At 70.2% G+C, this 57,671-nt stretch carries 49 protein-coding genes (2 of these 49 cut by a window edge); 32 read left to right on the top strand and 17 right to left on the bottom strand.

Annotation, left to right across the window (positions count from 1 at the left end):
- From ACZ4WS_RS31235 to ACZ4WS_RS31220, 4 genes are all read left to right on the top strand, one after another.
- Positions 1-357: the 3' portion of an Rv2175c family DNA-binding protein gene (locus tag ACZ4WS_RS31235; RefSeq protein ID WP_467985756.1), read on the top strand. It extends 15 nt beyond the left edge of the window; only the last 357 of its 372 coding nucleotides appear in the window; its start codon lies off the left edge, out of view; the stop codon is at positions 355-357.
- Positions 358-450: 93 nt separating this feature from the next.
- Positions 451-1,110 (top strand): thiamine phosphate synthase, encoded by a 660-nt coding sequence (gene thiE, locus ACZ4WS_RS31230; RefSeq protein WP_467985755.1) that lies wholly within the window; start codon positions 451-453, stop codon positions 1,108-1,110.
- A gap of 121 nt (positions 1,111-1,231) precedes the next feature.
- A complete protein-coding gene (gene metF / locus ACZ4WS_RS31225; protein WP_467985753.1) occupies positions 1,232-2,155 on the top strand; it encodes a methylenetetrahydrofolate reductase [NAD(P)H] in 924 nt (307 codons plus the stop codon).
- A 57-nt stretch (positions 2,156-2,212) separates the two neighbouring features.
- Positions 2,213-3,169: an SCO2102 family sporulation regulator gene (locus ACZ4WS_RS31220; RefSeq protein WP_467985751.1), complete on the top strand. Its 957-nt coding sequence runs from the start codon at positions 2,213-2,215 to the stop codon at positions 3,167-3,169.
- A 54-nt stretch (positions 3,170-3,223) separates the two neighbouring features.
- Here the strand turns inward: ACZ4WS_RS31220 and ACZ4WS_RS31215 are convergent, their stop codons facing one another.
- The 5 genes from ACZ4WS_RS31215 to ACZ4WS_RS31195 all read right to left on the bottom strand — a co-directional run bounded on the left by ACZ4WS_RS31215 (position 3,224) and on the right by ACZ4WS_RS31195 (position 9,323).
- Positions 3,224-4,732 carry a phytoene desaturase family protein gene (locus ACZ4WS_RS31215; protein WP_467985749.1) on the bottom strand — a complete coding sequence of 503 codons (1,509 nt, stop codon included), beginning with the start codon at positions 4,730-4,732 and terminating at the stop codon, positions 3,224-3,226.
- A 45-nt stretch (positions 4,733-4,777) separates the two neighbouring features.
- Positions 4,778-5,392 (bottom strand): DUF4126 domain-containing protein, encoded by a 615-nt coding sequence (locus tag ACZ4WS_RS31210; protein WP_467985748.1) that lies wholly within the window; start codon positions 5,390-5,392, stop codon positions 4,778-4,780.
- A gap of 412 nt (positions 5,393-5,804) precedes the next feature.
- The gene (locus ACZ4WS_RS31205) at positions 5,805-6,434 is read right to left on the bottom strand and encodes a TetR/AcrR family transcriptional regulator (protein WP_467985746.1); all 630 of its coding nucleotides are present in this window, start codon (positions 6,432-6,434) and stop codon (positions 5,805-5,807) included.
- A 35-nt stretch (positions 6,435-6,469) separates the two neighbouring features.
- Positions 6,470-8,554 carry a YhgE/Pip family protein gene (locus ACZ4WS_RS31200; protein ID WP_467985744.1) on the bottom strand — a complete coding sequence of 695 codons (2,085 nt, stop codon included), beginning with the start codon at positions 8,552-8,554 and terminating at the stop codon, positions 6,470-6,472.
- Complete coding sequence (locus tag ACZ4WS_RS31195) at positions 8,526-9,323, bottom strand: ATP-binding cassette domain-containing protein (protein ID WP_467985742.1); 798 nt, start codon at positions 9,321-9,323, stop codon at positions 8,526-8,528. Before ACZ4WS_RS31195 ends, ACZ4WS_RS31200 begins: the two co-directional genes overlap by 29 nt.
- Positions 9,324-9,501: 178 nt before the next feature.
- On the opposite strand from ACZ4WS_RS31195, the gene ACZ4WS_RS31190 reads away from it, so the two are divergent.
- The 3 genes from ACZ4WS_RS31190 to ACZ4WS_RS31180 all read left to right on the top strand — a co-directional run bounded on the left by ACZ4WS_RS31190 (position 9,502) and on the right by ACZ4WS_RS31180 (position 11,676).
- Complete coding sequence (locus ACZ4WS_RS31190; protein ID WP_467985740.1) at positions 9,502-10,041, top strand: SAV_6107 family HEPN domain-containing protein; 540 nt, start codon at positions 9,502-9,504, stop codon at positions 10,039-10,041.
- Positions 10,042-10,231: 190 nt separating this feature from the next.
- The gene (locus ACZ4WS_RS31185; protein WP_467985738.1) at positions 10,232-11,002 is read left to right on the top strand and encodes a methyltransferase; all 771 of its coding nucleotides are present in this window, start codon (positions 10,232-10,234) and stop codon (positions 11,000-11,002) included.
- A gap of 275 nt (positions 11,003-11,277) precedes the next feature.
- A complete protein-coding gene (locus tag ACZ4WS_RS31180) occupies positions 11,278-11,676 on the top strand; it encodes a DUF3040 domain-containing protein (RefSeq protein WP_467985737.1) in 399 nt (132 codons plus the stop codon).
- Positions 11,677-11,761: 85 nt separating this feature from the next.
- On the opposite strand, the gene ACZ4WS_RS31175 is transcribed toward ACZ4WS_RS31180, so the two are convergent.
- From ACZ4WS_RS31175 to ACZ4WS_RS31155, 5 genes are all read right to left on the bottom strand, one after another.
- The gene (locus tag ACZ4WS_RS31175; RefSeq protein ID WP_467985736.1) at positions 11,762-12,211 is read right to left on the bottom strand and encodes a MarR family winged helix-turn-helix transcriptional regulator; all 450 of its coding nucleotides are present in this window, start codon (positions 12,209-12,211) and stop codon (positions 11,762-11,764) included.
- 86 nt (positions 12,212-12,297) lie between these two features.
- Positions 12,298-14,688, bottom strand: coding sequence for a transglutaminase TgpA family protein (locus ACZ4WS_RS31170; protein WP_467985735.1), 2,391 nt, complete (start codon positions 14,686-14,688; stop codon positions 12,298-12,300).
- Entirely contained in the window at positions 14,685-16,049 is a 1,365-nt protein-coding gene (locus ACZ4WS_RS31165) for a DUF58 domain-containing protein (protein ID WP_467985734.1), read from the bottom strand. The genes ACZ4WS_RS31170 and ACZ4WS_RS31165 overlap by 4 nt, the downstream gene beginning before the upstream one ends.
- Positions 16,049-17,086, bottom strand: coding sequence for an AAA family ATPase (locus tag ACZ4WS_RS31160; protein ID WP_467985733.1), 1,038 nt, complete (start codon positions 17,084-17,086; stop codon positions 16,049-16,051). Before ACZ4WS_RS31160 ends, ACZ4WS_RS31165 begins: the two co-directional genes overlap by 1 nt.
- A gap of 263 nt (positions 17,087-17,349) precedes the next feature.
- A complete protein-coding gene (locus ACZ4WS_RS31155; protein WP_467985732.1) occupies positions 17,350-17,898 on the bottom strand; it encodes a beta-class carbonic anhydrase in 549 nt (182 codons plus the stop codon).
- Between the two features lie 425 nt (positions 17,899-18,323).
- Between ACZ4WS_RS31155 and rsmH the strand changes: the two genes are divergently transcribed.
- The 16 genes from rsmH to ACZ4WS_RS31075 all read left to right on the top strand — a co-directional run bounded on the left by rsmH (position 18,324) and on the right by ACZ4WS_RS31075 (position 36,364).
- Positions 18,324-19,280, top strand: coding sequence for a 16S rRNA (cytosine(1402)-N(4))-methyltransferase RsmH (gene rsmH, locus ACZ4WS_RS31150; RefSeq protein ID WP_467985731.1), 957 nt, complete (start codon positions 18,324-18,326; stop codon positions 19,278-19,280).
- Positions 19,281-19,439: 159 nt separating this feature from the next.
- Positions 19,440-20,000, top strand: coding sequence for a cell division protein FtsL (gene ftsL / locus ACZ4WS_RS31145; RefSeq protein WP_467985730.1), 561 nt, complete (start codon positions 19,440-19,442; stop codon positions 19,998-20,000).
- A 5-nt stretch (positions 20,001-20,005) separates the two neighbouring features.
- Positions 20,006-21,958 carry a peptidoglycan D,D-transpeptidase FtsI family protein gene (locus tag ACZ4WS_RS31140; protein ID WP_467985729.1) on the top strand — a complete coding sequence of 651 codons (1,953 nt, stop codon included), beginning with the start codon at positions 20,006-20,008 and terminating at the stop codon, positions 21,956-21,958.
- A gap of 247 nt (positions 21,959-22,205) precedes the next feature.
- A complete protein-coding gene (locus ACZ4WS_RS31135; RefSeq protein WP_467985727.1) occupies positions 22,206-23,726 on the top strand; it encodes a UDP-N-acetylmuramoyl-L-alanyl-D-glutamate--2,6-diaminopimelate ligase in 1,521 nt (506 codons plus the stop codon).
- Positions 23,727-23,730: 4 nt separating this feature from the next.
- Positions 23,731-25,137 (top strand): UDP-N-acetylmuramoyl-tripeptide--D-alanyl-D-alanine ligase, encoded by a 1,407-nt coding sequence (locus ACZ4WS_RS31130; RefSeq protein ID WP_467985726.1) that lies wholly within the window; start codon positions 23,731-23,733, stop codon positions 25,135-25,137.
- On the top strand, positions 25,134-26,207 hold the full coding sequence (gene mraY / locus ACZ4WS_RS31125; RefSeq protein ID WP_467985724.1) for a phospho-N-acetylmuramoyl-pentapeptide-transferase: 1,074 nt from the start codon (positions 25,134-25,136) through the stop codon (positions 26,205-26,207). The genes ACZ4WS_RS31130 and mraY overlap by 4 nt, the downstream gene beginning before the upstream one ends.
- Complete coding sequence (gene murD, locus ACZ4WS_RS31120) at positions 26,189-27,616, top strand: UDP-N-acetylmuramoyl-L-alanine--D-glutamate ligase (protein ID WP_467985722.1); 1,428 nt, start codon at positions 26,189-26,191, stop codon at positions 27,614-27,616. Before mraY ends, murD begins: the two co-directional genes overlap by 19 nt.
- A 189-nt stretch (positions 27,617-27,805) precedes the next feature.
- Positions 27,806-29,167 (top strand): putative lipid II flippase FtsW, encoded by a 1,362-nt coding sequence (gene ftsW, locus ACZ4WS_RS31115; protein ID WP_467985720.1) that lies wholly within the window; start codon positions 27,806-27,808, stop codon positions 29,165-29,167.
- Between the two features lie 6 nt (positions 29,168-29,173).
- Positions 29,174-30,265: an undecaprenyldiphospho-muramoylpentapeptide beta-N-acetylglucosaminyltransferase gene (gene murG / locus ACZ4WS_RS31110; RefSeq protein ID WP_467985719.1), complete on the top strand. Its 1,092-nt coding sequence runs from the start codon at positions 29,174-29,176 to the stop codon at positions 30,263-30,265.
- A gap of 25 nt (positions 30,266-30,290) precedes the next feature.
- Positions 30,291-31,085 carry a cell division protein FtsQ/DivIB gene (locus ACZ4WS_RS31105; RefSeq protein ID WP_467985717.1) on the top strand — a complete coding sequence of 265 codons (795 nt, stop codon included), beginning with the start codon at positions 30,291-30,293 and terminating at the stop codon, positions 31,083-31,085.
- Between the two features lie 275 nt (positions 31,086-31,360).
- Positions 31,361-32,551: a cell division protein FtsZ gene (gene ftsZ / locus ACZ4WS_RS31100; protein WP_467985715.1), complete on the top strand. Its 1,191-nt coding sequence runs from the start codon at positions 31,361-31,363 to the stop codon at positions 32,549-32,551.
- Entirely contained in the window at positions 32,548-33,285 is a 738-nt protein-coding gene (pgeF, locus tag ACZ4WS_RS31095; protein ID WP_467985713.1) for a peptidoglycan editing factor PgeF, read from the top strand. The genes ftsZ and pgeF overlap by 4 nt, the downstream gene beginning before the upstream one ends.
- Positions 33,286-33,291: 6 nt before the next feature.
- Complete coding sequence (locus ACZ4WS_RS31090; RefSeq protein ID WP_467985711.1) at positions 33,292-34,011, top strand: YggS family pyridoxal phosphate-dependent enzyme; 720 nt, start codon at positions 33,292-33,294, stop codon at positions 34,009-34,011.
- A 129-nt stretch (positions 34,012-34,140) separates the two neighbouring features.
- On the top strand, positions 34,141-34,782 hold the full coding sequence (locus ACZ4WS_RS31085) for a cell division protein SepF (protein WP_467985709.1): 642 nt from the start codon (positions 34,141-34,143) through the stop codon (positions 34,780-34,782).
- 51 nt (positions 34,783-34,833) lie between these two features.
- A complete protein-coding gene (locus tag ACZ4WS_RS31080) occupies positions 34,834-35,124 on the top strand; it encodes a YggT family protein (RefSeq protein WP_362031296.1) in 291 nt (96 codons plus the stop codon).
- Between the two features lie 46 nt (positions 35,125-35,170).
- Complete coding sequence (locus tag ACZ4WS_RS31075; RefSeq protein WP_467985706.1) at positions 35,171-36,364, top strand: DivIVA domain-containing protein; 1,194 nt, start codon at positions 35,171-35,173, stop codon at positions 36,362-36,364.
- Positions 36,365-36,609: 245 nt separating this feature from the next.
- Here the strand turns inward: ACZ4WS_RS31075 and ileS are convergent, their stop codons facing one another.
- Entirely contained in the window at positions 36,610-39,747 is a 3,138-nt protein-coding gene (gene ileS, locus ACZ4WS_RS31070) for an isoleucine--tRNA ligase (RefSeq protein WP_467985704.1), read from the bottom strand.
- A 636-nt stretch (positions 39,748-40,383) separates the two neighbouring features.
- Here ileS and ACZ4WS_RS31065 point away from each other — a divergent pair.
- From ACZ4WS_RS31065 to ACZ4WS_RS31040, 6 genes are all read left to right on the top strand, one after another.
- Positions 40,384-41,478: a TraR/DksA family transcriptional regulator gene (locus tag ACZ4WS_RS31065; protein WP_467985702.1), complete on the top strand. Its 1,095-nt coding sequence runs from the start codon at positions 40,384-40,386 to the stop codon at positions 41,476-41,478.
- 116 nt (positions 41,479-41,594) lie between these two features.
- Positions 41,595-42,203 carry a signal peptidase II gene (gene lspA, locus ACZ4WS_RS31060; protein ID WP_467985700.1) on the top strand — a complete coding sequence of 203 codons (609 nt, stop codon included), beginning with the start codon at positions 41,595-41,597 and terminating at the stop codon, positions 42,201-42,203.
- A gap of 87 nt (positions 42,204-42,290) precedes the next feature.
- Complete coding sequence (locus ACZ4WS_RS31055) at positions 42,291-43,235, top strand: RluA family pseudouridine synthase (protein ID WP_467985698.1); 945 nt, start codon at positions 42,291-42,293, stop codon at positions 43,233-43,235.
- Positions 43,232-43,720, top strand: a complete 489-nt coding sequence (locus tag ACZ4WS_RS31050) for a GNAT family N-acetyltransferase (RefSeq protein WP_467985696.1) — start codon at positions 43,232-43,234, stop codon at positions 43,718-43,720. Before ACZ4WS_RS31055 ends, ACZ4WS_RS31050 begins: the two co-directional genes overlap by 4 nt.
- 79 nt (positions 43,721-43,799) lie before the next feature.
- Positions 43,800-45,386 (top strand): Na+/H+ antiporter, encoded by a 1,587-nt coding sequence (locus tag ACZ4WS_RS31045; RefSeq protein ID WP_467985695.1) that lies wholly within the window; start codon positions 43,800-43,802, stop codon positions 45,384-45,386.
- Positions 45,387-45,492: 106 nt separating this feature from the next.
- Positions 45,493-46,233 (top strand): SDR family NAD(P)-dependent oxidoreductase, encoded by a 741-nt coding sequence (locus ACZ4WS_RS31040; protein WP_467985693.1) that lies wholly within the window; start codon positions 45,493-45,495, stop codon positions 46,231-46,233.
- Between the two features lie 29 nt (positions 46,234-46,262).
- Here the strand turns inward: ACZ4WS_RS31040 and ACZ4WS_RS31035 are convergent, their stop codons facing one another.
- Positions 46,263-47,435: a mechanosensitive ion channel family protein gene (locus ACZ4WS_RS31035; protein ID WP_467985691.1), complete on the bottom strand. Its 1,173-nt coding sequence runs from the start codon at positions 47,433-47,435 to the stop codon at positions 46,263-46,265.
- A 108-nt stretch (positions 47,436-47,543) separates the two neighbouring features.
- Here ACZ4WS_RS31035 and ACZ4WS_RS31030 point away from each other — a divergent pair, with 108 nt between their 5' ends.
- Entirely contained in the window at positions 47,544-48,113 is a 570-nt protein-coding gene (locus ACZ4WS_RS31030; protein ID WP_467985689.1) for a dienelactone hydrolase family protein, read from the top strand.
- 83 nt (positions 48,114-48,196) lie between these two features.
- Here the strand turns inward: ACZ4WS_RS31030 and ACZ4WS_RS31025 are convergent, their stop codons facing one another.
- The 4 genes from ACZ4WS_RS31025 to ACZ4WS_RS31010 form a co-directional block, all read right to left on the bottom strand.
- Entirely contained in the window at positions 48,197-49,867 is a 1,671-nt protein-coding gene (locus ACZ4WS_RS31025; RefSeq protein WP_467985687.1) for an alkaline phosphatase D family protein, read from the bottom strand.
- 146 nt (positions 49,868-50,013) lie between these two features.
- Positions 50,014-50,826, bottom strand: a complete 813-nt coding sequence (locus ACZ4WS_RS31020; protein WP_467985685.1) for a DsbA family protein — start codon at positions 50,824-50,826, stop codon at positions 50,014-50,016.
- 94 nt (positions 50,827-50,920) lie between these two features.
- Positions 50,921-51,610, bottom strand: a complete 690-nt coding sequence (locus tag ACZ4WS_RS31015) for a hypothetical protein (RefSeq protein WP_467985683.1) — start codon at positions 51,608-51,610, stop codon at positions 50,921-50,923.
- Between the two features lie 68 nt (positions 51,611-51,678).
- Positions 51,679-53,007 carry a DUF2252 domain-containing protein gene (locus ACZ4WS_RS31010; RefSeq protein WP_467985681.1) on the bottom strand — a complete coding sequence of 443 codons (1,329 nt, stop codon included), beginning with the start codon at positions 53,005-53,007 and terminating at the stop codon, positions 51,679-51,681.
- A 270-nt stretch (positions 53,008-53,277) separates the two neighbouring features.
- Here ACZ4WS_RS31010 and dnaE point away from each other — a divergent pair, with 270 nt between their 5' ends.
- A complete protein-coding gene (gene dnaE, locus ACZ4WS_RS31005) occupies positions 53,278-56,817 on the top strand; it encodes a DNA polymerase III subunit alpha (protein ID WP_467985679.1) in 3,540 nt (1,179 codons plus the stop codon).
- A gap of 110 nt (positions 56,818-56,927) precedes the next feature.
- Here dnaE and ACZ4WS_RS31000 read toward each other — a convergent pair whose 3' ends face one another.
- On the bottom strand, positions 56,928-57,107 hold the full coding sequence (locus tag ACZ4WS_RS31000; protein ID WP_467985677.1) for a hypothetical protein: 180 nt from the start codon (positions 57,105-57,107) through the stop codon (positions 56,928-56,930).
- Positions 57,108-57,331: 224 nt separating this feature from the next.
- On the opposite strand from ACZ4WS_RS31000, the gene ACZ4WS_RS30995 reads away from it, so the two are divergent.
- On the top strand, positions 57,332-57,671 hold the 5' portion of the coding sequence (locus ACZ4WS_RS30995; RefSeq protein ID WP_467985675.1) for an NYN domain-containing protein. Its footprint extends 878 nt past the window's final position; 340 of the gene's 1,218 nt are visible here — the first part of the coding sequence; its start codon is at positions 57,332-57,334; its stop codon lies off the right edge, out of view.

Raw genomic sequence — 57,671 nt, 5'->3', positions numbered from 1 at the left:
GCAAAGATCGATGCTCTCGTCCCCGCCTGGCTCACCCTCCCCGACATCGCCGAACAGCTCGGCGTCGAGGTGACCCGCGTCCGGCAGCTGGTCAAGGAAGGCCAGCTGATCGCCGTACGCCGTGGTGAGAACCGCGCGCTGCACGTCCCCGCCGCCTTCATCGACGGGAACGAGCAGAAGGTCGTCAAGGGCCTGTCCGGCACCCTGACGCTCCTGCGGGACGACGGCTTCTCCGACGAAGAGATGCTTGAGTGGCTCTTCACCCCCGACCCGACCCTGCCCGGCACCCCCGCGCAGGCTCTGAGCGAGAATCGCGGCACGGAGGTGAAGCGCCGCGCCCAGGCGCTCGCCGTCTGACCTGAACAGAAGACCGTCCGGCGTACGGACCACGGCGGTCGGGCCCACCCCGGCCGCCGCGGTCCGTACGCACCGACAACGGGGGACACACGCATGCCCGAGACCGCCGCCGCCACCGCGCGCGCCCAGCTCGCCGACGCCCGCGTCTACCTCTGCACGGACGCCCGCAAGCGCCAGGGCGACCTCGCAGACTTCCTGGACGCGGTCCTGGCGGGCGGCGTCGACATCGTGCAGCTGCGCGACAAGGGCATGGAGGCGGCCGAGGAGCTGGCGCACCTCCAGGTCTTCGCGGACGCCTGCGCACGCCACGGCAAGCTCCTCGCGGTCAACGACCGGGCGGACGTCGCCCACGCCATCCGCGCCGACGTACTCCACCTGGGCCAGGGCGACCTCCCGGTCCCCGCGGCCCGCGCCATCCTCGGCGAGGACGTCCTCATGGGCCGCTCCACGCACGCCGAGTCCGAGGCCGCGGCCGCCGCCGTCCAAGAGGGCGTGGACTACTTCTGCACCGGCCCCTGCTGGCCGACCCCCACCAAGCCGGGCCGCCACGCACCCGGCCTGGACCTGGTCCGTCACACGGCCTCGCTGGGCACCGACCGTCCCTGGTTCGCCATCGGCGGCATCGACCTCGGCAACCTCGACGAGGTGCTGGAGGCGGGCGCCCGCCGCGTCGTCGTCGTACGGGCGATCACCGAGGCGGACGACCCGGGAGCGGCGGCGGGAGAGTTCGCGAAGCGGCTGCGCGGCGCATAGCAGCGGCTGCGCGTCGCATAGATGTGCGGCAGCTGTCCGAGGGGTGGACAAGAAGTCGGCAAATCGGACAATTCCCATCGGTTCGGTTGGGGGACCGGCGCCCCCTGGCTAACCTGCGGGTATGGCCCTCGGATCTGCTTCCACCAGGACTGATCGCGCACGCACCGTGCGCGACATGCTCGCGACCGGCAAAACGACGTACTCGTTCGAGTTCTCCGCGCCGAAGACCCCCAAGGGCGAGCGGAACCTGTGGAACGCGCTGCGCAGGGTCGAGGCCGTCGCCCCCGACTTCGTCTCCGTGACCTACGGAGCCGGCGGCTCCACGCGTGCGGGCACGGTCAAGGAGACCGAGCAGATCGTCGTCGACACGACGCTCACCCCGGTCGCCCACCTGACCGCGGTCAACCACTCCATCGCGGAACTGCGCAACATCATCGGCCAGTACGCGGACGCCGGGATCCGCAACATGCTCGCGGTCCGCGGCGACCCGCCCGGCGACCCGATGGGCGACTGGATCCCGCACCCGCGGGGCCTGACCTACGCGGCCGAACTCGTCCGGCTCATCAAGGAGTCCGGCGACTTCTGTGTCGGTGTCGCGGCCTTCCCGGAGATGCACCCGCGCTCCGCGGACTGGGACCGGGACGTCGCGCACTTCGTCGACAAGTGCCGCGCCGGCGCCGACTACGCGATCACGCAGATGTTCTTCCAGCCGGAGTCCTACCTGCGCCTGCGCGACCGGGTCGAGGCCGCCGGCTGTGAGACTCCGGTGATTCCGGAGGTCATGCCGGTGACGAGCGTGAAGATGCTGGAGCGGCTCCCGAAGCTCAGCAACGCCTCGTTCCCGGAGGCCCTGAAAGAGCGGATCCTCACAGCCAAAGACGATCCGGCCGCTGTACGCTCCATTGGAATTGAGTTCGCGACGGAGTTCTGCGCGAGGCTGCTGGCCGAGGGAGTCCCCGGACTGCACTTCATTACGCTCAACAACTCCACGGCGACGCTGGAAATCTACGAGAATCTGGGCCTGCACCACCCACAGCAGGCCTAGACCGGTCGCACCCGCGTACGACACACTGCGTAGCGGCCACCTGGGAGAGGGGCGTACATGGGCTGGACGGTCCTCTATGTCGCGTTCGGCATCGTCGCACTGTGGCTGCTGGGCGAGGTGCTGCTGCAGTACAAGGCGCGGCTGCGCTACCGGCTGCTCGCCTTCGTCGGCTTCCTGGGCGTGGTCCTTGGTGTGCTGATGCCCTCCGTGGTGGTCATCGGCCTCGGCGCCGCCGCCTTCGCGGTCGGCCAGACGTACGTCACCCTGTCGTTCCGCCGTGGCTTCGCCGAGGGCTGGGCCATCAACGGCCGCTCCGCCCCCGACAAGCCCACCAAGCGCCGCCGGGGTGAGCCGGACCACCAGGACCCGACGCTGGAGGTCTCCGACCTCGAGGCGACCGACGACGCGACCTATCCGCAGGCGGACGAGTACGCCGGCGAGGACGACGTCTTCTCGCCCGCGCAGTCCGACCGGTTCATGCCTCCCGGGGCGGCTGAGCCCGCGGCCGCCGAGACCACCGCCGTCTACGAGCCGCAGCCCCTGCCCGAGGACACCGGCTCGTACGGCATCTACAACAACACCGCGTACGCCGGCGACCAGTCCTACGCGGGCGCCGCCCAGACCCAGGACCAGCAGGCCTACGCGGCCGCCGCTCAGGACCAGCAGGCCTACGCGTACGACGGCTACTCCGGCTACGACCAGCAGCAGTACACCTACGACACCGGCCAGCAGCAGTACGCCGGCTACTCCGACCCGTACATCGGCACACAGACGTACAGCGGTGCCTCGTACGACACGACCTACGGCGGCGAGCAGCAGCAGTACATGCCGCAGCAGGGCTACGGTCAGGACCAGTACGCCACCGGCAGCTACGGCGGCGAGACCCCGGCCGGCGGCGTCTGGGTGCCGCAGCAGCGCACCGACGAGTACGGCGGCGAACTCCCGCCCGAGCAGCCGTATCCGTACCAGGGCAACGGCACCGGGTACGACGACCAGCAGCAGTACCGCTACTGAGGGCCCCCGGCGCCGATCCCGTGCGCCGGCCGCTGCCTCAGGGCGCCGGAACGCTCACTGCGAGCCCCGGAACTCCGGTCCCTCCACGATCAGTCCGGCCACCAGGGCGCCCGACATGCCCGCATGCGGGAGTCCGCCGCCGGGGTGGGCCCAGCCGCCCACGAGATACAGCCCGGGGAACCGGGTGGTATTGCCCGGGTGCAGAAAACGCCCGTCGCCGGCGGCGAGCGCGGGGGCGGGCACGGCTCCGTACGCGGCTCCCGTCTCTTCCTCGGTGTGGTCGGGCGTGCGCACCTCGCGCCATATGAGGCGCTCGCGCAGCCCGGGGACGGCGGCTTCGGCCGTGGAGACAAGACGGTCGGCGAACCGCTCCGCCGAGCCGTTGAGACCCCACTCCTCCTCGGCCGGTGCCGCGGCGGTCAGGACCACGGACTCGTGGTCCTCGTCGGGCCGCAGCGTCGGGTCGTCCGGTCGCAGCACGGTCACCGTGGGCCGTACCCGGTCGTCGGCGACCGAGAGCAGGGAGTCCAGCTCGGCGCTCCGGTCGGGCGTGTGGACGACCGTGCGGTGCGCCGCACCCGCTTCACGCGTCCCGCGCAGGGCCAGCAGCACGGTGAACCGCCCGGGCCGCGCCGCCACCATGTCCGGCCGTACGTCACCGTCGTCCTGGAGGAGACGGTCCGTCAGGCCCCTGAGGTGTACGGGATCCACGCCCGCCACGACGTGGTCCGCCTCCCTGACCGTGCCGTCGGCGAGCTCCACCCCCGCGGCGCGCCCGTCCTTCTCCACGATCCCCGCGACCTCGGCACCGAAGACGAACTCGACCCTCCGGGCCAGACACCGCTCGTACACCGCGCGCGCCAACTCCCGTATGCCGCCGCGCACATACCAGGTGCCGAAGGCATGCTCCATGTAGGGCAGCACGGCGGCGCTCGCCGGGGTGGCACGCGGGTCGAGCCCGTACGCGAGGGCGTGGCTCTCCAGGAGGGCCGTCAGGCGCGGATCGTGCAGCTCCCAGGCGCCGACCTCGGCGAGAGTGGTGGCCCGCCGGGTGCGCAGCAGCCGCTTGTGCGGCACCGCGGGGTAGGGCTCGCGCTCGGCGAGCACCGACCAGTCGGGCCACAGCGGCTCCTCCAGGAGCGGCCGGCGCGTGCGGTCCCATGCCTCGCGCGCCCGCACCAGGAAGTCGCCCCACCGCTGGCCGGCGCCCGCCCCGAGCGCCTCGTCCAGCGAAGCCACGACGCCCGCGCGCGAGGCGTTCGGCAGCGACGCCTGTGTGCCGTCGGCGAAGACATGCCGGGACGACGGGTCCACCTGGACCAGCTCGACGCGGTCCTCCAGCGGTTCCTTGCCCGTCTTGACGAACAGGTCGCGGTAGACCGCGGGCAGCGGCAGCAGGCCGGGGCCCGTGTCGAAGGCGAACCCGTCGCGCTCGAAGCGGCGCACCGCACCGCCGTACGTCGCCGCGCGCTCGTACACCACCACCCGGTGGCCCGCGACGGCCAGCCGGGCGGCGGCCGCCATCGCGCCCATCCCGGCGCCGATCACCGCAATCCGTCCCATGCCAGCGACTTTATCGGCCACCACTGACAGCCCCGCCCGCGGCGGTCAGTCGGGCGGGGGCCCCACCCGCGCCGCCAGCCGTTTCTCCTCCCGGCGCTGCGCCCGGCGGCGCAGGAACCGCCGGATCCGCGAGATGAGGAAGAAGATCACCACGAGCCCGGCGAGCAGCAGGACGCACGCGATGATCGCCGCGGCCTCGGGGTGGAACATCGCGAAGGTGAGGATCCCGGCGACGCCCAGATCCTCGGCGGTGCTCATGACGATGTTGCTGAACGGCTCCGGCGAGGTGTTGATCGCCATCCGCGTCCCGGCCTTGACCGTATGGCTCGCCAGCGCCGTCGAACCGCCGATCGCGCCCGCCGCCAGATCGGAGAGCGAACCGCTCTGCCCGGCGAGCAGCGCCCCGACCCACGCTCCCGCCACCGGCCGGATCACGGTGTGCACCGAGTCCCACGCCGAGTCCACGTACGGGATCTTGTCGGCGACCGCCTCACAGAGGAAGAGAACGCCCGCTGTGATCAGGATCTCAGGGCGCTGCAGGGACTCCGGGACGTCGTCGCTCAGGCCGGTCGCGCCGAAGATGCCGAGGAGCAACACCACCGCGTACGCGTTGATGCCGCTGGCCCAGCCGCTGGTGAAGACCAGGGGGAGTACGGACACGGACGCGATCGTAACCAGTCGACAACGGTGCGTCCTGGGCATGAGTGCGTACGCCTGAGTATTCGTACCTAGGGAGTGAGATGAGTACGCGCGCGGATGGGCCCGACCTGTGCGAACGAGAGAGTGGAGGCACGGAAAGGGGCGCGGCTCCGGTACCGCCGACACGGGGCGGCGGAACGGTTCCCGCGCCCTTGGCCGCTCCTTCCGCCGACGAGTCGGCGGAAGTGAGGCACGGGGGACCCGGGGGACGACCGAACGGGGCCCAACGGGGGACGTACGGGGACGTACGGGGAAGCACGGGGGAGCACGGCGAAGCGCCGGTTCGAGTGGCCCGCGGGGGACGCGGCCAGATCGGACCGGCGCTTTCGTGTGTGCCGGGGAGGGGCCCGCCGGCGGCCGGCCGGGCGGGACGCTACCGGCTGCCGCCCACGCGTCCCTGGAGCAGCCGGGAGAGCGCCGCGTGGACGTCGTCCAGGGAGCGCTCCGGCTGGAAGGCCTGCCAGTCCAGGGCGGCCACCAGGACCATGCCGACCAGCGCGGACGCCGTCAGCGGGATGTCGATCTCGTCGCTGAGCTCGCCGTTCGCCACCCCGTCGCGCAGGACGCCCTCGACGACCGCGACCGCCTCCTGCCGGACCACCATCAGCGTGGACTGCCAGGTCCGGTTGGTACGCCACAGCTCGGCCACGTACAGCTGGGTGAAGGCCGGGTAGCGGTCGATGAAGACGAGCCCGGCCCGGATCATCGCGTCCAGGGCGTCGACCTTGCTGCCGCCGTCCCGCTCGGTCTTCTCGGCCGCCTCCCGTAGGGAGGCGGTGAGGAGTCCCACGCCGTGCCGCAGCAGCTCTTCGAAGAGGACCGATTTGCTCGCGAAGTTGTAGTAGACCGTGCCCTTCGCGACCCCGGCGCGCTCGGCGATCTCGTCCACCGTGGTGGCGGAGAAGCCCTGTTCGGCGATCAGGGTGACGGCCGCCTCGTAGAGTTTCTGCCGGGTCGCCTCGCGACGGCCGCCGCCGCCCGCCGTGGTGCTGCTGCTTTCCATGGCCCCGATTGTCACAGGAGCACTCGCGCGAGCCGTCACAGGCTCAGCTCCGGGTGCAGCCGGTCGAGGGTCCACACCTGTTTGCGGCGTGCCGACACGGCGGTGAGCGCGAGGGCGCCGACGGTGAAGGCCGCGAGGACGGCGCACGCCTGCCAGACCGGCCCCAGGCCGCCGCCCGTGATGAGCCTCCTCAGGGCCTCGACGACGTAACTCATCGGCAAGAAGGGGTGGATCGCGTTGAAGAAACCCGGACTGGTCTGGACGGGGTACGTGCCGCCCGCCGACGTCAGCTGAAGCATCAGGAAGGCGAGGACGAGGATCCGGCCCGCCGCCCCGAAGCGTGCGTTCAGCCACTGCACGATGGCCGCGAAGCAAGCCGTCACCAGGAACAGGAAGCCCACGGTCCCGGCCGCCCGCGCCATCTCCAGGCCGATCGCCCAGTGGAGCACCGCCATGAGGGCGGCCGTCTGCAGCACTCCCACGGCGGCCACCGGAAGCCAGCCCGCCAGTGCGATGCGCCAGGCCGAGGCGCCCGCCGCGAGCGCGCGCCGGTTGAGCGGCTGGATCAGCATGTACGCCACCATCGCGCCCACCCACAGGGACAGCGGGATGAAGTACGGGGCGAAGCCGGTGCCGTAGTTCGGCGCCTTGTGGAGGTCCTTGGAGGCGAGTTGCACCGGGTCGGCCATGACCTGGGTGCGCTGGTCGCGGTCCTTCGTGTCGTAGTCGGGGATCTGGTCGGCGCCGTCGTGCAGTCCGCCGGCGAGCTTCCCGGAGCCGCCGACGAGCTGATAGATGCCTCCGTCGAGATCGCTCGCGCCCGTCCTCAGTCTGCCGACGCCCGTGTCGAGGTCCGCCGCGCCGGTCTTGGCCGTGCCGAGCCCGGTGTGCAGCTTCTCGGCCCCCTTGGCGACCTTCGCGGCGCCCTCGTTCAGCTTGTCGATCTTGGAGACGGCGTCGTCGAGGTCCTCGGAGAGGTGTGGCGAGCGGTCGGCGAGCGCCTGGGCCTGCTTCTGGAGCGCGGCCAGGTTCTTGTCGAGCCTGTCGAGATCGCCGTCCTGGTCGTCGATCAGCGTGTTCACGTCGTCGGCGACCTCGGCCACGTCCGCGGCCGCCTGCTTGGCCTTCTTCAGGTCGGGGCACGCGGCGTCGGGGATCGGCAGGGTCTCGCAGCGCGCCTTGTAGACGGCGTCCAGCGCGGTGGAGGCCGTGTGGGCACCCTTGGCGGCGGCCGGGGCCGTCTCCACCAGCGTGTCGAGGTTGTGGCGGATCCCCGAGGCGGAGTCGGCGACGAGCTGGGCCGTGTCCCCGATCGACTTCTCGTTGTCCTTCAGGAAGGGGCCCACCTTGTCCGCGACCCCGTTGACCTTGTCGGCCAGCGTCTGCGTGCCGTCCGCGACCTGCTGCGAGCCGTCCTCCAGGTCGCCCGCGCCCCTGTTGAGCTTCTTCAGGCCCCCGGAGAGCTTCCCGCTGCCCTTCTTGGCCTCCTTGAGGCCGTCCGCGAGGTCCTTGGAACCCTTCTTCGCCTTGCCGATCCCACCCTTGAGCTTGTCGGCTCCCTCGGCTGCCTTCTCGGTCGCCCCGTGGATGTCCGAGAACGAGATGAAGATCTTGTCGAGGAACGACCGCGAGGTCTTCGTGGACGCGGCCGTGCGCACCTCGCTGAACACCGTCCGCGAGATCTGCCCGACGATGTAGTTGTTGGCATCGTTCGTACGCACCTGGAGCGCACCCGTCTCCGGCGCGTCCCCGGAGCTGGAGGCGATCCGCTTGCTGAAGTCGCTCGGCATGGTCAGCGACAGGTAGTACGTGCCGTCCTCGACGCCCTCGCGGGCCTCGGCGGCGCTGACCTCGTGCCACTCGAAGGTGTCGCTGTCGCGCAGCCCCTGGGTGATGTCGTCGCCCGCCGTGACCTTCTTGCCCGCGGCCGTCGCCCCCTTGTCGTCGTTCACCAGCGCCACGGGGATGCGGTCGAGACGGCCGTACGGATCCCAGAACGACCACAAGTAGAGGGCGCCGTAGAGCAGGGGCAGCAGCAGGAGCGCGGCCAGCGCGGCACGCGGGAGTTTTCCCCTCCCGAAGCGCCTGAGCTCAAGCGCGGCCAGTTTCGGCGAGCGCATCCGCCGTCTCCTTCTCGTCGGTGGGCACGATGGCCTCGCTGGTGGACACGGCGACCTTTTCGGGGGACACGGCGCGCTTGGCGGTGGACACGACGACGGCGCCTTCGGGAGCCTCGCTGCACACCGCCACGACCGTGGTGCCGGACTCGGCGAGCGACTTCAACAGGGCCCAGGCCTCGGCCCGTTCGGCCTCCGGGAGCTTGAGGTCGGTGTCGTCGACGCCGAGCAGACGCGGTCGGCCGATGAGAGCCAGCGCGACGGACAGCCGCAGGGCCTCCAGGCGCTCCAGGTCGCGCACGGCGGTCCGTGAACCCTTGGGCAGCGTCTCCCGGTCGAGCTCGGCGGCGGCAAGGGCGGCGTCGATCCGCAGCTTCGCTTCGGTCGCCCGCTCCGCACGAGGCCGCAGCAGCCCCCGCAGCGAGCCTCCGAACCGCCGTTGCAGCAGGGCCCGTTCGAGCAGGTGCTCCCCGACGGTCAGGGCCGGATCCAGGTCGGTGACGCCGGGCACGTGCGCGAGCGCGCTCGCCCGACGCACCGCGGCCAGCTGCTTCGGCAGCCTCGACCGCCCCACCACGGCCGTCCCCTCGCTCGGCTTCATCCGCCCCGTGAGCGCGAGCAGCAGACACGTCCGGCCGGAACCGGACGGCCCCTCGATCGCGATCAGCGAGCCGGGTTCCGCGGCGAGGTCGACACCCCGGAACACCCAGCCGCGCGGGCCCTTCAGCCCGAACCCCTCGGCGCTGACGGCGATTCCATGCGGTTCGCCCACAGCTCCCCCTCTGTGCGCGGCCAGAACGGCCGACTTTTGAACTGACTGGTCAGTGCAAAAACTATCCCGAACTTTCGATCGAAGCAAAAGGCCAGGTCAGAACGGATTGTCAGTGGCATACCTCACGATGGGCACATACGGCCACAGTGCCGTCACACCTGACGACAGGAGGTTCGTCATGGCCAGTTCTTCCGCAGCCGCCGCCCGCCGGCGCCGCGCCACCGGCCCTGCCCCCTCACTGACCGGCCCGGCGAGCGATGTGCACCCCGTGCTGCGCCGGGCCACGGCCCCGCCCGCCGCCCTCGATCTGCTCGCCCAGGCCCGTGCCGGACTCGACGAGGCGACGGCCCTCGAAACCCCCAACGAGCGGTATGCGACGGCCCACTTGGCCGCCCTGCGCACCGCCGCCGCCGTCCTCGCCGCTCGGGGACGCCCGGAGCCCACACCCCGACGCAGGGCACGCATCCGCAGCGCCTGGGAAGTGCTCCCCGAAATCGCGCCCGAACTCACCGAGTGGAGCGCGCTGTTCGCCTCCGGGGCCCGCCGCCGCGCCCGCGCCGAGGCGGGCATACAGGGCGCGGCCGGCAGCCGCGACGCCGACGACCTGATACGCGACGTGGCGATGTTCCTGCGCCTGGTCGAGCGGATGCTGGTGCTGCAGCCCGTGCTGCCCCAGCCCCGGCAGGAAGGAGACCGGGAGGTCCCGGACGCGGGCTGACCGGCGCCGGAGCCATGGTTCGCCGCGATGTCCGGCGTGCGATCCGCCGCGTGAGACGCGGGATCGGGGACGGCGGCGGAGGCAATAGGGTGGAGGCGCCTGAAGCCTTCCGCCCCTGGCACAGGGTCCGGGAGGCCCCCCGATCGCTCCGCCGTTCAAGAGGCGGTGCCGCGCCGAGGAGTCAACTGCCGTGTCGGACCCGATGCGCCCCCGCGCTTCTCTCCGTACCGCCGTGGTCTGGGAGGTCCTCAAGGACGCCCTCGACCGCCGGGTCAAGGCCACGGGCCGGGAGTCCCTGGACGTCCTCGACACCGGCGGCGGCAGCGGCAACTTCGCGGTGCCCGTGGCCCGTCTGGGCCACCGCGTCACCGTCGTCGACCCCAGCCCGAACGCGCTGTTCGCGCTGGAGCGCCGGGCCGCCGAGGCCGGCGTCGCCGACCGCGTGCAGGGCGTCCAGGGCGATGCGCACGGCCTGTTCGACGTGGTCGAGCGCGGCGGCTACGACGCGGTGCTGTGCCACGGCGTCCTGGAGTACGTGGACGACCCGGCCGAGGGTGTGCGCAATGTGGTGGACGCGCTGCGCCCCGAGGGCGTCCTCAGCCTCCTCGCCGCGGGCCTGGGCGGAGCCGTGCTGGCCCGCGCCCTCGCCGGGCACTTCAAGGAGGCCGAGCAGGCGCTCGATGACCCGGACGGACGCTGGGGCGAGGGTGATCCCGTACCGCACCGTTTCACCGCCGAGCAGCTCACCGCGCTGGTGGAGGGCGCGGGCCTGCGAGTCGGTGCCGTGCACGGCGTGCGGGTCTTCGCGGACCTGGTCCCCGGAGTCCTCGTGGACACCGAGCCGGGGGCCCTGGAGGCGCTCTTGAAGCTGGAGGCCGCCGCGGCCGAGGTCGCCGCGTTCCACTCCGTGGCGACGCAGCTTCATGTGCTCGGCGAGGCGCAGGGGGCCGGTGAGCGCTGAGCCGCCTCCCGTGGTGCAGCGCTGATCAGGGGCTGGGCGGCAGATGGAGTACGCCACAGACCACCCGATCGGGAGCTCGGCGCCGTATGATCGAGGGAGACCGTCCGGCATGACGGACCGTTCGCTGGGGAATCTACGCCTCAGTGAATCGGGGTGCCATGGCGGGTTCCGGTTGGCGAAATGGCGTAGAGGGGCGGGTTTCACGGGGGCGATTCCCTGCCTATCCTGAAGGGGACCCCCGGTCGCCCCGGCGACTGCACGATGAGGAGGACGCCGTGCCGCTCTCGGAGCACGAGCAGCGAATGCTCGAGCAGATGGAGCGAGCGCTGTACGCCGAAGATCCCAAGTTCGCGACAGCGCTTGAGGGAAGCGGGCTGCGTACGTACACCCGGCGACGGGTCTACCAGGCGGTCGCGGGCTTTCTGGTGGGTATCGCGCTCCTCATGGCCGGAATGGTCACAGTACAGATCTGGCTGAGCGTGGTGGGCTTCCTCGTGATGCTGGGGTGCGCGGTACTTGCCGTCACCGGTTGGCGCAAAGCTCCCAAGCCCGGTGAGCAGCCGGCCGCGCCCGGCGCGCCTGCCGCCCGCCGCCAGGGCCGACAGCGCCGCTCCATGATGGACCGCATCGAACAACGCTGGCAGCGCCGCCGCGACGAACAGGGCGGCCACTAGCCCTCCGAGCGCCGCAGCCGAAGACATCGCACGAGGGGGTGTCCACCCAGGTGGACACCCCCTCACGCATACCCGGAGACCTTGGTTACGGCAGGCCTCGCCCGAGTTCCGCCAGACGGGTCAGGGCGGGCAGCGCATCCGTGATCGCCTGTCGCTGTTCGGGGGTCAGCCGGGCGATGAGGGGGGCCAGATGGCGTGTCCGGTCGTCGTGCCGGGAGCGGCCGATCTGCCGGCCGGCCTCGGTGATGTGCACGAGGACGGCGCGCCCGTCGCTCGGGTCGGGACGGCGCTCCACCAGTCCCTCGCGCTCGAGCCGGGTGACCAGCTGAGTGATGCCGGGCTGGCTGACCTGCTCGGTCCGGGTCAGCTCGGTCAGCCGCATCGGGCTGCCGTTGAACGCGAGGGTGTCCAGCACCGACAGTGTCGTGAACGGCAGCTTCTCCAGCACGGGCAGCCGGATGTAGAAGCGGTTGAAGCTCTCGATCGCCGTGGTGAAGGCGTCCACGTCCAGGTCGTCGTTCGGGGTGTCGCTCACGCCCGAAAACCTATCGCAGACTTATTTAAGCTGCTTATGCATGGCCTCACCCCGGCCGAGGTGAGGCCATGCATAAGCCACCGACGTCAGCTGTTCTGCCCCGAAGGGCGCCGCAGCAGAGTCTCTCGGCGGGCCGAGAGGCGGGACCTGAGGCTCGCCCAGTGGGCCGAGGCCGCCCAGGCCACCCGGACGGCTGAGCGGGGCGCGAGGAGTGCGCGCAGGCGGGCGGGGCCGCCTGCCGAGGCGCGCAGGGCGTCCGCGACGCGGCGGGCGTCTTCCGCGAGGCCAGCCACCAGGCGGGGACGCGGGGCATAGAGCACCTGCTCCACGGCCGCCGCCAGCCGGTGCACCGCGTCCGACGCCGTCGGGTCGAGACCCCCGAGGCGGACGACCCGCGCGGCGGCCTTACGGGGCGTCTGCGACTCGTCCGGCGCCATCCCGAAGTCCCACGCCGTATCCGTCACCTCCTGCCAGGCACCCAGTGTGTACGCGGCGGCGTCCGCCTCGGTGCGCCCGTGCCCGCCGAGCCGCACGGCTCTGATCCGCATCCGCCACAGCATCGGCAGCAACGGCACTCCCAGCACCAGGAGCCCCGCCAAGGTCAGTCCCAGGATCTTGAACCACGGCCAGTTGTCGTCGTGGGAGCCGACCGTGGCCAGCGCGGACTCGCTCGCGCACGCCTCCAGCTTCCGCTGCTGCGCCGAGCAGCTCTCGCTGGCCGACGGGGCGGTGGAAGGCGCGGCGGACGACGACTGCGTCGGCTTCGGCGCGTTCGGCACGTCACTGCCGGGCGTGTCCGTCTGGGTGTAGTCCGGCACCGTGCCCCGGTTCGGGGTGGGCTCGAAGCGGGTCCAGCCCACTCCCTCGAAGTACAGCTCGGGCCAGGCGTGCGCGTCCCGCAGCCCCACCGCCATCGAACCGTCCGCCTGCGGGGAACCGGGCGTGAAGCCCACCGCGACGCGGGCCGGTATCCCCAGCGTCCGGGCCATCGCGGCCATCGCGAAGGAGAAGTGGACGCAGAAGCCCTGCTTCTCCTTCAGGAAACGCGCGATCGCGGCGGAGCCGCTGCCGACCTGCACCTCGGTGTCATAGGTGAAGTTGCCGCTGACGGCGAAGTAGTCCTGGAGCTTCACCGCCTGCTCGTAGTGGTTGGTCGAGCCCTCGGTGACCTTGCGCGCGGTGTCCGCCACCACCGCGGGCAACGACTCCGGCACCTTGGTGAACTCGCGCTTCAGCGCCGCCGACGGCTCAGGTGCCGTCGCGAGCTGCTCCGCGGTCGGTCGCACGATCAGGCTCGTGACGTCGTACTGCACGCCGCGCGTGTTCTGGCCGTGGTCCCCGACGAGCGTGCGCCCCACGGGCTCGTAGCGCCAACTGCCCTTGATGTTCACCTTGCTGGCCGGGTACGGCATCGGGAGCCAGTCCTGCGCGTACCAGTCGGCCGCCGAGATACGGGTCTGGATCGAGGTCCGCTGGACGTCGCTCCCGAGGCCGATCGGCGTCGGGAAGGTGTCCGGCACCCCCTCGATGTGCCGCTGGGCCGGCTTCCAGGCCGTGCCGTCGAAGTCGTCCAGGGAGACGATCCGCAGATAGAGGTCCTGGGTGTTGTCGGTGTTGGTGCGGTACGTCATGACCGTGCGGTCCTGGTCCACGTTCAGGCTGTCGCGGAGCGAGACCAGCGGGTTCACCGCGGAGATCGTGCCGCCGCCTCCGGAGCCCGTGCCCACGCCCGTCCCCGCGGCGTCCAGCAGGCCGCCGTCGAGAGAGGGCAGGGCGAGCGGCACCACCAGGGCGATACCCAGCGCGACCGCGCCGATGCGCCGCCCGGTGCGGACGGGCGCGACGGCGCCCCCCGAGGAGTCGGGACCCGGAGCGCGGGACGCCCCGCCGAAGACGCGGCCCCACTGCGAGAGCCGGTCGCGGCCCTCGGCCAGCAGCAGCATCAGATAGCCGGCGGCCGCGAGCAGGAACCACAGCCACGCGGCGCCGCCGCCGGCGAGCCCCGCGGCGACCGAGTACAGCGCGAGCAGCGGGAGTCCCGCGGGCGCCGCGCTGCGGAACGTCACGGCGAGCGCGTCCACCGCGAGTCCGATCACCAGGACGCCGCCGATCAGCATCAGCCGGATGCCCTCGGACAGCGGTGCCGGGATCGAGTACCGCCCGACGTCGTCCGTGCCCGCCTGGAGCAGCACCCCGAAGTGGCGGAACACGTCGGGCCCCGGGACGAGTCCGGCGATGGCCTGCTGCCGGGCGAAGGACAGCGTCAGCAGCATCAGGGTCACCAGCGCCTGCACCGCCACGGTCAGCGGCCGGGCCAGTGGAACCCGCCGGGTGAGCGCGCCGACCCCGGTCTGCAGCGCCAGCAGGAACGCCGCCTGGAAGATCCAGGTCGGCCGGCCGACCAGCGGCAGCAGGGAGCAGGCAGCCATCAGCGTGGCCGCCGCCGCGCACAGCGCCAGTCGCGCACGTCCGCTCATGAGCCACCACCCCCTGCCGTACTCCCCGTCGACGCGACGCCGGTGCGCTGCCGGTCCGCCTCCCGCCACAGGTCGGCGAGCCCCGCCCCCCGCGGCACCATCACGGCCGTCCAGCCCGCCTCGCGCAGCATGCGCCGTCGATCCTCGCTCCTGTCCAACGGGCCGGGGACATCGCTCGGTTCCCGCACCCACGCATCGCTGTCCAGCAGGAAGGCGACCGCCCCGCCGCTGCGCTGGCGCATCTTGGCGAGCACCGTCGCCTGCTCCTCGTCCAGATCGCCGAGGAAGGCGATCAGCAGCCCTTCGTTCCCGCTGCGCAGCACGTCGTAGGCCCGGGACAGGCCCGTGCCGTCCGAGTGGTCGATGACGGCGAGGGTGTCCATCATCATCCCGGCCGCGTCCGCCGACTCCTGGCTGGCGCCCGCGAAGCCGTCGGCGCCCTCGCCGGGCACCGAGTTGCCGGTATCGGTCAACAGCCGTACCGAAAAGCCCCGTTCAAGCATGTGCACCAGCGTCGACGCCGTGCCCGAGACGGCCCACTCGAAGGCGGAGTCCGGGCCCGCGCCCTGGAAGGCGATGCCCCGGGTGTCGAGCAGCACCGTGCAGCGGGAGCGCTGGGGCTGCTCCTCGCGGCGGACCATCAACTCGCCGTAGCGCGCGGTCAGTCGCCAGTGCACCCGGCGCAGGTCGTCGCCGTAGCGGTACCCGCGCGGGATTATGTCGTCCTCGCCGGCCAGCGCCAGCGAGCGCTGCCGCCCGTCGCCGTACCCCTTCGCCTCGCCGGTCAGCCGCACCGGCGGCAGCGCCTCCACGCGCGGGATGACCGTCAGGGTGTCGTACGTCGAGAAGGAGCGGGTCAGCTCGCACATGCCGAAGGGGTCCGTGAGCCGCAGTTGCAGTGGCCCCAGCGGATAGCGGCCGCGCAGGTCCGAGCGCACCCGGTAGGACACCTCGCGGCGGCCGCCCGCCTCCACCCGGTCCAGGACGAAGCGGGGCCGCGGACCGAGCACGTACGGCACCCGGTCCTGGAGCATCAGCAGTCCGGTGGGCAGTCGCGAGACGTTGTCCATCCGCAGATGGACGCGGGCCTCGGAACCGGCGGGCACGCGCGCGGGGGAGAGCCTGCGGCTGCCCGCGACCCGGTAGCGGGTGCGGTACAGCACGGTCGTGCAGACCAGGGGCAGGACGGCGAGGAGCAGGCCGACCCGGAGCAGATCGCTCTGCCCCAGGACGTACGCGCAGATCGCGGCGGCGACTCCGGCGGCCAGGAAGGAGCGCCCGCGTGTGGTGAGCCCGGCGAGTGCCGTGCGCAGTCCGCCCTTGTCCTCCTCGGGGGTGTGCCCCGTCCCCCCGTGTGTCATCACAGCCTCCGGGGCGGCTGCTGGTCGTACGCGGGCGTGCCGCGGCCCATCGGGAAGCCGGCCTGCTGCTGGGGAGCCGCGGGAACAGGGGTGCGCTGCAGGATCTCCTGGACGACCTGCTCGGCCGTTCGCCGGTTCAACTGAGCCTGGGCCGTGGGCAGCAGGCGGTGGGCCAGGACCGCTACGGCGAGCGCCTGGATGTCGTCCGGCAGGGCGAACTCCCGGCCGCTGAGCGCGGCGGACGCCTTGGCCGCGCGCAGCAGATGCAGCGTGGCCCGCGGAGAGGCGCCGAGTCTGAGGTCGGGGTGCGTACGCGTGGCGGCGACCAGGTCCACGGCGTACCGCCGTACCGGGTCGGCGACATGGACCGTGCGGACCGCGTCGATCAGCTTCACGATCTCGTGCGCGTGCGCCACCGGCTGGAGGTCGTCGAGCGGGGACACCCCGCCGTGGATGTCCAGCATCTGGAGCTCGGCGTCCGCGCTGGGGTAGCCGATGGAGACGCGGGCCATGAAGCGGTCGCGCTGGGCCTCGGGCAGCGGGTAGGTGCCCTCCATCTCGACCGGGTTCTGCGTGGCCACCACCATGAAGGGGCTGGGCAGTTCGTAGGTCTGTCCGTCGATGGTGACCTGGCGCTCCTCCATCGACTCCAGGAGCGCGGACTGGGTCTTGGGCGAGGCGCGGTTGATCTCGTCGCCGATCACGATCTGCGCGAAGATCGCCCCCGGCTTGAACTCGAAGTCCCGGCGCTGCTGGTCCCAGATGGACACACCCGTGATGTCCGAGGGCAGCAGGTCGGGCGTGAACTGGATGCGCCGCACCGAGCAGTCGATGGACCGCGCCAGTGCCTTGGCCAGCATGGTCTTGCCGACGCCCGGAACATCCTCGATCAGAAGATGACCCTCGGCGAGCAGCACGGTCAGCGAAAGCCGTACGACCTCAGGCTTGCCTTCGATCACTCCTTCCACCGAACTGCGGACACGCTCCACAGTGGCGGTCAGATCTGTAAGGCTCGCTCGATCGTCATAGGTCGTCACCCGGCCCTCCTCGGCCCTTTCCAGGGCCGACGCCCTGTGCGGACCGGCCCACCCCGAAACACGGACACCACGCGCGAAAAGTTCCGCGTGACGCCACACCCGCATTCTTGTTGCCGTTACCGGTTCGTGTCACTCGCCTGTGGATAACTGGCCGCGATATGTCAGGTCTTACGGCTTTTTGGGCGCCGGAGGGCAGGGGTGCTTTCGTGAAAAGAGAGTCCCACGAGGCCCCGAGGGTCGGCCGGCGGGGCCCTGTGGAGCGCTCACCTGGGGTCGATCTCGCGCAGCAGACCCGTCGTGACGTCGAAGACGAAGCCGCGTACGTCGTCGGTGTGCAGGAGGAACGGGGAGGTGCGCACGCGCTGCATCGACTGCCGTACGTCCTGTTCGACGTCCCGGAAGGCTTCGACCGCCCAGGCGGGGCGCTGGCCGACCTCCATCTCCAGGTCGTGCCGGAAGTCCTCGGTGAGGGACTCCAGGCCGCAGCCGGTGTGGTGGATGAGAACGACGCTGCGGGTGCCGAGCGCCCGCTGGCTGATCGTGAGGGAGCGGATCACGTCGTCGGTGACGACTCCGCCCGCGTTGCGGATGGTGTGGCAGTCGCCCAGCTCCAGGCCGAGCGCGGCGTGCAGGTCGAGCCGAGCGTCCATGCACGCGACCACCGCGACGTGCAGAACGGGGCGGGCGTCCATCCCCGGGTCGGAGAAAGCGGCGGCGTACTGCTGGTTCGCCTCGACGAGACGGTCGGTCACGGTGCCGTCGGGGGGTATGGCGCCTGCGGGTTCGGTGGGAACGGATGCAGAAGTCGTCATACCTATGACGGTACTGGTCACGTATCGAAGAGTCCTGCTGTGAGACGGGACAAAGAACGCCATCGTGGCTTGTTGTGAGGTAACCCACACGGGCGGTGCCGACGCGCCCTTACGGGTGATTCTTTCTGATTTGCGGCTTCGGCCGGAGTGGGGTTCGCGACGCGCATGCCGGTTGATTGACCGCGAGACACCGTGGACTAAAGTGACGCGAAGCGGGAGGCGAGGCTCTCCCTGCTGGACTGTTATCCCCCGGAGACCCGGCGATTTTCCGGCGTCTCCCCGCGTGCGCGGCGCGTACGTACGGCTCGGCCTCCTCCCGCTCCCCGGTCGGCTGACGCCACTCACCCGGCGCCAGCAGGCCTCCCCTTCTCGAGCGGGCGGGGACCCGGCGGTGCGTACGGCCGCGCCGGACCTGAGAGGGCCCCTTGAGTCAGAGTCGACACGTCCCGGTGATGCTCCAGCGGTGCCTGGACATGTTGGCCCCGGCCCTCACCGAGCCGGGGGCCGTGGTCGTCGACTGCACTCTCGGTCTCGGCGGCCACAGCGAGGCGCTCCTCACGCAGTTCCCCGAGGCTCGTCTCGTGGCCCTCGACCGCGACAAGGAGGCGCTGCGCCTTTCCGGAGAGCGGCTCGCCCCCTTCGGCGACCGGGCCACCCTGGTGCACGCGGTCTACGACGAACTCCCTGACGTACTCGACCGCCTGGGCATCCCGCGCGTCCAGGGCGTCCTGTTCGACCTCGGCGTCTCCTCCATGCAACTCGACGAGGCGGACCGCGGGTTCGCCTACGCGCAGGACGCCCCGCTCGACATGCGTATGGACCAGACGACCGGGATCAGCGCGGCCGAGGTGCTCAACACCTACCCGGCGGGCGAACTGGTGCGGATCCTGCGGGCGTACGGCGAGGAGAAGCAGGCCAAGCGGATCGTCTCCGCGATCGTGCGTGAACGCGAGAAGGAGCCCTTCAGCAACAGTGCGCGGCTCGTCGAGCTGATCCGCGACTCGCTTCCGCAGGCCGCCAAGCGCACTGGCGGCAACCCCGCCAAGCGCACCTTCCAGGCGCTGCGCATCGAGGTCAACGGCGAACTCAGCGTCCTGGAGAGGGCGATTCCCGCGGCCGTGAAGGCCCTCGCCGTCGGCGGCCGCATCGCCGTCCTGTCGTACCACTCGCTGGAGGACCGGCTGGTCAAGCAGGTGTTCGCGGCCGGCGCCGCCACCACCGCGCCGCCCGGCCTGCCGGTCGTGCCCGAGCGCTACCAGCCCCGGCTCAAGCTGCTCACCCGCGGTGCCGAACTTCCCACCGAGGAAGAGGTCGCCGAGAACCGGCGGGCGGCTCCCGCCCGGCTGCGCGGGGCGCAGCGCATCCGCGAGGAAGCCGAGTGAGGCGCGGGGAGGGGGAGGGCGCGTGAGTCCGAAACGGGTGGGGGATCCAAACGCTCCGGGCGACGGTGAGTCGGGAAAGCGAACTCGCGACGGCTGTGAGTCGGGAAAGCAAACCCACCACGGCCGTGAGTCGGGAAAACAAACCCGCAGGGAGGGCGCGTGAGCAGGAAACCCGAACTGAAGGGGCGGGCCGCCAGGCTCGCCCGGCTGCTGCCGACCGGTGCCGGGCAGGCCGCGCGGACCCCCTTCGTCCTGCTGGTCGTGCTCCTGCTCGGCGGCGGCCTCATCGGCCTCCTGGTGCTGAACTCCGCGCTCAGCGAAGGGTCGTTCCGCCTCGACGACCTGCAGAAGGACACCAAGAGCCTGACCGACGAGGAACAGGCGCTCCAGCGGGACGTGGACGCCTACTCCGCCCCCGACGCCCTCCAGCGCCGCGCCCGCGAACTCGGCATGGTCCCCGGCGGCGACCCGGCCTTCCTCAACCCCGACGGCACCGTCAAGGGCGTCCCCGGAGCCGCCGCCCAGCAGTCCTCCGCACTGAACCAGATGGTCCCCCCGCCCGAGGCCCTCGCCTCCTCGCCGCCCCCGAGTCCGACGTGGAGCGCGACCCCGACGCCCTCCACGCGTCCGTTCACGACCGCCTCCTCCGTACAGCCCCCCACCCCCTCCGCACAGCCCCCCACCCCGTCCACGCAGTCCTCCACAACCCCCGGCAGGTGACGGAAGTGTCCGACAGGGAACCGCCGCGCCGCCGCGTGCCCGGACCCGCCAGGCCCGTCCGCCCCGGCGGCCAGCGGCGCCCGGGTCCCGGCGCGCGCCCCGCACGCCGCCCGAGCGCGCCCCGCCCCCAGGGCCCGCGCGTCATCCGGCTCGGCAGCCCTCGCCCCCGCCTGCGCATGGTCAGCCTCGCGCTCACCCTGGTGATGATCGCCTTCGTCGTGCGGCTGCTCCAGGTGCAGGCCGTGGACGCGAGCGCATACGCCGCCAAGGCCGAGCAGAACCGGTACGTCGGACGCACGCTGGCCGCAGAGCGCGGCGGGATCACGGACCGCAACGGCGTCGAGCTGGCGACCAGCGAGGACGCGTACGACATCACGGCCGACCCGACGATGTTCACGCAGAAGGCGACGAAGGCGGCGGACGCGCCCGAGCAGGCCGCGGCGCTGCTCGCCCCGATCCTCGGCCAGGACATGGACGCGGTCGCCAAGAAGCTGAGTACGAAGAACACCCGCTACACGCTGCTCGCGCACCGCCAGACCCCCCAGGTCTGGAAGCAGATCAAGGACCTGAAGAACACGCTCGCGACCAAGGCCGAGACCGACAAGACCACGGTCAACGTCCTCGCGGGCGTCCTCGCGGTCCCCGCCAGCAAGCGCGTGTATCCCAACGGCGATCTCGCCGCCGGGATACTGGGCTGGGTCAACGCCGACGGCAAGGGCGGCGGCGGCGTCGAACAGAAGCTGAACAAGGAACTCGCCGGCAAGGACGGCAAGATCCGCTACGCGCAGTCCGGCGGTCGTCAGGTGCCGACCGTGGGCTCCACCGAGACGCCAGCCGTGGCCGGATCCGACGTCGAGCTGACCATCGACCGCGACATCCAGTGGGCCGCGCAGAACGCCATCACCGAGCAGGTGAAGAAGTCCGAGGCGGACCGCGGGTACGTGATAGTGCAGGACACCCGGACCGGCCAGATCCTCGCCATGGCCAACTCGCCCGGCTTCGACCCCAACGACCTCACCCAGGCCGACCCGAACGCCCTGCACAACTGGGCCATCGAAGACGCATACGAACCCGGCTCCACCGCCAAGGTCATGTCGATGGCCGCCGTCCTCGAGGAGAACGTCGCCACACCCGAGACGCATGTGGTCGTGCCCAACCGGCTGCACCGCGGCGACCGGCTCTTCCAGGACGACATCGACCACCCGACCTGGAACCTGACGCTCAACGGCGTGCTCGCCAAGTCCAGCAACATCGGCACCATCCTGGCGACCGGCCAGCTCGGCAAGACGCAGAAGAAGGCCAACCAGGTCCTCTACTCGTATCTGCGCAAGTTCGGCATCGGCAGCTACACGGGGCTCGGCTTCCCTGGCGAGACGAACGGCATCCTCGCGCCCGCCGACAAGTGGTCGACCTCGCAGCAGTACACGATTCCTTTCGGCCAGGGCGTGTCGATCAGCGCGTTGCAGGCGGCCTCCGTCTACTCGACGATCGCCAACGGCGGCGTCCGCGTGGAGCCGACCCTGGTGCGCGGTACCAAGGGGCCCGACGGCCGCTTCACACCCGCCGCCCAGCCCAAGAAGACAAGGGTCGTGAGCGAGAAGACGGCGAAGACCCTCGCCCAGATGCTCGAGTCCGTCGTGGACGACGAGCAGGGCACGGGCGCCAAGGCGCGTATCCCGGGCTACCGGGTCGCGGGCAAGACAGGTACGGCCAACCGCGTGGATCCGGCCACCGGCAAGTACCACGGATACACCTCGTCATTCGCCGGATTCGCCCCCGCGGACAACCCGCGGATCACCGTCTACTGCGCGATCCAGAACGCCACCAAGGGCAGCTACTTCGGCGGCCAGACCTGCGGACCCATCTACAAGCAGGTCATGGAGTTCGCCCTGAAGACCCTCCAGGTCCCGCCCACCGGGGCCGGAGCCGCCAATCTGCCCGTCACCTTCACACCGTGATCCACTCCGACCGCACGCCCTGATCAGCCCGCACGCACAACGGACCAGGAACCACCTCGTGACAACGATCACCCCGGATCCCGGGAACCACGCCACGGCGCGCCCCTCTCCCACCCGTCACCCACCACCGCCCTTGCCGGACCGCGCTGCGCGCGGGCTCCCTTTTGGCCCCGGCGGGGGTGCGCCCGGTACGCTCACCGCCGTGCCACACGCTGATCAGTCCCAAACCACCCAGAAGGGCGTTCCTGTGACATATCCGGGGCCGCCACGACCGGTTCACGTCTCCGCCACACCCCTCGCGGAGCTGGCCGATCAGCTGGACGCCGCGAAGCCGGAGAGCGAAGCCGAGGTCACGGGTATCACCCATGACTCCCGCGCCGTGCGCCCCGGCGACCTGTACGCCGCGCTGCCCGGCGCCCGCCTGCACGGCGCCGACTTCGTGACGCAGGCCGCGGGTCTTGGTGCCGTCGCCGTCCTCACCGACCCGACGGGCGCCGAGCGCGCCGCCGCCACCGGCCTGCCGGTCCTCGTCGTCGACGACCCGCGCGGGCGGATGGGTGAGCTCGCGGCCACGATCTACGGCCACCCCGGACGCGACCTGCTCCAGATCGGCATCACCGGCACCTCCGGCAAGACCACGACGGCGTACCTCGTCGAGGGCGGCCTGAAGACGGTCCGCTCCACCGGCCTGATCGGCACGGTGGAGATGCGCATCGGCGACGAGCGCATCAAGTCGGAGCGCACGACCCCCGAAGCCACCGACCTCCAGGCGCTGTTCGCGGTCATGCGCGAGCGCGGCGTCGAGGCGGTCGCCATGGAGGTGTCCAGCCATGCGCTGGTCCTCGGCCGGGTCGACGGCTGCGTCTTCGACATCGCCGTCTTCAACAACCTCAGCCCGGAACACATGGAGTTCCACTCCGACATGGAGGACTATTTCCGGGCCAAGGCGCACCTGTTCACGCCGAAACGGAGCAAACTCGGCGTGGTCAACCTCGACGACGAGTACGGGCGCCGGCTGGCCAAGGAGTCCACGGTCCCGGTCGTCACCTTCTCCGCCGAGGGCCACCCCGACGCCGACTGGCGTGCCGAGGACGTCGAAGTCGGCCCCATGGACTCGACGTTCACCGCGGTCGGCCCCAAGGACGAGCGGATCACCGCCAGGTCGCCGCTCGCGGGCCCCTTCAACGTGGCGAACACGCTCGCCGCGATCGTCGCCCTCGCCGTCGCCGGGCTCGACCCGCAGACCGCCGCCGACGGCATCGCCGCCGTGCCGGGCGTACCGGGCCGCCTGGAGCGCGTGGACGCCGGTCAGCCCTACCTGGCGGTCGTGGACTACGCGCACAAGACGGACGCCGTCGAATCGGTCCTGCGCGCCCTGCGTAAGGTCACCGAGGGCAAGCTGCACATCGTGCTGGGCTGCGGCGGCGACCGGGACAAGACCAAGCGGATGCCGATGGGCGCCGCCGCGGCGCGGCTCGCCGACACCGCCGTACTGACCTCCGACAACCCCCGCTCCGAGGACCCCCTGGCGATCCTCGCCACGATGCTCGCGGGCGCCGCCGAGGTGCCGGCGCACGAGCGCGGCGAGGTCCAGGTCTTCGAGGACCGGGCCGCGGCCATCGCCGCCGCCGTCGCCCGCGCGCAGCCCGGCGACACCGTGCTGGTCGCGGGCAAGGGCCACGAGCAGGGCCAGGACATCGCCGGGGTGGTGCGTCCCTTCGACGACCGCCAGGTGCTTCGCGAAGCTATCCAGAAGACCCAGGGATGAACTTGTGATCGCCCTCTCTCTCGCCGAGATCGCAGCAGTCGTCGGCGGGCAGACGTACGACATACCGGATCCGGCGGTACAGGTCACCGGACCGGTCGTCAGAGACTCCCGTGAGGTGGAGTCCGGCAGCCTCTTCGTCGCCTTCGCGGGCGAGCGGGTGGACGGCCACGACTTCGCCGAGGCGGTGATCGAGGCGGGCGCGGTCGCCGTACTGGCGTCCCGCCCCGTCGGCGTGCCCGCGATCGTCGTCGAGGACGTGCAGACGGCCCTGGGCGCCCTCGCGCGCCATGTCGTCGAGCGGCTCGGCGCGACCCTCGTGGCCCTCACCGGCTCCGCGGGCAAGACCAGCACCAAGGACCTGATCGCCCAGGTGCTGCGGAGCAAGGCGCCGACCGTCTTCACGCCGGGCTCGCTCAACAACGAGATCGGGCTGCCGCTCACCGCGCTCAGCGCCACCGAGGAGACCAGGTTCCTCGTGCTGGAGATGGGCGCCCGCGGCCTCGGCCACATCCGGTACCTCGCGGACCTCACCCCGCCGAAGATCGGCCTCGTCCTCAACGTCGGCACCGCCCACATCGGTGAGTTCGGCGGCCGCGAACAGATCGCGCAGGCAAAGGGCGAGCTCGTGGAGGGCCTCCCGGAGGACGGCGCCGCGATCCTCAACGCCGACGATCCCCTCGTACGGGCCATGGCATCCCGCACGAAGGCGCGCGTGATCCTCTTCGGAGAGACAGACGAAGCGGACGTACGCGCCGAGAACGTCCGTCTCACGGAGAGTGGACAGCCCACCTTCAGCCTTCGCACACCCTCCGGGTGCAGTGACGTGACCATGCGCCTGTACGGTGAGCACCACGTGTCGAACGCGCTCGCCGCGGCCGCCGTCGCCCATGAGCTGGGCATGTCCGCAGACGAGATCGCCCGTGCGCTCTCCGAGGCGGGCTCCCTCTCCCGCTGGCGGATGGAGGTCACCGAGCGCCCGGACGGCGTGACAGTCGTCAACGACGCCTACAACGCGAACCCCGAGTCCATGCGAGCCGCCCTGCGCGCGCTCGTGGCGATGGGCAGAGGGCGTCGTACGTGGGCGGTGCTCGGTCAGATGGCCGAGCTCGGGGACGAGGCGCTCGCCGAGCACGACGCGGTCGGACGGCTCGCCGTCCGGCTCAACGTCAGCAAGCTCGTCGCGGTCGGGGGCAGGGAAGCGTCCTGGCTGCAACTGGGCGCATATAACGAGGGTTCGTGGGGTGAGGAGTCGGTGCACGTGTCCGACGCACAGGCGGCTGTCGACCTGCTGCGCAGTGAACTGCGCTCGGGGGACGTCGTACTCGTGAAGGCGTCCAGGTCGGTCGGGCTCGAACGGGTGGCGCAGGCGCTGCTCGACAGCGGCGTTGAGGGTGAGGTTGCCGCCCGATGATGAAGCAGATCCTGTTCGCAGGAGTCATTGGCCTCTTCCTGACCCTGATCGGCACTCCGCTGCTGATCAAGCTGCTCGCCCGCAAGGGCTACGGGCAGTACATCCGTGACGACGGCCCGCGCGAGCATCACGCCAAGCGCGGTACGCCGACCATGGGTGGTATCGCCTTCATCCTGGCGACGCTCATCGCGTACTTCCTGTCCAAGGTGATCACGGGTTACGCGCCGACCTTCTCGGGTCTGCTGGTGCTCGGCCTGATGGCCGGCATGGGCCTGGTCGGCTTCCTGGACGACTACATCAAGATCGTCAAGCGGCGCTCGCTCGGTCTGCGGGCCAAGGCGAAGATGGCCGGCCAGCTGACCGTCGGCATCGCCTTCGCGGTCCTCGCGCTGCAGTTCTCGGACAGCCGGGGCCAGACGCCGGCCTCCACCAAGCTCTCCTTCGTCCAGGACTTCGGCTGGACCATCGGCCCGGTGCTCTTCGTGATCTGGGCACTGTTCATGATCCTCGCCATGTCCAACGGCGTGAACCTGACGGACGGACTGGACGGTCTGGCCACCGGCGCCGCGGTGATGGTGTTCGGCGCGTACACGTTCATCGGCGTCTGGCAGTTCCAGGAGTCCTGCGCCAACTCGCAGACCCTCACCAACCCGGCCGCCTGCTACGAGGTACGAGATCCACTGGACCTCGCGGTCGTCGCCTCCGCCCTCATGGGCGCCTGCTTCGGCTTCCTGTGGTGGAACACCTCGCCCGCCAAGATCTTCATGGGTGACACCGGTTCGCTGGCCCTCGGCGGCGCGCTCGCCGGTCTCGCGATCTGCTCCCGCACGGAGCTGCTGGTCGCGCTCCTCGGTGGCCTCTTCGTCCTGATCACCATGTCGGTCGTCATCCAGGTCGGCTCCTTCCGCCTCACCGGCAAGCGCGTCTTCCGCATGGCACCACTCCAGCACCACTTCGAACTCAAGGGGTGGTCCGAAGTCCTTGTGGTGGTCCGCTTCTGGATCATCCAGGGCATGTGCGTCATTGTGGGTCTGGGCCTCTTCTACGCAGGATGGGCAGCCAAGAAGTGACCGACTGGCAGGGCAAGAACGTCACCGTCGCCGGGCTCGGCGTCTCCGGGATCCCGGCGGCCAAGGTCCTGCACGGCCTCGGCGCGGTCGTCACGGTCGTCAACGACGGCGATGACGCACGGTCGCGTGAGCAGGCCGCGGACCTTGAGGCGCTCGGCATCACCGTGCGCCTCGGTGACGGCGCCACCCTGCCCGAGGGCACCGAGCTCATCGTCACCGCGCCCGGCTGGAAGCCGGACAAGCCGCTGTTCGCCGCGGCCGCCGAGGCGGGCGTCCCGGTCTGGGGCGACGTCGAACTGGCCTGGCGGCTCAGGGGTCCCGAAGCGGCCCCCTGGCTCGCGGTCACCGGCACCAACGGCAAGACCACGACCGTCCAGATGCTCGTCTCGATCCTGAAGGCGGCCGGACTGCGCACGGCCGCCGTCGGCAACATCGGGGTCTCACTGCTGGACGCCGTACTGGGGGAGGAGCAGTACGACGTCCTGGCCGTGGAACTGTCGAGTTATCAGCTCCACTGGGCGCCTTCGCTGCGCGCCCACTCCGCCGCCGTTCTGAACCTCGCGCCCGACCACCTCGACTGGCACGGCTCCATGGAGGCCTACGCCGCCGACAAGGGCCGTATCTACGAAGGCAATCGGGTCGCCTGTGTCTACAACGTGGCCGACAAGGCCACCGAGGACCTGGTGCGCGAGGCGGACGTCGAGGAGGGCTGCCGGGCGATCGGCTTCACGCTCGGCACACCTGGGCCGTCCCAACTCGGCGTCGTGGAAGGCATCCTGGTCGACCGCGCCTTCGTCGAGAACCGGCAGAAGAACGCCCAGGAGCTGGCGGAGGTCTCCGACGTCCATCCGCCCGCCCCGCACAACATCGCCAACGCCCTTGCGGCGGCGGCCCTGGCGCGCGCCTTCGGGGTGCCCGCCCAGGCCGTACGTGACGGGCTGCGCGCCTTCCGCCCGGACGCCCACCGCATCGCGCACGTCGCCGACGTGGACGAGGTCGCGTACGTCGACGACTCCAAGGCCACCAACACACATGCCGCGGAAGCCTCTTTGGCGGCGTACGAGTCGATCGTGTGGATCGCCGGCGGGCTCGCCAAGGGCGCGACGTTCGACGAACTGGTCGCCAAGTCGGCAAAGCGACTTCGGGGTGCCGTGCTGATCGGTGCCGACCGTGCTCTCATCCGCGAAGCACTCGCGCGACACGCGCCCGAGGTGCCGGTCGTCGACCTCGACCGGACCGACACTGGGGCGATGCTCGCGGCGGTTCAAGAGGCGCGGCGGCTCGCCCACGCCGGTGACACGGTGCTGTTGGCCCCGGCTTGCGCCTCCATGGACATGTTCGCCAACTACAACAAGCGCGGTGACGCTTTCGCGGAAGCGGTTCGCGAACTCGGCGCCGCGAGCGCCTGACGGCGGGTCTGAGCCGGTCCGGGGCGCCTGGGACCCTTGGGAGCGACGCGTGACGCCATCGTGGTCGGTGCTTCGTCGGCGACTTTCCGCCGGTGGCACGACGCTGTGCCAGCCCGTTCCTCTCCGCGTGCCTGAGCGGCCTGGGGGAACCCCCAGCGGGACGCCCTCCCGCACCGGTGGGGGCTGCTGATGGCCGGGAGCCGTACCGGCCGTCCCCCGGTCCAGCGCGCCACGAGGCGGCCCGTGACGGCCCGCCCCCCTCGCGACAACCCCGTACGCCGCCTCTACCTCCGCGCCCGCAAGGCCTGGGACCGGCCGCTGACCGCGTACTACCTGATCCTCGGTGGCAGTCTGCTGATCACCGTGCTCGGGCTGGTGATGGTCTACTCGGCCTCCCAGATCACGGCGCTACAGCTGTCGCTGCCGGGGTCGTACTTCTTCCGCAAGCAGTTCCTGGCGGCCTCGATCGGCGGCGTGCTGATGCTGGTCGCCTCGCGGATGCCGGTGAAGCTGCACCGGGCGCTGGCGTATCCGATGCTGGCGGGCTCGGTCTTCCTGATGATCCTGGTGCAGGTGCCGGGGATAGGGGTGGCGGTCAACGGCAACCAGAACTGGATCTCCGTCGGCGGTCCCTTCCAGCTCCAGCCCAGCGAGTTCGGCAAGCTTGCGCTCGTGCTGTGGGGCGCCGACCTGCTCGCCCGCAAGCAGGACAAGCGGCTGCTGGCGCAGTGGAAGCACATGCTGGTGCCGCTCGTGCCGGTGGCCTTCTTGCTGCTCGGGCTGATCATGCTCGGCGGCGACATGGGCACAGCGATCATTCTCACAGCCATCCTCTTCGGACTGCTGTGGCTGGCCGGAGCGCCCACGCGGCTGTTCGCCGGTGTGCTGTCGATCGCCGTGACGATCGGCTTCATCCTCATCAAGACCAGCCCGAACCGCATGGCCCGGCTGGCCTGCATCGGCGCCACCGACCCCGGCCCCGGCGACCACTGCTGGCAGGCCGTGCACGGCATCTACGCCCTCGCCTCCGGCGGACTCTTCGGTTCCGGCCTCGGCGCCAGTGTGGAAAAATGGGGCCAACTCCCCGAAGCGCACACCGACTTCATCTTCGCCATCACCGGTGAGGAACTGGGCCTCGCGGGGACGCTGTCGGTGCTCGCCCTCTTCGCGGCTCTAGGCTATGCGGGTATCCGCGTGGCCGGACGCACGGAGGACCCCTTCGTGAGGTATGCCGCGGGAGGCGTGACCACCTGGATCACGGCCCAGGCCGTGATCAACATCGGTGCGGTGCTCGGTCTGCTGCCGATCGCCGGTGTCCCGCTCCCGCTGTTCTCCTACGGGGGTTCCGCCCTGCTGCCGACCATGTTCGCCATCGGGTTGCTGATCGCCTTCGCGCGCGACGATCCCGCTGCGCGGGCGGCGCTTGCGATGCGGCAACCTCGCTTTGGCAGAAAGCGGGCTGCGGTGAGAGGCTCCGCGGGGGCCGCGGGGCCTCGGAGATGGAACACGATGCGACGGCGCGCCGCGGCGCGTTCGTCCGGAGAGCGGTGAATTTCGGTGCATGTCGTACTCGCCGGCGGGGGGACCGCCGGCCACATCGAGCCCGCGCTCGCCCTCGCGGACGCCCTGCGCAGGCAGGACCCGACCGTGGGAATCACGGCCCTGGGCACGGAACGCGGACTTGAGACCCGACTCGTACCCGAGCGCGGCTACGACCTCGCGCTGATCCCCGCCGTCCCGCTGCCGCGCAAGCCCACGCCCGAGCTGATCACCGTCCCCGGGCGGCTGCGCGGCACGATCAAGGCGGCCGAGCAGATCCTGGAGCGCACCAAGGCGGACGCGGTCGTCGGCTTCGGCGGCTATGTCGCTCTGCCCGCCTATCTCGCGGCCAAGCGCCTCGGCGTGCCGATCGTCATCCACGAGGCCAACGCCCGTCCTGGGCTCGCCAACAAGATCGGTTCGCGGTACGCCGCCCAGGTCGCCGTCTCGACCCCGGACAGCAAGCTCCGCGGCGCCCGCTACATCGGCATCCCGCTGCGCCGCTCCATCGCCACCCTCGACCGTGCCGCCGTACGCCCCGAGGCACGCGCCGCGTTCGGCCTCGACCCGAGCCTGCCGACCCTGCTGGTCTCCGGCGGCTCGCAGGGGGCCCGCCACCTGAACGAGGTCATCGAGCGGGTCGCCCCGTTCCTCCAGCAGGCGGGCATCCAGATCCTGCACGCGGTCGGTCCGAAGAACGAACTGCCGCAAGTCCACCAGATGCCGGGGATGCCCCCGTACATCCCGGTACCGTACGTGGACCGGATGGACCTCGCGTACGCCGCGGCCGACATGATGCTCTGCCGCGCGGGCGCGATGACCGTCGCCGAACTCTCCGCCGTCGGGCTCCCCGCCGCGTACGTCCCGCTGCCCATCGGCAACGGCGAACAGCGGCTGAACGCCCAGCCGGTGGTCAAGGCGGGCGGCGGACTGCTGGTCGACGACGCGGAACTGACGCCCGAGTGGGTCCAGGGCAACGTCCTGCCCGTGCTCGCCGACCCGCACCGGCTGTACGAGATGTCCCGCGCCGCCAGTGAGTTCGGCCGCCGGGACGCCGACGACCTGCTCGTCGGCATGGTGTACGAGGCGATCGCCTCTCGCCACCGCTAGGACCGCATGAGGGAAGGCAGGGAGCGTGGCCGGACCGACCACCGCCGATCGCGGCGAACGGCAGAAGCTGGAGTCCGGCCCGCCCCGGCCGCCCCGTCTGGGGCGGCTGTTCCGCCTTCGTACGCTCATCATCCTTTTGATCGCCGTGGTGTTGCTCGGCGCCGGATCCGTCTGGGTTCTGTACGGCTCGCAGTGGCTGCGCGTCGAGAAGGTGTCGGCCTCCGGGATGCGGGTCCTGACGGATCGGCAGGTGCGAGAAGCGGCCGAAGTTCCGGTCGGATCGCCGATGATTTCTGTCGATACCGACGCCATTGAGGCGCGATTGCGCCGGAAATTGCCCCGAATTGACTCGGTTGATGTCGTCCGTTCCTGGCCGCACGGAATCGGGCTGAAAGTGACCGAACGCACTCCGGTGCTGATTGTCGAAAACTCCGGAAAGAGGGGCAAGTACGTCGAAGTGGACGCCAAGGGTGTGCGGTTCGCTACGGTTTCGCACGCTCCGAAGGGCGTTCCCGCACTGGAATTGACGGTGTCTCAGTCGGCAGGACTGCGCCGCTTCCCCGCCGACCGGCTGCTCCGCGAGGCGGTGCGGGTCGCCGGGGACATTCCGGCCGCCGTCGCGCGGGACACCCGTACCGTCAAGGTCCGTTCGTACGACTCCATCTCGCTGGAGTTGAAGGGTGGCCGCACCGTCGAGTGGGGCAGTGGCGAGAAGGGCCTTGCGAAGGCCAGGACACTCACCGCTCTCATGAAAGCCGCTCCCGAGGCGCGGCACTTCGACGTAAGTGTCCCCACCGCCCCTGCGTCATCCGCGAGTTGACGCACATACGCGCAGGCCAGCACCCTGGTTGGGCACCGCTACGGCTGATCACATAGGGTGAAAAGAAAAATGGGAGGTTCGGCGTGTTCGTTGAACGTGCGCCACTTGTCGACTTAGTGTCCTGTTCGGAAGAGTCCAAGGAACAGACACACTGGTAACCCTAAACTTCAGCGTTAGGGTTCGGGTCGGCGTTCGGACCGTCCCATTCGGCATCAGTCGTCGGATCGCGAGCGTGCGAGGCGACGACACGTAACTCGAGGCGAGAGGCCTTCGACGTGGCAGCACCGCAGAACTACCTCGCAGTCATCAAAGTCATCGGTGTCGGCGGCGGTGGTGTCAATGCCATCAACCGGATGATCGAGGTCGGTCTCAAGGGCGTCGAGTTCATCGCCATCAACACGGACGCGCAAGCTCTGTTGATGAGCGACGCCGACGTCAAGCTCGACGTCGGCCGCGAACTCACCCGCGGACTCGGCGCCGGAGCCAACCCGGCCGTCGGCCGCAAGGCCGCCGAGGACCACCGCGAGGAGATCGAGGAGGTCCTCAAGGGGGCCGACATGGTCTTCGTGACGGCCGGTGAAGGCGGCGGCACCGGCACCGGCGGCGCGCCCGTCGTGGCCAACATCGCCCGCTCGCTCGGCGCCCTCACCATCGGCGTGGTCACCCGCCCGTTCACCTTCGAGGGACGGCGCCGGGCCAACCAGGCCGAGGACGGTATCGCGGAACTCCGCGAAGAGGTCGACACCCTCATCGTCATCCCCAACGACCGGCTCCTTTCCATCTCGGACCGCCAGGTCTCGGTCCTCGACGCCTTCAAGTCGGCGGACCAGGTCCTGCTCTCCGGTGTCCAGGGCATCACCGACCTCATCACCACGCCCGGCCTGATCAACCTCGACTTCGCCGACGTCAAGTCCGTGATGTCCGAGGCGGGTTCGGCGCTCATGGGCATCGGCTCGGCGCGCGGCGACGACCGCGCGGTGGCGGCGGCCGAGATGGCGATCTCCTCGCCGCTCCTCGAAGCCTCCATCGACGGCGCCCGCGGCGTCCTGCTCTCCATCTCCGGCGGCTCCGACCTCGGTCTGTTCGAGATCAACGAGGCCGCCCAGCTGGTCAGCGAGGCCGCCCACCCCGAGGCCAACATCATCTTCGGCGCGGTCATCGACGACGCCCTCGGTGACGAGGTGCGGGTCACCGTCATCGCCGCCGGCTTCGACGGCGGCCAGCCCCCGGCCAAGCGGGACAACGTCCTCGGGACGTCCTCGGCCAGGCGTGAGGAGCCCGCCCCGGCGCGCCCCTCCGAGAGCCGCCCGTCCTTCGGCTCGCTCGGCAGCGTCACGCCGAAGGAGGCGCCGGAGTCCGCCCCGGAGCCGGTGAACGAACTGCCGGTCTCCCCACCGGTCCCGCCGTCCCGCTCCTACTCGGACAGCGCGGCCGAAGAGCTGGACGTGCCGGACTTCCTGAAGTGATAGGACAGCGCTCCGAAACGAGCACCGTGAGCGGCGCGCACTTCGCCTTCACCAACCGGTGGGGCGGGGTGAGCGCCGTTCCGTACGAGGAGCTCAACCTCGGCGGAGCGGTCGGCGACGACCCCGACGCCGTACGGACGAATCGTGAACTGGCCGCCAAGTCACTCGGACTGGACCCGGTCCAGGTCGTCTGGATGAACCAGGTGCACGGGCCGGACGTGGCCGTGGTCGACGGGCCGTGGGGGGATCGCCGCGTGGCTCGGGTGGACGCGATCGTCACGGTGCAGCGGGGGCTCGCCCTCGCTGTTCTCACCGCCGACTGCACGCCGGTCCTGCTGGCCGACCCGGTCGCCGGAGTCGTGGCCGCCGCCCACGCGGGACGGCCCGGCATGGTCGCCGGGGTCGTCCCCGCCGCCGTACGGGCCATGGTGGAACTCGGCGCCGAGCCCGCCCGGATCGTCGCCCGCACCGGGCCCGCCGTGTGCGGCCGGTGCTATGAAGTGCCGGAGCAGATGCGCGCCGAAGTAGCCGCCGTCGAGCCCGCGGCGTACGCCGAGACCAGTTGGGGCACTCCCGCGGTCGACGTGACCGCCGGAGTGCACGCGCAGCTGGAAAGGCTCGGGGTGTGCGACCGGGAGCAGTCGCCGGTGTGCACGCTCGAGTCGCAGGACCACTTCTCATACCGTCGCGACCGCACCACCGGGCGGCTCGCGGGTTATGTCTGGCTGGACTGATGGGGCATGACGGACCGTAAGGCTCAACTCGCCGGAAACCTGGCGAAAGTGGAAGAGCGCATCGCGGCGGCCTGTGCCGCCGCCGAGCGCAAGCGCGAAGAGGTGACCCTGATCGTGGTCACCAAGACCTATCCCGCGAGCGATGTGCGGATCTTGTCGGGACTCGGTGTGCGTCATGTCGCCGAGAACCGGGACCAGGACGCGGCGCCCAAGGCCGCGGCTTGTTCGGATCTGCCCCTCTCGTGGCATTTTGTCGGTCAGTTGCAGACCAACAAGGTCCGCTCCGTGGTCGGTTATGCCGATGTCGTGCAGTCCGTCGATCGTTCCAAGCTCGTCACAGCTCTGTCGAAGGAGGCGGTGCGCGCCGAGCGTGAGGTGGGCTGTCTCATCCAGGTCGCGCTGGACGCCGAGGAGAGTGGCCGGGGTGAGCGGGGAGGCGTGGGAGTCGGCGGAATCGAAGAGTTGGGCGACCTGGTCGCGCGGTCCGAGGGGCTCCGGCTCCACGGGCTGATGACCGTCGCGCCGCTCACCGGGCCGTACGCGGGGCGCCAACAGGCGGCGTTCGAGCGGCTGATGGATTTGTCGACTGTCCTGCGCCGTACGCATCCGGCTGCGAACATGGTCTCGGCAGGGATGAGCTCGGACCTCGAACAGGCCGTGGCGGCCGGGGCGACACATGTACGCGTCGGTACTGCGGTACTCGGAGTCCGACCCGGGCTCGGGTAACGTCGCCAAGAAGTCGGACCACAGCAGAAAATATGGTCATTACCGCCAAAGGCGGGCATAACGACCTCGTGGATCGCGGGCACTTGGCAAGTCGTCAGCCGATCCACCACAGAGCGGAGGACTCAGAGCATGGCCGGCGCGATGCGCAAGATGGCGGTCTACCTCGGCCTCGTGGAGGACGATGGGTACGACGGCAGGGGATTCGACCCCGACGACGACTTCGAGCCCGAGCTTGATCCGGAGCCCGAGCGGGACCGCCGGCGGCACGAGCCGCCGCACCAGTCACTTCAGGCGCACCAGTCCCAACGGGACGAATCGGTACGAGTGGTGCAGCCTCCGGCGCCGCGTGATCCGGTGCCGCATTCCGCTTCGCTCGCCGCGGAATCCGGGCGTCCGGCGCGAATCGCCCCCGTGGCGTCCATCACACAAGAACGTCAAAGCCTGGAGAAGAACGCCCCGGTGATCATGCCCAAGGTCGTGTCCGAGCGAGAGCCCTACCGGATCACCACGCTGCACCCCCGGACCTACAACGAGGCCCGTACCATCGGGGAACACTTCCGTGAGGGCACCCCGGTGATCATGAATCTGACTGAGATGGATGACACAGATGCGAAGCGACTTGTCGACTTTGCGGCCGGATTGGTGTTTGGTCTCCACGGCAGCATCGAGCGGGTGACGCAGAAGGTGTTCCTGTTGTCGCCTGCTAACGTCGATGTCACGGCGGAGGACAAGGCCCGCATCGCAGAGGGCGGGTTCTTCAACCAGAGCTGAGACGCAGGACCGGAACCAGGCACGGAAACAGGGGAGAGGGAAGCACGGATCATGAGCGTGGTCGGGCAGGTTCTCTACATCGCGCTGATGTGTTTCCTCATCGTGCTGATCTTCCGGTTGGTCATGGACTACGTCTTCCAGTTCGCCCGCTCATGGCAACCCGGCAAGGCGATGGTGGTCGTTCTTGAGGCCACCTACACTGTCACCGATCCACCGCTCAAGCTTCTGCGGCGGTTCATTCCGCCGCTGCGTCTCGGGGGCGTGGCGCTTGACCTGTCCTTCTTCGTATTGATGATCATCGTCTACATCCTGATCACCATTGTGAGGTCGGTGTTGGTGTGAACGATACGGTCTTGCCGAATGCCGACGACTACGTTGAGGTGAAGAGATGCCGTTGACCCCCGAGGACGTGCGGAACAAGCAGTTCACGACCGTCCGCCTCCGAGAAGGCTATGACGAGGACGAGGTCGATGCCTTCCTCGACGAGGTCGAAGCCGAACTGACTCGCCTGCTCCGCGAGAACGAGGACCTGCGCGCCAAGCTGGCCGCGGCCACGCGCGCGGCTGCGCAGAACCAGCAGCAGGGCATGCGCAAGCCGCCCGAGCAGCAGGATCAGCAGCAGCAGGGGCAGGGCCCGCCGCAGGGCATGCGCGGTCCGGGCGCTCCCGTGCCCGCCGGCATATCGGGCCCGCCGCAGCAGCAGATGGGCGGCCCCATGGGTGGCCCGCCCCAGCTGCCGAGCGGTGCGCCGCAGCTGCCCGCAGGCCCCAGCGGCCAGGGCGGTCAGCAGGGTCCCGGCCCGATGGGTCAGGGTCCGATGGGCCAGGGTCCGATGGGTCAGGGTCCCGGCCAGCAGATGCAGCAGCAGATGCAGGGCCAGATGCAGCCGCAGATGCAGCAGCAGATGGGTGGCCCGATGGGCGGACCCATGGGTGGCCCCATGGGCGGTCACGGCCCGCAGATGCCGCAGCCCGGTCAGGGCCCCGGTGGCGACAGCGCCGCCCGTGTCCTCTCGCTGGCCCAGCAGACCGCCGACCAGGCGATCGCCGAGGCCCGCTCCGAGGCCAACAAGATCGTCGGTGAGGCCCGCAGCCGCGCCGAGGGTCTGGAGCGCGACGCCCGCGCCAAGGCCGACGCTCTTGAGCGGGACGCGCAGGAGAAGCACCGCGTCGCCATGGGCTCCCTGGAGTCCGCTCGCGCCACGCTGGAGCGCAAGGTCGAGGACCTGCGCGGCTTCGAGCGCGAGTACCGGACGCGGCTGAAGTCCTACCTGGAGTCGCAGCTGCGCCAGCTGGAGACGCAGGCGGACGACTCGCTCGCCCCGCCGCGGACCCCGGCCACGGCCTCCCTGCCGTCGCCCTCCGCGCCCTCCATGGCCCCGGCCGGCGCGAGCGCGCCGTCCTACGGTGGCAACCAGGGCATGGGTGCCCCGGCACCGGCCGCGCCCTCCTACGGTGGGCAGCAGCAGATGTCGCCGGCGATGACCCAGCCGATGGCTCCGGTACGGCCGCAGGGGCCGTCGCCGATGCAGCAGGCTCCCTCGCCGATGCGTGGGTTCCTCATCGACGAGGACGACAACTGACGGCCTGTAGTACGCCTTAGGCGTCGGCAGCGTTCAGGGCGGAGCCCCGGATTTTTCCGGGGCTCCGCCCTTTTGCGCGTCTGGGGCTCCGGCCCTTTGTTCTCTTCCTTGGGGCACCTGTGCGTGGGTACGCAACGCCGAAGGCCCGGACCCTCCAAGATCTTTGGGGGCGCGGGCCTTCTGGGTTGCTACGGCTGCGGGTGGGTGGGGGCTGGTCGCTCAGTGCCCCGCGCTCCTACGGGGCGCTACGCCTTGCGCAGGCGGAACGTCAGGGACAGGGACTCGTCCGTGAACGGGTCTCCGTAGGTGTCGTCCGCCTCGCCCTGGGCGAAGTCCGTGGCGAGGACCTCGTCGGCGATGAGGTCCGCGTGCTCGGACAGGGCCGCGATGACCGCAGGGTCCGTGGAGGTCCAGCGCAGGGCGATGCGGTCGGCCACGTCGAGGCCGCTGTTCTTGCGGGTCTCCTGGATCAGGCGGATCGCGTCGCGGGCCAGACCGGCCCGGCGGAGCTCCTCCGTGATCTCCAGGTCCAGGGCCACCGTCGCGCCCGAGTCCGACGCCACCGACCAGCCCTCGCGCGGGGTCTCCGTGATGATGACCTCGTCCGGGGCCAGCGTCACCGTCTCGCCGTCGACCTCGACCGACGCCGTGCCCTCGCGCAGGGAGAGGGAGAGGGCCGCGGCGTCCGTCTCGGCGATCGCCTTCGCGACCGCCTGGACGCCCTTGCCGAAGCGCTTGCCCAGCGCGCGGAAGTTCGCCTTGGCCGTGGTGTCGACCAGTGAGCCGCCGACCTCGGAGAGCGAGGCGAGCGAGGAGACGTTCAGCTCTTCCGTGATCTGCGCGTGCAGCTCGCGGTCGAGCGTCTCGAAGCCCGCTGCCGCGACCAGCGCGCGGGAGAGCGGCTGGCGCGTCTTCACGCCCGACTCCGCGCGCGTGGCGCGGCCGAGCTCCACGAGACGGCGTACGAGCACCATCTGCTTGGACATCTCCGGGTCGATGACGGACAGGTCCGCCTCCGGCCAGGAGGAGAGGTGTACGGACTCCGGGGCGCCCGGCGTGACCGGGACGACCAGGTCCTGCCAGACCCGCTCGGTGATGAACGGGGTCAGCGGGGCCAGCAGGCGCGTGACCGTCTCCACGACCTCGTGCAGCGTGCGCAGCGCGGCCTTGTCGCCCTGCCAGAAGCGGCGACGGGAGCGACGCACGTACCAGTTGGACAGGTCGTCGACGAACGCCGAGAGGAGCTTGCCGGCGCGCTGGGTGTCGTACGCCTCCAGCGCCTGCGTCACCTGGTCGGTGAGCGCGTGCAGCTCGGAGAGGAGCCAGCGGTCGAGGACCGGGCGGTCCGCCGGGGCCGGATCGGCCTCGCTGGGCGCCCAGTTGGAGGTGCGGGCGTACAGAGCCTGGAAGGCGACGGTGTTCCAGTAGGTGAGGAGGGTCTTGCGGACGACCTCCTGGATGGTGCCGTGGCCGACGCGGCGGGCCGCCCACGGGGAGCCGCCCGCGGCCATGAACCAGCGGACCGCGTCCGCGCCGTGCTGGTCCATCAGCGGGATCGGCTGCAGGGTGTTGCCCAGGTGCTTGGACATCTTGCGGCCGTCCTCGGCGAGGATGTGGCCCAGGCACACGACGTTCTCGTACGACGACTTGTCGAAGACGAGCGTGCCGACGGCCATCAGCGTGTAGAACCACCCACGCGTCTGGTCGATGGCCTCCGAGATGAACTGTGCCGGGTAGCGGCTCTCGAAGAGCTCCTTGTTCTTGTACGGGTAGCCCCACTGCGCGAACGGCATCGAACCCGAGTCGTACCAGGCGTCGATGACCTCCGGGACACGCGTGGCCGTGCTCCGGCACTGCGGGCAGGGGAAGGTGACCTCGTCGATGTACGGGCGGTGCGGGTCCAGGTTCGACTGGTCGGTGCCCGTCAGCTCCGTGAGCTCCGCGCGGGAACCGACGCAGGTGAGGTGGCCCTCCTCGCAGGTCCACAGCGGGAGCGGGGTGCCCCAGTAGCGGTTGCGGGACAGCGCCCAGTCGATGTTGTTGTTCAGCCAGTCGCCGAAGCGGCCGTGCTTGACGGACTCCGGGAACCAGTTGGTCTTCTCGTTCTCCTGGAGGAGGCGGTCCTTGATGGCCGTGGTGCGGATGTACCAGGACGGCTGCGCGTAGTAGAGGAGCGCGGTGTGGCAGCGCCAGCAGTGCGGGTAGCTGTGCTCGTACGGGATGTGCTTGAAGAGCAGCCCGCGGTTCTGGAGGTCCTCGGTGAGGTTTTCGTCCGCCTTCTTGAAGAAGACACCGCCTACGAGCGGGACGTCCTCCTCGAAGGTGCCGTCGGGGCGGACGGGGTTCACGACGGGCAGGCCGTACGCGCGGCAGACCTTGAGGTCGTCCTCACCGAAGGCGGGGGACTGGTGGACCAGACCCGTACCGTCCTCGGTCGTCACGTATTCGGCGTTCACCACATAGTGGGCGGGCGCCGGGAACTCGACCAGCTCGAAGGGGCGTTGATACGTCCAGCGCTCCATTTCGGCGCCGGTGAAGGTCTCGCCGGTGGTCTCCCAGCCCTCGCCGAGGGACTTCTCGACGAGCGGCTCGGCGACGACGAACTTCTCCTCGCCGTTCGTCGCGACGACGTAGGTGACGTCGGGGTGTGCGGCGACGGCGGTGTTGGAGACCAGCGTCCAAGGGGTGGTCGTCCACACCAGGAGAGCGGCCTGGCCGGCGAGCGGACCGGAGGTGAGCGGGAAACGGACGTATACGGACGGGTCGACGACCGTCTCGTAGCCCTGCGCCAGCTCGTGGTCGGAGAGGCCGGTGCCGCAGCGCGGACACCAGGGGGCGACGCGGTGGTCCTGGACCAGCAGCCCCTTGTTGAAGATCTCCTTGAGGGACCACCACACGGACTCCACGTACTCGGGGTCCATCGTGCGGTACGCGTCGTCGAGGTCGACCCAGTAGCCCATGCGGTTGGTGAGCTCGGCGAAGGCGTCGGTGTGGCGGGTCACGGACTCGCGGCACTTGGCGTTGAACTCGGCGATGCCGTACGCCTCGATGTCCTTCTTGCCGTTGAAGCCGAGCTCCTTCTCCACGGTGAGCTCGACCGGGAGGCCGTGGCAGTCCCAGCCGGCCTTGCGGGCCACGTGGTAGCCGCGCATGGTGCGGAAGCGCGGGAAGACGTCCTTGAAGACGCGCGCCTCGATGTGGTGGGCGCCCGGCATGCCGTTCGCGGTGGGCGGGCCCTCGTAGAACACCCACTCGGGGCGGCCCTCGGACTGCTCAAGGCTCTTGGCAAAGATCTTCTGCTCGCGCCAGAAGTCGAGCACGGCGTGCTCGAGGGCGGGCAGGTCGACCTGGGCGGGCACCTGGCGGTACGTCGGCGATGTCATCAGCGAGCTTCCTCCGGCGGACTTTCTGCCTTCCGTCCGGAGGGACGAGAGCCTGTGCTGCTACTGCTGCTCAGTAGCGGCTGCGGACGCCGTCTGCGGCGCGCTCCCGCGGTACCACCCTCCTTGGCTCCCCGGTGCGTGCTGTGCGCCAGTGAGCCCCCTCATTGGGGTCGCGATGCCGGGTCTAGCGACCGCTGCGCGCTGGCTGCGGCTTTCTTCCGGCGGCTCCGGGGTGATCTTCGCGTCGCGCTCGCCCCCGGGCTTCCACCGTCCCCGGGTCGCTCTTGGCTGCGTACGCCGCTACTCGTCCCCATCCACGCTTCTCGCTCCGCCCAGTGTACGGCGCCGCGGGGACGGCGGCCGACCGGTTTTCCCGGGCGAGTGGCCGGGTGTCGGCGGGGTGCCCCGATGGCCTGCGCGGTGACCCGAATGGCGAGGTGCGGGCGTCCGGATCCTGGGACGCCGGGCCCGGCGGATTACCGGGCGGGGAGCTGGGCACAACGCATGCAGGTTCGTCGCGCGGGACCCGCGGGGCGGGCGAATCGGTGGCGTGCCCCGTTGCCGCGGGCCGGAAGTCGATTTATCGTCCCAGCACGATTCGCGAGCAAAATCACAATATGTGAAGGGGCCGCGGCCATGGTGGCGAAGAAGACCGCCGTACAGCAGTCGGCGTCCGGCAGATCCACGGGTTCGGGGGCCAAGGATGTGGGTGGGAAAAAGAGCGCACAGGGGGCAACCGCGGCGCGCGATGCCAAGCCGGTGAAGACGGCCTCCAAGACGGCGAACGCGGCTCCCGTGAAAACGGCGTCTACGAAGGCGGCTACGAAGACGGCCACTACAACGGCCACCACACCGGCCTCCAAGAAGACGGCGGCTACCAAGACTGCCTCGAAGAAAGCGGCCCCCTCGAAGGCGGCCACTTCTAAGACAGTCGCTACGAAGGCGGTCACTACGAAGGCGGTCGCCACTAAGACGGCCAGCACGAAGGCGGCCGTCAAGAAGTCCTCCGCGAAGAAGGCGGCGGCGAAGAAGACGGTGGCCAAGAAGGCCGTCGGGAAGAAGGCCGCCGCGGCGGAGGCCGTACCGGAGGAGACGGGGCCCGTCGAGAGCGCCGGGGCGAAGGGCGGCACTACGAAGAGGGCCGGAGCGAAGAGCGCGGCCAGGAAGAGCACCAGTACGGCCAAGAAGGCGGTCGCTGCCGCGGCCGAGGGCGCGGCCCAGGCCGCGAAGACGACGGGAGCCACGACGGTGGTTGCGAAGAAGACTCCTGGCACGGCCACGGCGGCGAAGAAGCCCACCGCGGTCCCCAAGGCACGGTTCGCCGCGGCGGAGCCCGGCGAGCTCGCGGTGCGCCCCGGTGAGGACCCCTGGACCCCGGAAGAGGTCGCGGAGGCACGCGCGGAGCTCCAGTCCGAGGCGCTGCGGCTGCGCACCGAGATCTCCTCGTCCGAGGAGTCGCTCGCGGGCCTGATGCGCGACTCCGGCGACGGAGCGGGCGACGACCAGGCGGACACCGGCACGAAGAACATCACGCGCGAGCACGAACTGGCGCTCGCGGCCAACGCGCGCGAGATGCTCACTCAGACCGAACGCGCCCTGGAGAAGCTCGAAGCGGGCACGTACGGACTCTGCGAGAACTGCGGCAACCCCATCGGCAAGGCGCGGATGCAGGCCTTCCCGCGGGCGACCCTGTGCGTCGAGTGCAAGCAGAAGCAGGAACGCCGTTATTAGCGGAGGTGGGAACGCCGTCACTGGAGGGCGCGGGAGGGCTCCTGAGCACGTGGGGCCCGGGGGGTGTGCCGTACCCTCGTCCTCAGTCAGGAACCTAGGTCGAGGGACTCACTCACGTGGCAGAGGCGGAGCGCATCATCGGTACGCCGGACATCCCAGGGGCGGCGGGTGCCGAGCCGGAGCAGTCCGGAGTGGACTCCGGCGTCGACGAGACGCCGACCACGGACGAGCGGCCGAAGGGCAGGCGCCGGATCGCCGTGCTGTTCACGGTCGCCGTGCTGGCGTACGCCCTCGACCTGGTCAGCAAGCTGATCGTGGTCGCGAAGCTGGAGCACCACGACTCGGTCGAGATCATCGGGGACTGGCTCAAGTTCACTGCCATCCGCAACGCGGGCGCCGCCTTCGGCTTCGGCGAGGCGTTTACGGTGATCTTCACGGTGATCGCGGCGGCCGTGATCGTGGTCATCGCCCGGCTCGCGCGCAAGCTCTACAGCCTGCCCTGGGCGATCGCTCTCGGCCTGCTGCTGGGCGGCGCGCTGGGTAACCTGACCGACCGGATCTTCCGCTCGCCGGGCGTCTTCGAGGGCGCGGTCGTCGACTTCATCGCGCCCAAGGGCTTCGCGGTCTTCAACCTGGCCGACTCGGCGATCGTCTGCGGCGGCATCCTGATCGTGCTGCTGTCCTTCCGGGGGCTCGACCCGGACGGCACGGTCCACAAGGACTGACGTACGGCGCCTTCTGGAGGCTGTTCAGGGGCACTGCTGTTCGGGCTGTGGTCGGGCAGTGTCCGACCCGTCCGGCATACTCGACGGGTGAGCACGATTCCCGAGATCCGTACCCTGCCCGTGCCTGACGGCCTGGAGGGCGAGCGCGTCGACGCCGCCATCTCCCGCATGTTCGGCTTCTCCCGCACGAAGGCCGCCGAGCTCGCCGCGGCGGGGAAGGTCACGGTCGACGGCTCGGTGGTCGGCAAGTCCGAGCGGGTGCACGGCGGCGCCTGGCTCGAGGTCGAGATGCCGCAGGCGCCCGCGCCCGTGCAGATCGTCGCCGAGCCCGTCGAGGGCATGGAGATCGTGCATGACGACGACGACATCGTCGTGATCGTCAAGCCGGTCGGCGTGGCCGCCCACCCGAGCCCCGGCTGGAGCGGTCCGACGGTGATCGGCGGGCTCGCCGCGGCCGGGTACCGGATCTCGACCTCGGGTGCCGCCGAGCGCCAGGGCATCGTGCACCGGCTGGATGTCGGCACCTCCGGGCTGATGACCGTGGCCAAGTCGGAGCGCGCGTACACCTCGCTGAAGCGGCAGTTCAAGGAACGCACGGTCGACAAGCGTTACCACGCCCTGGTCCAGGGACACCCCGACCCGATGAGCGGCACCATCGACGCACCCATCGGCCGGCACCCGAACCACGACTACAAGTGGGCGGTGACGGCCGAGGGCAAGCCGTCCGTCACGCACTACGACCTGATCGAGGCGTTCCGCGCGGCCAGCCTGCTCGACATCAAGCTGGAGACCGGGCGTACCCACCAGATCCGCGTCCACATGGCGGCGCACCGGCACCCGTGCGTGGGCGACCTGACGTACGGCGCGGACCCGACGATCGCCAAGCGGCTCGGCCTCACCCGGCAGTGGCTGCACGCGGTGCGGCTCGGCTTCGAGCACCCCGGTGACGGGCAGTGGGTGGAGTTCGCGAGCGACTACCCCGAAGACCTGCAGAAGGCGCTCGACAAGGTGCGTGAGGAGAGCTACGCGTGAGCGCGCCCCACGGGGCGGGGAGCCGCTCGTACGACGTGCGGGTGGCCGAGGACACCGCCGACCGCGAGGCGTGCTTCGCGGTGCGCAAGGAGGTCTTCGTCGGCGAACAGGGCGTCCCCGAGGACATCGAGTACGACGCGTACGACGACGGGGCCCTGCACGTGCTGGCCGTCCGCGAGGACGGGGTGCCGCTCGGCACCGGGCGGCTCCTGTACGGCGAGGCGGCGGCCGCGAAGACCGACGGCGACCTGACGGTCGGCTCGCTCGGGCGGCTCGCCGTGACGCGGGAGGCGCGTGGCCTCGGCGTCGGCGCCGCGCTCGTACGCGCCATCGAGGACGCGGCACACGCGCGGGGGCTGGCCGCGGTGGATCTGCACGCGCAGACGCACGCGCTGGGGTTCTACGAGCGGCTCGGATACGTGGCGTACGGCGCGGAGTTCCCGGACGCGGGGATCCCGCACCGGGCGATGCGGAAAGCCCTGTAAGCGACGTTTGTCGTAGGGGCGTGGCACGCTTGGGGTCTGGCTCGCCCTTGATCGCCTAGACCTCGCCGGAGCGCTGACCGTGGATCAGTTGGCCCTGTTGTTCGTGCTGCTGCTCGGGGCCGTGGTGAGCGTCCCGGTGGGGGACCGCTTCGGGCTGCCCGCGCCGGTGCTGATGACGCTCCTGGGGATCGTCCTGGCCGTGCCGGACTTCGTGCCCAACGTGGACATCCCGCCGGACCTGATCCTGCCCCTGCTGCTCCCACCGCTGCTCTACGCCTCGGTGCGGCGTACGTCGTGGAGACAGTTCGCGGCCAACAAGCGGCCGATCTTTCTGCTGGCCGTGGCGCTGGTGTTCGTCACCACCGCGGCGGTGGCCCTGGTGGCCAACTCGATCGTGCCGGGGCTGCCGATCGCCGCCGCCGTGGCGCTCGGCGCACTCGTCGCGCCGCCCGACCCGGTCGCGGCGACCGCCGTCGCGGGACAGCTCGGGCTGCCGCGCCGGCTGGTGTCGATCCTGGAGGGGGAGGGGCTCTTCAACGACGTGACGGCCATCGTGATGTACCACGTAGCGATCGCCGCCGCCGTCAGCGGGACCTTCTCGCCGTGGCGCGCCGGGCTCGACCTCGTGCTGTCCGCCGTCGTCGCGGTCGCCGTCGGGCTGGCGCTCGGCTGGGCCGCGAACAAGCTGATGGATCTGCTCGGTGACGCCACGCTGCAGATCGGGATGACGCTGCTCGTGCCGTACGCCTCGTACGTGCTGGCCGAGGAGCTCCACGGGTCCGGGGTGCTCGCCGTACTCACCACCGCGCTGTTCCTGGCGGAGTACGCCACCGACGCCGACGACGTCATGATGCGGCTCGCCGGGCACACGTTCTGGGACGTCGTCGACACACTGGTCACCGGGGTGGCCTTCGGGCTGATCGGTCTTGAGCTGCACAACGCGATCAGGACGGCGTCGGGACGCTGGGGCGAGATGCTCGGGTGGGCCGCCGCGATCGTCGTGGTCGTCGTGCTCGTACGGCTGCTGTGGCTGCTGCCGGCGACCTGGCTGACCAAACGGCTGCACGCCAAGCGGGACTACGACGAGGACATTCCGACCTCGTGGCGCGAGACCGTCGTGATGTGGTGGTCGGGGATGCGCGGGGTCGCCTCCGTGGCGCTGGCGCTCGCCATCCCGCTGAAGATGGACGACGGGTCGCCCTTCCCAGACCGGGACGAGATCGTGTTCATCGCCTTCGGGGTGATCATGGGGACGCTGGTGCTGCAGGGGCTCACGTTGCCGTGGCTCGTCAAGAAGCTCGGGGTGCGGGCCGACGCCGACGTCGAGAAGGCCTTCGAGAAGGAGCTGGCGATTCGGGCCGCGAAGGCCGCGAAGCGGAGGCTGCGGGAGATCGAAGAGGTCGAGGAGCTGCCTGAGGAGGTGGCCGAGCAGTTGCTGCGGCGGGCCTTCGACATCGGGGTACGGATCAGTCCTGACATGGGGGACGAGGAACGGCGCGAGGCGTACGAGAAACGGACTCGGCGGGTCAAGAGGATGCGGCGGATTCAGGGGGAGATGCTGAGCGCGGCCCGGCACGAGGTGCTGTCCGCACGGAGCGAGCCGGGGGCGGATCCGGAGATCGTGGACCGGGTGCTGCGGCACCTGGACGTCCGCAGCTTGCGATGACCTTCCTCGCCCGCCCGCGCACCGTCCGCTGCTGCCTCCATGACAAATACATGTATTCCGTGGGTGGCTCCCGCCGTCGGCGGCTGCCCGTTCGTAGGATCGCCTCATGGCACGCAACGTGGTAATCAGCGGTGGCGGTACGGGAATTGGGCTTGCGGCGGCCGAGGCGTTCGCCGCGGACGGGGACCAGGTGCTGCTGCTCGGGCGGCGCGCGGAGGTGCTGGAGAAGGCCGGGGTGCCGGGGGCGCTCAGCTACGCCGCGGACCTGAGCGATCCGCGCGGCGTGCGCGCAGTCGCCGAGTTCGTGGGTGCCGAGCTCGGCACCGTGGACGTACTGATCCACAGCGCGGGAGGCGCCGGGAATCTGGAGCCCGCGGTCGAGACAGCGGACCCGCTCGAAGCCGTCGCGCACAACTGGACCGTCAACTTCCGGCTCAACACGCTCACCGCGGCCCTGCTCACGGAGGCTCTGCGGGAGCGGCTCGCCTCGCCCGGTGGAAGGGTGCTGTTCCTCAGTTCCATCGCCGCCTACCGGGGGTCCGGCAGCGGCGCGTACGCGGCGTCCAAGGCCGCGCTGCACCCGTACGCCTTCGATCTGGCCCGGGAGCTGGGGCCGCGCGGCATCACCGTGAACGTGGTGGCGCCCGGCTATGTCGAGGACACGGGATTCTTCGGCGGCGAGATCGAGCATGCCCGGCGGGAGCGGCTGATCGGGGAGACCTCGACGGGGCGGGCCGGTACGCCCGGGGACGTCGCCGGGACTCTCCACTGGCTGGCGTCCCCGGGCGCCGGGCACATCACCGCGCAGGTGATCCAGGTCAATGGGGGTGCGGAACGCGGGCATTGAGCCCGCCGCGCCCCGCTTGCCCAAGAACCTCAGCCGCGCCCCGGGCCCGTCCGGGGCGGCTCGTGGGCGACCCGGCCGTGATCCGGACGCGCCGCCGCACCGTCCGCACCGTCCGCCCCATCCGTCCCGCCCGATTCGCCGCGCTCCGCACGCGACGCCTGGCCCGGCGGCCGCGCCGCGTCCGCCGTGTTGACGCGGGGGAGCGCATAGGGGTGCTCCTCGGTCAGCCAGCGGATCATCTGTTCGCGGACCGTGACCCGCACCGTCCAGATGTCGTCCGCGTCCTTCGCGGTGACCAGGGCGCGTACCTGCATGGTGTTGGGCATCGAGTCCGTGACGGCCAGGCCGCAGTTACGGCCGTCCCAGGCCGGGCACTCCCGCAGGATGTCGCGCAGCTTCTCGCGCATCGCCTCCATCGGCGCGGAGTGGTCGACGTGGAAGAACACGATGCCGGTCATCTGGGCGCTGCCGCGCGACCAGTTCTCGAACGGCTTCGAGGTGAAGTACGAGACCGGCATCGTGATCCGGCGTTCGTCCCACGTCCGTACCGTCAGGAACGTCAAGGTGATCTCCTCGACCGTGCCCCACTCGCCGTCCACCACGACCGTGTCACCGAGGCGCACCATGTCGCCGAAGGCGATCTGCAGTCCGGCGAAGAGATTGGCGAGCGTCGACTGGGCGGCGACACCGGCGACGATGCCGAGGACGCCGGCCGAGGCCAGCAGCGAGGCACCGGCGGCGCGCATCGCGGGGAACGTGAGCAGCATCGACGCGATCGCCACCACGGCGACGATCGCGGACACCACGCGCTGGATCAGCGTCACCTGGGTGCGCACCCGGCGCACCCGTGCCGGGTCGCGGTGGATGGTCGCGTAGCGGGTGTACGAGGTCTCGACGATCGCCGTCGCGACGCACACCACGAGCCACGCGGCGGACCCGATGAGGATCAGCGTCAGCGTGCGGCCGACACCGACCCGGTGTTCCATCAGCAGCTTCGCCTGGTCGTACGAGCCTCTCAGCAGGGCCGCGAACAGCACGAGTTGGAAGGGGACGCGGGCGCGGCGGAGCAGGCCCCACAGCGTGGTGGCCTCGTGGTGCCGGTCGTCGGCCCGGCGCAGCAGGCGGTCCACGGCCCACCCGATGAGCAGCGTGAGCACGACCGAGCCTCCGACGACGATCAGTGGGCGCAGTACGTTCTCCATGCCAGTGACCGTATCCGGCCGTGGGTGAGGATGAACATGTGATCTCGCGGCGGAAGTGGGTACGGCCTCCGCCCGGCGTTGTCAGTCCCGGCTGGCACCATGGGGCTCATGAACATCATGCTCTTTCACTCGACCTACGGGCTGCGGCCCGCGGTGCGCGCCGCGGCGGAGCGGCTGCGCGCCGCGGGGCACGAGGTGTGGACGCCCGACCTCTTCGAGGGGCGCACCTTCGAGACCGTGGAGGAGGGCATGGCCTTCAACGAGGAGATCGGCAAGGACGAGTTGCTCAAGCGCGCCGTCCTGGCCGCCGCGCCCTACTCCGACCGCGGTCTGGTGTACGCGGGATTCTCCCTCGGCGCCTCCATCGCGCAGACCCTGGCCCTCGGCGACGAGAAGGCCCGCGGACTGCTGCTCCTGCACGGCACGTCGGACATCGCCGAGAGCGCGTCGGTGGACGAGCTGCCGGTCCAGCTGCATGTCGCCGAGCCCGACGCGTTCGAGACGGACGACTGGCTGAGCGCCTGGTATCTGCAGATGCGGAGAGCCGGGGCCGATGTGGAGGTCTATCGGTACGCCGGTGCAGGGCATCTCTACACCGACCCCGACCTGCCCGACTATGACGCGGAGGCGGCCGAGACCACCTGGAAGGTGGCGCTCGGCTACCTCGACAGCCTCTGACTCACGAGCCCTGGCTCACGAGCCCTGATTCACGCGCCCTGGCTCACGCGCCCTGATTCACGAGCCCTGACTCACGACGGCCGTCACACCGGGTCGTACGTCCGCTCCACCTTCTGCGTACCGGTGCGCGTGCGGTACGAACGGACCCAGGACGAGGTCGCGTTCGGGTCCGTGCGGTCGGAGAGCACGTAGTAGTCCATCTGCGCGCGGTCGGCGGTGATGTCCAGGACGCCGTAGCCGTGGCGGTCGGTGTCGACCCAGTGGACGTGCCGGTTGGCCGTGCGGATGATCGGCGCGGCCACCGCGGAGACGGTGCCCTCGGGGACCTTGACGATGTCGTCGAGGTTGTCGGAGGTGACCGAGGTGACGACGAACTCCGTGGCGGCGGAGGCGGACAGCGGGTAGGTACCGGCGTCGACGGGCACGTCGTTGGCCCAGGCCATGTGGATGTCGCCGGTGAGGAAAACGGTGTTGCGGATTGCGTGGGAGCGCAGGTGGGCAAGGAGTTCCCGGCGGTCGTCCGTGTAGCCGTCCCACTGGTCGGTGTTGAGGGCGATGCCCTCCTGCGGCAGCCCGAGCAGCTTGGCGAGCGGCTTGAGCAGGTCGGCGGGGAGCGAGCCCACCGAGAACGGCGAGATCATCACCGAGTTGCCGACCAGACGCCAGGTGGTGTCGGAGGCCTTGAGCCCGGCCTTCAGCCAGTCGAGCTGGACCCGGCCGGTGATCGTACGGTCCGGGTCGTCGACCGAGCCGCTGCCCGTGGACGCCTGCTGCGAGCGGAAGGACCTGAGGTCGAGCAGCGAGAGATCGGCGAGCTTGCCGAAGCGCAGCCGGCGATAGGTGGTGCCCTCGATCGCCGGGCGGACCGGCATCCACTCGAAGTAGGCCTGCTTCGCGGCGGCTTGGCGTGCCGACCAGGTGCCCTCGGCGCCCTCGGTGTGGTTGACCGCGCCGCCGGACCAGGCGTTGTCGGCGAACTCGTGGTCGTCCCAGATCGCGACGACCGGCGCCTTGTGGTGCAGGGCCTGGAGGTCCGGGTCGGTCTTGTAACGGCCGTGCCGGGTGCGGTAGTCGGCGAGGGTGAGGATCTCGTTCGCGGGGGCGTGCGGCCGTACGACCGTGCCACGGGCCGCGTACTCACCGGACTTGTACTCGTAGATGTAGTCGCCCAGGTGCAGCCAGGCGTCCAGGTCGCCGCGCGCGGCCAGGTGGCGGTACGGCGAGAAGTAGCCCGCCTCCCAGTTGGCGCAGGAGACCACGCCGAAGCGCAGGCCCGCCACACCGGCGTCGGTCGCCGGGGCGGTGCGGGTGCGGGCGACGGGCGAGTCGGTGCCGCCGGCGGAGAAGCGGAACCAGTAGTCGGTGGCCGGTTCCAGACCCCGGATGTCCGCCTTGACGGTGTGGTCGGAGGCGGCGGACGCGGTCGTGGAACCCTTGGCGACGATGGTGCCGAACGCCTTGTCCTTGGCGATTGTCCAGCTGACCTCGGTGTCCGGGCCGAGCCCGGAGCCGGGTATGGCCGTGGACGTGGGTGTCACCCGGGTCCACAGCAGAATGCCGTCGGGCAGCGGATCGCCGGAGGCGACACCGTGCAGGAAGGCCGGGGCCTCGGCGGCGGCGCGGGCGGGGAGGGCGGCCGCGAGCGGGGCGGCGAGGACGGCGGTGGCGGCCGCGGCCTTGACGACCGTACGGCGGCGCGGGGCGCGGGAGTTGACGGCGCCCGAGGAGTCGGAAGATCTGAATCGACTGGTCACGAGCGATCAGGTTACCGACCAGTACAAGCCAAGAGCGGGCGAACCGCCAAAAGTTCGCCCGCTCTTCGAGAGCTGGTCGCCCAACGCGCGTGTCAGCGCGGGCCGGTGCCCCGGTGCCCCGGTGCCCCGGTGCCGGGGCCGGTGGCTCAGGCCTTGAGCGCCGTGTCGATCGCCGTGGTGAAGTCGGCGACCGTCATCGGGGCGTTGCCGTCCGAGCCGGTCAGCGTCTTGCCGTCCATCTTGAAGGTCGGCGTGCCGGTCACACCGCTCTTGTTGAACTTCTCGGACATGGTGAGCGCCCACTTGTCGTAGGTGCCGTCCTTCACGGCCTTCTGGAACGCCGTGTTGTTCTTCAGAGCGGACACGGTGTTCGCGACCTTGATCAGGTAGTCGTCGCTCTTGAACTTGTCGTCCGTCTCGTCCGGGTGGTACTTCGTCGAGTAGAGCGCGCTCTTGTACTCGAAGAAGGCCTCGGGGCTCACGTTCAGGGCGGCGCCGAGGGCGCTGAGCGCGTTCTTGGACCCCTCGCCCGCGCCGCTGTTGGTGTCGATGAACGTGGCGCCGATGTACTGGATCTTGTACTTGCCGGCGTCGACGTCCTTCTTCACGGTCGCGCCGACGGTCTGCTCGAACTGGGCGCAGATCGGGCAGCGCGGGTCCTCGTACTCCACGAGGGTCTTCTTGGCGGTGCTCTTGCCGATGACGACCGTCGTGCCGTTCGTGCCGGTGGTGTTGGCCGGCTTGACGAGCTTGTCGTTCTTGGCCGCCTCCCAGTAGGTCGGCTTGTTGTTCTGCACCACGGCGTAGCCGATGCCGCCGGCTATCGCGAGGACGCCGACGACGGAGCAGGCGACGATGACCTGCCGCTTGACCTTGTCGCGCTTGGCCTGACGCTCGCGCTCCACGCGCAGGCGCTCACGGGCTGCCGTCTTCGCGGCCTTGCTGTTCCGCTGGCTCATATTGGTGATCTCCATGTGGGACGCGCACACGTCGTACGCGGGATACGTATGGGGGACTGCCGGTGCTCAGGTGTTGTCGCTCAGGCGGGATTGCTCACGCGAAAGCGACCGAGCAGGGCGGTCCACGCCGTCCCAGGGAGTGCACGAACAGGCGCGTACGGGCGGTGGCCGCCCGGCGCGTGGGGCGCGGCAGCCGACGGACCGGAGCGAGCCGCACGGTCACCGCGGCGACCGCGATCAGCAGGGGCCGGAAGGTGGCCCCGGCCACCGCGCACAGCAGCTGGTCCAGGGCCCGCTCGCCGCGGCGCAGCCAGGCGGCCGCGAGGAGCCCCACGCCGATGTGCGCGCCGAGCAGCAGCCAGGCGGCGGCCGGGTCGGCGTGTGCGAGGAGGGCCGCCGCGCGGTCGGGGCCGGTGCCGGTCACCCGGGCGAGCGGCGTACCGACGCTGCCGCCGCCGCACAGCACGTCGATGCCGACCGAGCGCAGCGGGCCCGCGATCGGGCCGCCCGCTCTGCCGTAACAGACGTGCTGGCCCGTGGTGAACACGGTGTCGGCGGCCAGCTCCAGTGGGATGAGCAGGGCCGCGATCGGTCCGAAGCCGCGCTCGCGGCGGCCCGCCAGGGCGTAGGCGATGACGAAGACGGCGCCCGCGATCGCGGCCACGGTGCTCAGGGGCAGTGGCATCCGGGACAGCAGCACGTGCGACGCGGTGGAGAGCGTCACGACGACTGCCGTGAACAGAGCCGCGCGAAGGGCTCTGAGCTGGGTCCCGGATATGTCCATAGCGCTGGAGAGTGTGCCACGTACTCCTGTAAGGGACCCCTAAAGGCTCCCTATGAGTTGTGCGATGCCTACAGACCCGGAATCCGACCGTTACGGAACAGGTCCACGAAGATCTGGTGGTCGCCGCGCGCGCGTGCGCCGTAGCTGTGCGCGAAGTCCACGAGGAGCTCCGCGAAGCCGTCCTCGTCGGCGGCGATCGCCGCGTCGATGGCCCGCTCCGTGGAGAACGGCACGAGCTCCGAGTGGCCGCTCTCGTCGTCCGCCGCCGCGTGCATCGTGGCCGTGGCCCGGCCCAGGTCGGCGACGACCGAGGCGATCTCCTCCGGGTCGTCGATGTCACCCCAGTCCAGGTCGACGGCGTACGGCGACACCTCGGCGACGAGCTGGCCCGCGCCGTCCAGCTCGGTCCAGCCCAGCCACGGGTCGGCGTGCGCTTGGAGGGCACGCTGCGAGATCACCGTGCGGTGGCCCTCGTGCTGGAAGTACTCGCGGATCGCGGAGTCCGTGATGTGCCGGGAGACGGCCGGGGTCTGTGCCTGCTTGATGTAGATCACCACATCGTTCTCCAGGGCGTCGCTGTTGCCCTCCAGAAGGATGTTGTACGACGGCAGTCCGGCCGAGCCGATGCCGATGCCGCGGCGGCCCACGACGTCCTTGACGCGGTACGAGTCCGGGCGGGCCAGCGACGACTCCGGCAGGGTCTCCAGGTAGCCGTCGAACGCGGCGAGCACCTTGTAGCGGGTGGCCGCGTCCAGCTCGATGGAGCCGCCGCCTGCGGCGAAGCGGCGCTCGAAGTCGCGGATCTCGGTCATCGAGTCGAGCAGCCCGAAGCGGGTCAGCGAGCGGGCGTCGCGCAGCGCGTCCAGCAGCGGGCCCTCGGCGGTGTCCAGCGTGAAGGGCGGCACCTCGTCGCTCTTGGCGCCGGTGGCGAGGGCGTGGATGCGCTCGCGGTAGGCGGCCGCGTACACCGTGACCAGCTCGCTGATCTGCTCGTCGCTGAGCGCCTTCGCGTACCCGATGAGCGCCACGGAGGCCGCGAAGCGCTTGAGGTCCCAGGTGAAGGGGCCGACGTACGCCTCGTCGAAGTCGTTCACATTGAAGATCAGGCGGCCGTTGGCGTCCATGTACGTGCCGAAGTTCTCGGCGTGCAGGTCGCCGTGGATCCACACGCGGGAGGTGCGCTCGTCCAGGTACGGGCCGCCCCGCCTCTCCTGGTCGAGGTCGTGGTAGAAGAGGCCCGCCGTGCCCCGGTAGAACGCGAAGGCGGAGGCCGCCATCTTGCGGAACTTCACGCGGAACGCGGCCGGGTCGGCGGCCAGGAGCTCGCCGAAGGCGGTGTCGAAGACGGCGAGGATCTGCTCGCCGCGTTGCTCGGCGCTGAGCTGCGGGACCGACATCGCTGGGTGCCTCCTGGTGCAGGTGGTGCATGACATGTGGGGACGGGCGTGCCGTCCGCCGGGACGGATGCTTCCGTCGACTTCCAACGGACGAAGGTACGCGGGAGTGCCCGGATTCCGTCGACGAAGGTACGCCGTGGGATCCGAGTACCCCGCATGAAGGTACGTGTGATCCTCCGCGGAGTGTCAGTCCCGCGTCATAGACTTCGACGCTGTCCCCCCAGACTGCCCGCAGCCTGTCGCCCATCGTTCTTCCTGGAGGCCGAAGCCGTGTCAAAGCCGCCGTTCACGCACCTGCACGTCCACACCCAGTACTCGCTGCTGGACGGTGCCGCGCGGCTGAAGGACATGTTCAATGCCTGCAATGAGATGGGCATGACACACATCGCCATGAGCGACCACGGCAACCTCCATGGGGCGTACGACTTCTTCCACACGGCCAAGAAGGCGGGCGTCACGCCGATCATCGGCATCGAGGCGTACGTCGCCCCGGAGTCCCGGCGCAACAAGCGGAAGATCCAGTGGGGCCAGCCGCACCAGAAGCGCGACGACGTGTCCGGTTCGGGTGGTTACACGCACAAGACGATCTGGGCGGCGAACCGGACGGGCCTGCACAACCTCTTCCGGCTCTCCTCGGACGCGTACGCCGAGGGCTGGCTGCAGAAGTGGCCGCGCATGGACAAGGAGACCATCTCCCAGTGGTCCGAGGGGCTCATCGCCTCCACCGGCTGCCCCTCCGGCGAGCTCCAGACCAGGCTGCGCCTGGGCCAGTTCGACGAGGCCCTGAAGTCGGCCGCCGAGTACCAGGACATCTTCGGCAAGGACCGGTACTTCCTGGAGCTGATGGACCACGGCATCGAGATCGAGCGCCGGGTCCGCGACGGCCTCCTGGAGATTGGCAAGAAGCTCGGCATCCCGCCCCTGGTGACGAACGACTCGCACTACACGTACGCGCACGAGGCGACCGCGCACGACGCCCTGCTGTGCATCCAGACCGGCAAGAACCTCTCCGACCCGGACCGCTTCCGCTTCGACGGCACCGGCTACTACCTGAAGTCCACGGACGAGATGTACGCCGTCGACTCCTCGGACGCCTGGCAGCAGGGCTGTGCCAACACCCTCCTGGTCGCCGAGCAGATCGACACGGCCGGCATGTTCGAGGCGAAGAACCTCATGCCGAAGTTCGACATCCCCGAGGGCTACACCGAGGTCACCTGGTTCCAGGAGGAGGTCCGCCTGGGCATGGAGCGCCGCTTCCCCGGCGGCATCCCCGAGGACCGCCAGAAGCAGGCCGAGTACGAGATGGACGTCATCATCCAGATGGGGTTCCCGGGGTACTTCCTCGTCGTCGCCGACTTCATCATGTGGGCCAAGAAGCAGGGCATCGCCGTGGGTCCGGGCCGTGGTTCGGCGGCCGGTTCGATCGTCGCCTACGCCATGGGCATCACCGACCTCGACCCGATCCCGCACGGTCTGATCTTCGAGCGGTTCCTGAACCCCGAGCGCGTCTCCATGCCCGACGTCGACATCGACTTCGACGAGCGTAGGCGCGTCGAAGTGATCAGGTACGTGACGGAGAAGTACGGCGCCGACAAGGTCGCCATGATCGGTACGTACGGCAAGATCAAGGCGAAGAACGCCATCAAGGACTCCGCGCGCGTGCTGGGCTACCCGTACGCGATGGGCGACCGCCTCACCAAGGCGATGCCCGCCGACGTCCTCGGCAAGGGCATCGACCTCAGCGGCATCACCGACTCCTCGCACCCGCGCTACAGCGAGGCCGGCGAGATCCGGGCGATGTACGAGAACGAGCCGGATGTGAAGAAGGTCATCGACACCGCCAAGGGCGTCGAGGGCCTGGTCCGGCAGATGGGCGTGCACGCCGCCGGCGTCATCATGTCCAGCGAGCCCATCGTCGACCACGCCCCGGTCTGGGTGCGGCACACGGACGGCGTGACCATCACGCAGTGGGACTACCCGCAGTGCGAGTCGCTCGGCCTGCTGAAGATGGACTTCCTCGGCCTGCGCAACCTGACGATCATGGACGACGCCGTCAAGATGGTGAAGTCCAACAAGGGCATCGACCTCGACCTGCTGGCCCTCCCGCTCGACGACCCGAAGACCTTCGAACTCCTCCAGCGCGGCGAGACCCTCGGCGTCTTCCAGTTCGACGGCGGCCCCATGCGCTCGCTGCTGCGTCTGATGAAGCCCGACAACTTCGAAGACATCTCCGCCGTCTCCGCGCTCTACCGTCCAGGCCCGATGGGCATGGACTCGCACACGAACTACGCGCTCCGCAAGAACAAGCTGCAGGAGATCACGCCGATCCACAAGGAGCTCGAAGAGCCCCTCGAAGAGGTCCTGGCGGTCACCTACGGCCTGATCGTGTACCAGGAGCAGGTGCAGAAGGCCGCCCAGATCATCGCCGGGTACTCGCTCGGTGAGGCCGACATCCTGCGCCGCGTGATGGGCAAGAAGAAGCCCGACGAGCTGGCGAAGAACTTCGTCCTCTTCCAGGAGGGCGCCCAGAAGAAGGGCTACAGCGACGAGGCCATCCAGGCCCTGTGGGACGTGCTGGTCCCCTTCGCCGGCTACGCCTTCAACAAGGCGCACTCTGCCGCGTACGGACTGGTCTCGTACTGGACCGCGTACCTGAAGGCCAACTTCCCGGCCGAGTACATGGCGGGTCTGCTCACCTCGGTCAAGGACGACAAGGACAAGTCCGCGATCTATCTGAACGAGTGCCGGCGCATGGGCATCAAGGTGCTGCCGCCGAACGTCAACGAGTCGGAGCAGAACTTCGCCGCCCAGGGCGACGACGTGATCCTCTTCGGTCTCTCCGCCGTCCGCAACGTCGGCACGAACGTCGTCGAGTCGATCATCAAGAGCCGCAAGGCCAAGGGAAAGTACGCCTCCTTCCCCGACTACCTCGACAAGGTCGAGGCGGTCGCCTGCAACAAGCGCACCACGGAGTCGCTGATCAAGGCGGGCGCGTTCGACACGATGGGGCACACCCGCAAGGGCCTCACCGCGCAGTTCGAGCCCATGATCGACAACGTGGTGGCAGTCAAGCGCAAGGAGGCCGAGGGCCAGTTCGACCTCTTCGGCGGCATGGGCGAGGAGGAGACCAGCGAGCCCGGCTTCGGCCTCGACGTGGAGTTCACCGCCGACGAGTGGGACAAGGCCTATCTGCTCGCCCAGGAGCGGGAGATGCTCGGCCTGTACGTCTCCGACCACCCGCTCTTCGGCCTGGAGCACGTCCTGTCCGACAAGGCCGACGCGGGCATCTCCCAGCTCACCGGAGGTGAGCACGCGGACGGCGCGGTGGTCACCATCGGCGGCATCATCTCGGGCCTCCAGCGCAAGATGACCAAGCAGGGCAACGCCTGGGCGATCGCCACGGTGGAGGACCTCGCGGGCTCCATCGAGTGCATGTTCTTCCCGGCGACGTACCAGCTGGTGTCGACCCAACTCGTCGAGGACGCGGTCGTCTTCGTCAAGGGCCGCCTCGACAAGCGCGAGGACGTGCCGCGCCTGGTCGCGATGGAGCTCCAGGTCCCGGACCTGTCGAACGCGGGCACCAACGCGCCCGTGATCCTCACCATCCCGGCCCTGAAGGTCACCCCGCCCATGGTCAGCCGCCTCGGCGAGATCCTCAGCCACCACAAGGGCGAGAGCGAGGTCCGCATCAGGCTCCAGGGCCCGCGCAAGACGACGGTGCTGCGGCTCGACCGGCACCGCGTGAAGCCGGATCCGGCGCTCTTCGGTGACCTGAAGGTGCTGCTGGGCCCGTCCTGCCTGGCAGGCTGAGAAATACGGGCAGACGTACGACGCAGGAATGGGCGTACGCGAGGGGCGCATCCGCAAACGGATGCGCCCCTCGGTGTGTGCCTGGGCTTCAACAGCCCGTGCGCGTGGCCTCAGTTGTGGCCGAAGCGCTTCTGGTGCTTACGGGCAACATCCGCCGGGCTGCCCTGCGCCTGCGAAATCGGCGACTGCTGTGCCTCCGCCGAAGAACGCTGCGCCTGCTCCTGTGCACGCTCGGCCTGCGAGGAGCGGTCCTGCTGGGCGCCCTGCTTGCGGTTCTTGTTCTTGGCCATGGGGATCTGCCTCCTGAGGGGGAACTAGGGGCCAGGGCCGCGACCAGATTCACATAGGCTGGCAAGCGGCGCATTTCGGAGAATTACCGTGCGTAATAAGCCCTGTCGGAGAGTGTTCTTTCGATACGCCACGCCGAAGATCGAGTTCCGGCCGTTAACCTCCGCACGGTCGGGCAGACTCGAAGGAAGCCCGAAGCAAACCTCCCGGAAAGAGGGTGGATCGAGTGGACCGCTGCATCGTCCTGGTGGACGCCGGGTATCTGCTCGGGGCTGCTGCCAGTCTTCTCGCCGGGGATTCCTCCCGCTCCCGGATCACCGTCGACCACGCCGCCCTCATCCAGGGCCTGCGCGAGCGCGCCGAGTCCGACACGGAGCGCCCCCTGCTGCGCATCTACTGGTTCGACGGCGCCCCCGACCGAGTACCGCAGCCGGAGCACCGCAGGCTGCGCGTGATGCCGCGCGTGACGGTGCGGCTGGGCGCGCTGACCCGCAGCGACGGGCGGTGGGCGCAGAAGGGCGTCGACGCCGCCATGCACGCCGAGCTGACCGAGCTGGCGCGCAACC

The organism is Streptomyces sp. NPDC029292 (genome assembly GCF_055569295.1).
Note: the sequence above shows the minus strand (reverse complement) of the source record. Positions and strands in the feature narration are given on the sequence as shown.

Excerpts from the sequence above, each read along its gene's own strand:
- ACZ4WS_RS31205 (WP_467985746.1), bottom strand. The coding sequence starts at position 6,434 with ATGGAAAGCAGCAGCACCACGGCGGGCGGCGGCGGCCGTCGCGAGGCG.
- ACZ4WS_RS31030 (WP_467985689.1), top strand. The coding sequence starts at position 47,544 with ATGAACATCATGCTCTTTCACTCGACCTACGGGCTGCGGCCCGCGGTG.
- ACZ4WS_RS31215 (WP_467985749.1), bottom strand. The coding sequence starts at position 4,732 with ATGGGACGGATTGCGGTGATCGGCGCCGGGATGGGCGCGATGGCGGCC.
- ACZ4WS_RS31170 (WP_467985735.1), bottom strand. The coding sequence starts at position 14,688 with ATGAGCGGACGTGCGCGACTGGCGCTGTGCGCGGCGGCGGCCACGCTG.
- ACZ4WS_RS31010 (WP_467985681.1), bottom strand. The coding sequence starts at position 53,007 with ATGTCGGTCCCGCAGCTCAGCGCCGAGCAACGCGGCGAGCAGATCCTC.
- ACZ4WS_RS31155 (WP_467985732.1), bottom strand. The coding sequence starts at position 17,898 with ATGACGACTTCTGCATCCGTTCCCACCGAACCCGCAGGCGCCATACCC.
- thiE (WP_467985755.1), top strand. The coding sequence starts at position 451 with ATGCCCGAGACCGCCGCCGCCACCGCGCGCGCCCAGCTCGCCGACGCC.
- ACZ4WS_RS31090 (WP_467985711.1), top strand. The coding sequence starts at position 33,292 with ATGACGGACCGTAAGGCTCAACTCGCCGGAAACCTGGCGAAAGTGGAA.
- ACZ4WS_RS31080 (WP_362031296.1), top strand. The coding sequence starts at position 34,834 with ATGAGCGTGGTCGGGCAGGTTCTCTACATCGCGCTGATGTGTTTCCTC.
- ACZ4WS_RS31075 (WP_467985706.1), top strand. The coding sequence starts at position 35,171 with ATGCCGTTGACCCCCGAGGACGTGCGGAACAAGCAGTTCACGACCGTC.
- ACZ4WS_RS31165 (WP_467985734.1), bottom strand. The coding sequence starts at position 16,049 with ATGACACACGGGGGGACGGGGCACACCCCCGAGGAGGACAAGGGCGGA.
- ftsW (WP_467985720.1), top strand. The coding sequence starts at position 27,806 with ATGGCCGGGAGCCGTACCGGCCGTCCCCCGGTCCAGCGCGCCACGAGG.
- ACZ4WS_RS31000 (WP_467985677.1), bottom strand. The coding sequence starts at position 57,107 with ATGGCCAAGAACAAGAACCGCAAGCAGGGCGCCCAGCAGGACCGCTCC.
- ACZ4WS_RS31190 (WP_467985740.1), top strand. The coding sequence starts at position 9,502 with ATGGCCAGTTCTTCCGCAGCCGCCGCCCGCCGGCGCCGCGCCACCGGC.
- ACZ4WS_RS31220 (WP_467985751.1), top strand. The coding sequence starts at position 2,213 with ATGGGCTGGACGGTCCTCTATGTCGCGTTCGGCATCGTCGCACTGTGG.
- murD (WP_467985722.1), top strand. The coding sequence starts at position 26,189 with ATGGGCAGCCAAGAAGTGACCGACTGGCAGGGCAAGAACGTCACCGTC.
- ileS (WP_467985704.1), bottom strand. The coding sequence starts at position 39,747 with ATGACATCGCCGACGTACCGCCAGGTGCCCGCCCAGGTCGACCTGCCC.
- ACZ4WS_RS31020 (WP_467985685.1), bottom strand. The coding sequence starts at position 50,826 with ATGAGCCAGCGGAACAGCAAGGCCGCGAAGACGGCAGCCCGTGAGCGC.
- ACZ4WS_RS31085 (WP_467985709.1), top strand. The coding sequence starts at position 34,141 with ATGGCCGGCGCGATGCGCAAGATGGCGGTCTACCTCGGCCTCGTGGAG.
- mraY (WP_467985724.1), top strand. The coding sequence starts at position 25,134 with ATGATGAAGCAGATCCTGTTCGCAGGAGTCATTGGCCTCTTCCTGACC.
- ACZ4WS_RS31200 (WP_467985744.1), bottom strand. The coding sequence starts at position 8,554 with ATGCGCTCGCCGAAACTGGCCGCGCTTGAGCTCAGGCGCTTCGGGAGG.
- ACZ4WS_RS31065 (WP_467985702.1), top strand. The coding sequence starts at position 40,384 with ATGGTGGCGAAGAAGACCGCCGTACAGCAGTCGGCGTCCGGCAGATCC.
- metF (WP_467985753.1), top strand. The coding sequence starts at position 1,232 with ATGGCCCTCGGATCTGCTTCCACCAGGACTGATCGCGCACGCACCGTG.
- ACZ4WS_RS31035 (WP_467985691.1), bottom strand. The coding sequence starts at position 47,435 with ATGGAGAACGTACTGCGCCCACTGATCGTCGTCGGAGGCTCGGTCGTG.
- ACZ4WS_RS31015 (WP_467985683.1), bottom strand. The coding sequence starts at position 51,610 with ATGGACATATCCGGGACCCAGCTCAGAGCCCTTCGCGCGGCTCTGTTC.
- ACZ4WS_RS31040 (WP_467985693.1), top strand. The coding sequence starts at position 45,493 with ATGGCACGCAACGTGGTAATCAGCGGTGGCGGTACGGGAATTGGGCTT.